The 57,671-nt window shown below is 60.9% G+C and carries 45 protein-coding genes (1 of these 45 running past the window's edge); 35 read left to right on the top strand and 10 right to left on the bottom strand.

Features of this window, described 5'->3' with window-relative positions; genetic code table 11:
• The 12 genes from ACQRAQ_RS02255 to ACQRAQ_RS02200 all read left to right on the top strand — a co-directional run.
• Positions 1-778 carry the 3' portion of an ATP-binding cassette domain-containing protein gene (locus tag ACQRAQ_RS02255; protein WP_427793698.1) on the top strand. It extends 161 nt beyond the left edge of the window, so only the last 778 of its 939 coding nucleotides appear in the window; the start codon falls outside the window, past its left edge; its stop codon occupies positions 776-778.
• A gap of 9 nt (positions 779-787) precedes the next feature.
• Complete coding sequence (locus ACQRAQ_RS02250; RefSeq protein WP_427793696.1) at positions 788-1,975, top strand: ABC transporter permease; 1,188 nt, start codon at positions 788-790, stop codon at positions 1,973-1,975.
• Positions 1,962-3,167 (top strand): ABC transporter permease, encoded by a 1,206-nt coding sequence (locus ACQRAQ_RS02245; RefSeq protein ID WP_427793694.1) that lies wholly within the window; start codon positions 1,962-1,964, stop codon positions 3,165-3,167. Before ACQRAQ_RS02250 ends, ACQRAQ_RS02245 begins: the two co-directional genes overlap by 14 nt.
• Before the next feature lie 331 nt (positions 3,168-3,498).
• The gene (locus ACQRAQ_RS02240) at positions 3,499-4,704 is read left to right on the top strand and encodes a DUF362 domain-containing protein (protein ID WP_427793692.1); all 1,206 of its coding nucleotides are present in this window, start codon (positions 3,499-3,501) and stop codon (positions 4,702-4,704) included.
• 384 nt (positions 4,705-5,088) lie between these two features.
• Positions 5,089-5,772, top strand: coding sequence for a PAQR family membrane homeostasis protein TrhA (gene trhA / locus ACQRAQ_RS02235; protein WP_427747617.1), 684 nt, complete (start codon positions 5,089-5,091; stop codon positions 5,770-5,772).
• A gap of 114 nt (positions 5,773-5,886) precedes the next feature.
• Positions 5,887-7,260, top strand: a complete 1,374-nt coding sequence (locus tag ACQRAQ_RS02230; RefSeq protein WP_427793690.1) for a hemolysin family protein — start codon at positions 5,887-5,889, stop codon at positions 7,258-7,260.
• A 24-nt stretch (positions 7,261-7,284) separates the two neighbouring features.
• Entirely contained in the window at positions 7,285-8,112 is an 828-nt protein-coding gene (locus tag ACQRAQ_RS02225; RefSeq protein WP_427793688.1) for a cyanophycin synthetase family protein, read from the top strand.
• A 136-nt stretch (positions 8,113-8,248) separates the two neighbouring features.
• Entirely contained in the window at positions 8,249-8,638 is a 390-nt protein-coding gene (locus tag ACQRAQ_RS02220; protein ID WP_427727249.1) for a YtxH domain-containing protein, read from the top strand.
• On the top strand, positions 8,638-9,393 hold the full coding sequence (locus ACQRAQ_RS02215) for a PRC-barrel domain containing protein (protein WP_427793686.1): 756 nt from the start codon (positions 8,638-8,640) through the stop codon (positions 9,391-9,393). Before ACQRAQ_RS02220 ends, ACQRAQ_RS02215 begins: the two co-directional genes overlap by 1 nt.
• A 72-nt stretch (positions 9,394-9,465) precedes the next feature.
• A complete protein-coding gene (locus tag ACQRAQ_RS02210) occupies positions 9,466-10,872 on the top strand; it encodes a polysaccharide deacetylase family protein (protein ID WP_427793685.1) in 1,407 nt (468 codons plus the stop codon).
• 320 nt (positions 10,873-11,192) lie between these two features.
• Positions 11,193-13,037 (top strand): magnesium transporter, encoded by a 1,845-nt coding sequence (locus ACQRAQ_RS02205; protein ID WP_370450605.1) that lies wholly within the window; start codon positions 11,193-11,195, stop codon positions 13,035-13,037.
• 74 nt (positions 13,038-13,111) lie between these two features.
• Entirely contained in the window at positions 13,112-14,308 is a 1,197-nt protein-coding gene (locus ACQRAQ_RS02200; protein ID WP_427747655.1) for an Nramp family divalent metal transporter, read from the top strand.
• Positions 14,309-14,497: 189 nt separating this feature from the next.
• Here ACQRAQ_RS02200 and ACQRAQ_RS02195 read toward each other — a convergent pair whose 3' ends face one another.
• A complete protein-coding gene (locus ACQRAQ_RS02195; protein ID WP_427793683.1) occupies positions 14,498-16,690 on the bottom strand; it encodes an acyltransferase family protein in 2,193 nt (730 codons plus the stop codon).
• 186 nt (positions 16,691-16,876) lie between these two features.
• Between ACQRAQ_RS02195 and ACQRAQ_RS02190 the strand changes: the two genes are divergently transcribed.
• The 11 genes from ACQRAQ_RS02190 (at position 16,877) to ACQRAQ_RS02140 (ending at position 28,402) form a co-directional block, all read left to right on the top strand.
• On the top strand, positions 16,877-17,872 hold the full coding sequence (locus tag ACQRAQ_RS02190; RefSeq protein WP_427793681.1) for a ribokinase: 996 nt from the start codon (positions 16,877-16,879) through the stop codon (positions 17,870-17,872).
• Between the two features lie 4 nt (positions 17,873-17,876).
• On the top strand, positions 17,877-18,851 hold the full coding sequence (locus tag ACQRAQ_RS02185) for a nucleoside hydrolase (protein WP_427793679.1): 975 nt from the start codon (positions 17,877-17,879) through the stop codon (positions 18,849-18,851).
• 219 nt (positions 18,852-19,070) lie between these two features.
• A complete protein-coding gene (locus tag ACQRAQ_RS02180; protein ID WP_427793677.1) occupies positions 19,071-20,081 on the top strand; it encodes a LacI family DNA-binding transcriptional regulator in 1,011 nt (336 codons plus the stop codon).
• Between the two features lie 255 nt (positions 20,082-20,336).
• Positions 20,337-21,737 (top strand): L-fucose/L-arabinose isomerase family protein, encoded by a 1,401-nt coding sequence (locus tag ACQRAQ_RS02175; RefSeq protein WP_427747626.1) that lies wholly within the window; start codon positions 20,337-20,339, stop codon positions 21,735-21,737.
• Between the two features lie 2 nt (positions 21,738-21,739).
• A complete protein-coding gene (locus ACQRAQ_RS02170) occupies positions 21,740-22,576 on the top strand; it encodes a transketolase (protein WP_427718096.1) in 837 nt (278 codons plus the stop codon).
• A complete protein-coding gene (locus ACQRAQ_RS02165; protein ID WP_427793676.1) occupies positions 22,569-23,507 on the top strand; it encodes a transketolase family protein in 939 nt (312 codons plus the stop codon). The genes ACQRAQ_RS02170 and ACQRAQ_RS02165 overlap by 8 nt, the downstream gene beginning before the upstream one ends.
• A 170-nt stretch (positions 23,508-23,677) precedes the next feature.
• The gene (locus ACQRAQ_RS02160; RefSeq protein WP_427793674.1) at positions 23,678-25,165 is read left to right on the top strand and encodes an FGGY family carbohydrate kinase; all 1,488 of its coding nucleotides are present in this window, start codon (positions 23,678-23,680) and stop codon (positions 25,163-25,165) included.
• A 93-nt stretch (positions 25,166-25,258) separates the two neighbouring features.
• Complete coding sequence (locus ACQRAQ_RS02155) at positions 25,259-25,888, top strand: YitT family protein (RefSeq protein WP_368162060.1); 630 nt, start codon at positions 25,259-25,261, stop codon at positions 25,886-25,888.
• Positions 25,889-25,914: 26 nt separating this feature from the next.
• Positions 25,915-26,853 carry an ROK family protein gene (locus tag ACQRAQ_RS02150; RefSeq protein ID WP_427793672.1) on the top strand — a complete coding sequence of 313 codons (939 nt, stop codon included), beginning with the start codon at positions 25,915-25,917 and terminating at the stop codon, positions 26,851-26,853.
• A 271-nt stretch (positions 26,854-27,124) separates the two neighbouring features.
• A complete protein-coding gene (locus ACQRAQ_RS02145; protein ID WP_118652431.1) occupies positions 27,125-27,613 on the top strand; it encodes an S-ribosylhomocysteine lyase in 489 nt (162 codons plus the stop codon).
• Between the two features lie 144 nt (positions 27,614-27,757).
• The gene (locus tag ACQRAQ_RS02140; RefSeq protein WP_346963377.1) at positions 27,758-28,402 is read left to right on the top strand and encodes a DUF4867 family protein; all 645 of its coding nucleotides are present in this window, start codon (positions 27,758-27,760) and stop codon (positions 28,400-28,402) included.
• A gap of 195 nt (positions 28,403-28,597) precedes the next feature.
• Here ACQRAQ_RS02140 and ACQRAQ_RS02135 read toward each other — a convergent pair whose 3' ends face one another.
• Positions 28,598-29,704, bottom strand: a complete 1,107-nt coding sequence (locus tag ACQRAQ_RS02135) for an ATP-binding protein (RefSeq protein ID WP_117747030.1) — start codon at positions 29,702-29,704, stop codon at positions 28,598-28,600.
• A gap of 407 nt (positions 29,705-30,111) precedes the next feature.
• Here ACQRAQ_RS02135 and ACQRAQ_RS02130 point away from each other — a divergent pair, with 407 nt between their 5' ends.
• The 4 genes from ACQRAQ_RS02130 to ACQRAQ_RS02115 all read left to right on the top strand — a co-directional run bounded on the left by ACQRAQ_RS02130 (position 30,112) and on the right by ACQRAQ_RS02115 (position 35,684).
• Entirely contained in the window at positions 30,112-31,542 is a 1,431-nt protein-coding gene (locus ACQRAQ_RS02130; RefSeq protein WP_427793670.1) for a 6-phospho-beta-glucosidase, read from the top strand.
• Between the two features lie 226 nt (positions 31,543-31,768).
• Positions 31,769-33,568, top strand: coding sequence for a histidine kinase N-terminal 7TM domain-containing protein (locus ACQRAQ_RS02125; RefSeq protein WP_427793668.1), 1,800 nt, complete (start codon positions 31,769-31,771; stop codon positions 33,566-33,568).
• Positions 33,565-35,064 carry a sensor histidine kinase gene (locus ACQRAQ_RS02120; protein WP_427793666.1) on the top strand — a complete coding sequence of 500 codons (1,500 nt, stop codon included), beginning with the start codon at positions 33,565-33,567 and terminating at the stop codon, positions 35,062-35,064. Before ACQRAQ_RS02125 ends, ACQRAQ_RS02120 begins: the two co-directional genes overlap by 4 nt.
• Positions 35,061-35,684 (top strand): response regulator transcription factor, encoded by a 624-nt coding sequence (locus tag ACQRAQ_RS02115; RefSeq protein WP_427747634.1) that lies wholly within the window; start codon positions 35,061-35,063, stop codon positions 35,682-35,684. The genes ACQRAQ_RS02120 and ACQRAQ_RS02115 overlap by 4 nt, the downstream gene beginning before the upstream one ends.
• 192 nt (positions 35,685-35,876) lie before the next feature.
• On the opposite strand, the gene ACQRAQ_RS02110 is transcribed toward ACQRAQ_RS02115, so the two are convergent.
• From ACQRAQ_RS02110 to ACQRAQ_RS02085, 6 genes are all read right to left on the bottom strand, one after another.
• Complete coding sequence (locus ACQRAQ_RS02110; protein WP_427793664.1) at positions 35,877-36,719, bottom strand: hypothetical protein; 843 nt, start codon at positions 36,717-36,719, stop codon at positions 35,877-35,879.
• Positions 36,720-36,800: 81 nt separating this feature from the next.
• Positions 36,801-38,042, bottom strand: coding sequence for an SPFH domain-containing protein (locus ACQRAQ_RS02105; protein WP_427793662.1), 1,242 nt, complete (start codon positions 38,040-38,042; stop codon positions 36,801-36,803).
• Between the two features lie 48 nt (positions 38,043-38,090).
• Positions 38,091-39,413, bottom strand: coding sequence for a hypothetical protein (locus tag ACQRAQ_RS02100; protein ID WP_427793660.1), 1,323 nt, complete (start codon positions 39,411-39,413; stop codon positions 38,091-38,093).
• A 24-nt stretch (positions 39,414-39,437) separates the two neighbouring features.
• Positions 39,438-40,175: a DUF4428 domain-containing protein gene (locus ACQRAQ_RS02095; RefSeq protein WP_427793659.1), complete on the bottom strand. Its 738-nt coding sequence runs from the start codon at positions 40,173-40,175 to the stop codon at positions 39,438-39,440.
• A 192-nt stretch (positions 40,176-40,367) separates the two neighbouring features.
• Positions 40,368-41,879 carry a nucleoside hydrolase-like domain-containing protein gene (locus ACQRAQ_RS02090; protein WP_427793658.1) on the bottom strand — a complete coding sequence of 504 codons (1,512 nt, stop codon included), beginning with the start codon at positions 41,877-41,879 and terminating at the stop codon, positions 40,368-40,370.
• A 78-nt stretch (positions 41,880-41,957) separates the two neighbouring features.
• A complete protein-coding gene (locus ACQRAQ_RS02085) occupies positions 41,958-43,295 on the bottom strand; it encodes a prolyl oligopeptidase family serine peptidase (protein WP_427747640.1) in 1,338 nt (445 codons plus the stop codon).
• A gap of 490 nt (positions 43,296-43,785) precedes the next feature.
• Here ACQRAQ_RS02085 and ACQRAQ_RS02080 point away from each other — a divergent pair, with 490 nt between their 5' ends.
• The 4 genes from ACQRAQ_RS02080 (at position 43,786) to pyrE (ending at position 49,405) form a co-directional block, all read left to right on the top strand.
• Positions 43,786-45,213, top strand: a complete 1,428-nt coding sequence (locus ACQRAQ_RS02080; RefSeq protein ID WP_418825681.1) for a PTS transporter subunit EIIC — start codon at positions 43,786-43,788, stop codon at positions 45,211-45,213.
• A gap of 211 nt (positions 45,214-45,424) precedes the next feature.
• Positions 45,425-46,738, top strand: a complete 1,314-nt coding sequence (locus ACQRAQ_RS02075; RefSeq protein WP_427747641.1) for a DUF4038 domain-containing protein — start codon at positions 45,425-45,427, stop codon at positions 46,736-46,738.
• A gap of 315 nt (positions 46,739-47,053) precedes the next feature.
• A complete protein-coding gene (locus tag ACQRAQ_RS02070) occupies positions 47,054-48,598 on the top strand; it encodes a LuxR C-terminal-related transcriptional regulator (protein WP_427793657.1) in 1,545 nt (514 codons plus the stop codon).
• A 123-nt stretch (positions 48,599-48,721) separates the two neighbouring features.
• A complete protein-coding gene (gene pyrE / locus ACQRAQ_RS02065; protein WP_154518188.1) occupies positions 48,722-49,405 on the top strand; it encodes an orotate phosphoribosyltransferase in 684 nt (227 codons plus the stop codon).
• Positions 49,406-49,640: 235 nt separating this feature from the next.
• On the opposite strand, the gene ACQRAQ_RS02060 is transcribed toward pyrE, so the two are convergent.
• The gene (locus ACQRAQ_RS02060; RefSeq protein WP_427719831.1) at positions 49,641-50,495 is read right to left on the bottom strand and encodes a MurR/RpiR family transcriptional regulator; all 855 of its coding nucleotides are present in this window, start codon (positions 50,493-50,495) and stop codon (positions 49,641-49,643) included.
• A 42-nt stretch (positions 50,496-50,537) separates the two neighbouring features.
• Complete coding sequence (locus ACQRAQ_RS02055) at positions 50,538-53,108, bottom strand: glycosyl hydrolase (RefSeq protein WP_427747643.1); 2,571 nt, start codon at positions 53,106-53,108, stop codon at positions 50,538-50,540.
• 116 nt (positions 53,109-53,224) lie between these two features.
• Between ACQRAQ_RS02055 and ACQRAQ_RS02050 the strand changes: the two genes are divergently transcribed.
• The 4 genes from ACQRAQ_RS02050 (at position 53,225) to ACQRAQ_RS02035 (ending at position 57,444) form a co-directional block, all read left to right on the top strand.
• A complete protein-coding gene (locus ACQRAQ_RS02050; RefSeq protein ID WP_427793656.1) occupies positions 53,225-54,232 on the top strand; it encodes an AraC family transcriptional regulator in 1,008 nt (335 codons plus the stop codon).
• Between the two features lie 172 nt (positions 54,233-54,404).
• A complete protein-coding gene (locus tag ACQRAQ_RS02045; protein ID WP_427747645.1) occupies positions 54,405-55,853 on the top strand; it encodes a glycoside hydrolase family 1 protein in 1,449 nt (482 codons plus the stop codon).
• A gap of 263 nt (positions 55,854-56,116) precedes the next feature.
• Positions 56,117-56,653, top strand: coding sequence for a PTS sugar transporter subunit IIA (locus ACQRAQ_RS02040; protein WP_427747646.1), 537 nt, complete (start codon positions 56,117-56,119; stop codon positions 56,651-56,653).
• Positions 56,654-56,886: 233 nt separating this feature from the next.
• The gene (locus ACQRAQ_RS02035) at positions 56,887-57,444 is read left to right on the top strand and encodes a hypothetical protein (RefSeq protein ID WP_427727307.1); all 558 of its coding nucleotides are present in this window, start codon (positions 56,887-56,889) and stop codon (positions 57,442-57,444) included.
• Positions 57,445-57,671 lie beyond the last annotated feature (227 nt).

Below are 57,671 nucleotides of genomic sequence, written 5' to 3'. Positions count from 1 at the left end.
CGCCTACGATAAAGGCACCATCGAGTTGTTCGGCGAGCCCATGACGCCCACGCGTTACGACCTCAAGCGCCGCATCGGCGTGGTGCCGCAGCAGGTGGCGGTGTTCGACGAGCTCACGGTGCGCGAGAACATCGACTATTTCTGCAGCCTTTACGTCAACGACCGCAAGCGCCGTCGCGCGCTGGTCGACGAGGCCATCGACTTTGTCGGGCTGGGCGACTTTGCCAAGTTTCGCCCCGGCAAGCTCTCGGGCGGTCTGGCGCGTCGCCTCAACATCGCCTGCGGCATCGCGCACAAGCCCGAGCTCATCTTCTTCGACGAACCCACGGTGGCCGTCGACCCGCAGAGCCGCAATGCCATCCTGGAGGGCATCTGCCGCCTGCGCGACGAAGGCGCCACGGTGGTGTATACCAGCCATTACATGGAGGAAGTCGAGCAGATCTGCAGCCGCATCATGATCATGGACGGCGGGCGCGTGCTGGCGCAGGGCACCAACGACGAGCTCAAGCGCATGATTCAGATGGGTGAGCGCGTGACCGTCGAGGTCGGCGCCGTCGAGCTCGCCACGGTCGAGCGGCTGCGCGCCCTCGAGCACGTGCTTTCGGTTGAGCTTTCCGGCGGCGAGCTCGTCTGCACCTGCGAAGCGAGCCCGCACAACCTGGTTGACATCCTCGACACGCTGCGCGCCGCCGATGTGGCGCTCGGCCGCGTGTGGAGCGAGCCGCCGACCCTCAACGACGTATTCCTCGAGATCACCGGCTGCGAGCTGCGCGACTAGGGGGCGGTCATGTTCAACACCATTATCATTACGGTCAAGACGCTGCTGCGCCGGCCGAGCACGTGGGTTTGGGGCGCGATCTTTCCCGTCGCGCTTTCCACGATGTTCATGTTTATGTTTGCGAATCTGAGCTCCGACGGCACGGTCGACCCGGTGCCGGTGGCCGTCGTGGCGGATGAGGCCTGGGGCGCCTCGACCTTTAAGGACGTGGCGACGTCGCTTGCCAAGGAAGGCGACGACCAACTGCTCGAGATCCACGAGTGCGACGATGCAGTCGATGCGAACCGTGCTCTTAAGGCCGGCGAGGTCGCGGGCATCTATACGGTCGATGCCGCGGGCACGCCCAAACTCACACTGCTTTCGAGCTATGACAGCTCGCGTGCGACGTCGGTGCTCACCGACCGCAGCATCCTGGAGACGGTGGCAAGCTCGTATACGCAAAATGCCGAGCTCATGCGCCAGATTGCCCAGGACAACCCGGCGGCGCTCGCCGACCCGGAGGTGGTTGCGCGCGCCCTGTCGCTCGAGGGCGGAACCCGCCGTGTGAGCCTGACGCGTGCCACGCCCGATGGCACGGTCATCTACTACTACGCGCTCTTTGGCCTGGTCGCGATGATGTCTGCCGAGTTTGCCGCCTTGAGCGTCGTCGACCTGCAGCCCAATCTGTCGGGCCTTGGTGCGCGTCGCTGCGTGGGTGGCCTTTCCAAGACGGCGTCGCTGGCCGGCATCTTTGTGGGCTCGTGGTTGGTCTCCTTTGCCTCGATGACGATCGCGATCGGCTACGTGCGCCTGGTCGTGGGGGTCGACTTTGGCGGGCGCGAGGGGCTCTGCCTGGTGGGCGGCGCCGTGTCCGCGCTTGCCGCCACGGGTCTGGGCCTTTTTGTGGGCACGCTTCCCGTTAAGGGCGGCAAGGCGTCCAAGTCGGGCATCCTCACGGGCTTTGCCACCACGTGCGCCCTGTTCGCCGGCCTCTACGGCGAGCCGGCGATGGCGCTTGCCGACGACGTCGCCCGCGCCTGCCCGGCCGAGAGTTGGCTCAATCCCGTCAAGCTTATCTGCGACATGTTCAACCGCTTGTATTTCTTTGAGGACCTGGGTCCCTTTGCCGTTCGTGCCGGCGCGCTGGCCCTTATGGCGTTGCTGTTCGTTGCCGCCGCCACGCTGATCTTTGGAAGGAGCCGCTATGAGCACCTTTAAGACTGCGCTTCGCATGGCGCTGGCGCACCCGTTCTACCTGCTCATCTATACGGTGTTCATCTCGCTCATGGGCGTATTCATCGCGGCATCGGTGAGCTGGAACTCGTCGCAGCTCAGCGAGTACGAGCCCTACGACACCAACGTGATCGTGGTCGACCGCGACGACAGCGACCTTTCGCGTGCGCTTACCAAGCACCTGGGCTCGCGCTTTGATCTGGTCACGGGTATCGGCGAGGACACCTACGACCTTGCGGACGCGCTCTCCAAGAGCAACAGTGCCAAGGGCAGCGCCAACTGCGTGTTCTTTATTCCGGAGGGGTTTGAGGACGACCTCGTCGCAGCCGCCCGATCGGGGGAGTCCCTGCCCAAGCTCGATGTGACCTACGGTGCCGGCACCATGGCGGCGGCGCTTTCGTCTGCCGAGGCCTCGCGCTGGATCTCGCTCGCGGGCGCTGCGGCCGCACTTGATCCTACTGCCTCCGACGGTGACGTCGCCAAGGCCGCCGAGCATGCCGCCGTCAAGCGCGCGGAGGTCGAGATCGAGCAGGTCAAGGTCGACTCGACAGCCGCCGCCACGCTTGAGTCGTACTTCAACTTTGGCACGTACGCGATTATCTCGTCGGTTATCGTATCGGTGGGGCTGGTGTTCTCGGGCATGAACGAACCCGAGCGCGTGCGCCGCATGGAGGCCAGTCCGGTCTCCGAGCGTCAGCGCTCGCTTGCCGTGTTTGCGGCCGCTGCCGTGCTCGCCGTCTGCATCTGGTTTGTGTCGAGCATGATGGGCGTCGTGGGCTTTGCCGACGCGGTCGCCGAGGTCGGCGTAGGTCGTGTATGCCTGGCGCTGGCGGCAACGTTTGCCCTGGCGTGCACGCCGCTGGCCGTTGGCTTTGCGTTGTCGGGCTTGGGCGCGCGCGAGGAGCTGCTCAACGGTGTGGGCAACCTGCTCGGCATGCTCATGACGTTTTTGGGCGGCGCCTGGATGCCGCTGTCGCTGATGGGCCCGGCCGTGCAGACGGTGGCGCACTTTGTACCGACGTTTTGGGTGAACGACGCAATCGGCAAGGCGCTCTCGTCGGACCTGACGTCCGCCGTGCTGGGAGACATCGCCTGCGACCTCGGCGTCACGGTGCTCTTTGCTGCGGCCATCGCCGCCGTAGGCCTAGCCCTCGCACGCGCCAAATCCCACGCCTAGCCACCTAGTCATTGGGTGCTCATTGGGGACAGACTTAAACGACCAAGGGTGGTCATTGGGGACAGACTTAAACGACTAGTCATCGGGGACAGTCTTTGCCGATTCGCCGGCTCGCCGGCAGGGTTGCCAAGGACTGTCCCCAGCTGCCGGCAGGAAAGGAACGTCCCTAGCTGCCAGGTGGCGAGGCACTCATTTAAGTCCGTCCCCAATGAGTGGTTTCGGTCATTTAAGTCTGTCCCCAATGACTAGGCGCCGTACTTGACTTTGACCCCACTTTAACGGGTACCATCCTCTATGTCTGTAACGCCATATAGACCGAGGGGATAGATCTATGACCACAACTTCACCCGCAGCACCCGCTAAGGTGTACTTCACCAACTTGCGTACGCATACTCGCGAGAGCCAGCTCGACAAACTCAAGCGCCTCATCCGCCGCGCCGGTATTGAGCAGATCGACTTTGAGAACAAGTTCGTCGCTATCAAGATTCACTTTGGCGAGCTGGGCAACCTGAGCTTTTTGCGCCCCAACTACGCCCGCGCCGTCGCGGATGTCGTGAAGGAGCTGGGCGGCAAGCCCTTCCTCACCGACTGCAACACGCTCTATGTCGGTAGCCGCAAAAACGCGCTCGAGCACATCGACACCGCTTATCAGAACGGCTTTACCCCGTATGCCACGGGTTGCCAGATCATCATCGCCGACGGCCTTAAGGGCACCGACGAGGCGCTCGTCCCGGTCGAGGGCGGCGAGTACGTGCGCGAGGCCAAGATCGGCCAGGCGCTCATGGATGCCGATATCGTGATTAGCCTCACCCACTTTAAGGGCCATGAGCAGGCCGGCTTTGGCGGCGCCATGAAGAACCTGGGCATGGGAGGCGGCAGCCGTGCCGGCAAGATGGAGCAGCATGCCGCCGGCAAGCCGAACGTCGCGACCGAGCACTGCATTGGCTGCCGTGCCTGCGAAAAGATCTGCGCGCACAACGCTATCTCGTTCGACGACACCCGCGAGCGCGAGCTTGCCAGCGGCGCTACTCGTACGGTGCACGTGGCTGCTATCGACCACGATCGCTGCGTGGGCTGCGGACGCTGCATCGGCGTGTGCAACCAGGACGCCATCAAGCCCGTCTATGACGCCGCGGCCGACGTGCTCAACTGCAAGATCGCCGAGTACACCAAGGCCGTCGTCGACGGCCGCCCGAGCTTCCACATCTCGCTTGCCATGGATATCAGCCCCAACTGTGATTGCCATCCCGAAAACGATACGCCTATCGTCAACGATATCGGCATGTTCGCGAGCTTCGACCCGGTCGCCATCGACCAGGCCTGTGCCGATGCCGTCATGGCGTCCGAGCCGCTGCCCAACACCGAGCTCACCGATAGCGCGGCCAAGATGGAGCATAACCACGAGCATCTGGAGGGCGAGCAGGCGCGTGACCCCTTCTGCATCACGCATCCCGACACCGACTGGCGCGCGTGCATCGCGCACGCCGAGAAGATCGGCCTGGGCACGAGCAAGTACGAGCTTATCGAGGTCAAATAGCGCCTAGCTATTGGACAATATAAGCGCCTTTGTGGCGTAATTCGAGCAAAAGCCGCCCGCGAGCACAGCGCTCACGGGCGGCTTTTCGGAAGTGCGGGGAAAAGTCGAATACCGCCGACCACAAGGCGTTTTTGGCAACAAAACCCCTGATAAATTGTTGGTAAAACTGCGGTCTGGTCGGCAGTTCCAGATTTTGCCGCATACTTCCGAAGGCGGGAGCCAAAACGGTCCTCCAGCGCTGTAATCAACCATGATTGTTCGCCGTTGATGCGTCAACAAGAAAAGAATGGGTAAACAAGGGGTCACGTATGGTGCAAATTTCGCACGTACCCAGACGCTTTGATATAGTGTTGAGAACTCTTTACGTTGGAGGATGTAACCGGCATGTCCGATTCGAGCGACAGTTCTAAGCCGCGACCCAAGACCGCGGCCGTTCCACACTACACGGTGGGTGAGGAGATCATGAACTCCGTCACCCATGGTGTCGGTTGCCTGCTGGGCATCGCGGGCCTGGTGCTCCTGATCGTATTTGCCGCTCTTCGCGGCGGAGGCCCAGCCCACATGGCCGCGGCGATTGTCTATGGCGTCAGCATTATCCTCGAATACCTAGCCTCTACGCTCTACCACGCGATTCAGCCCGCGCGCGCCAAGCGCGTGTTTCGCATCATCGACCACAGCTGCATCTACCTGCTCATAGCCGGCAGCTATACGCCGTTTTGCCTCATCACACTGGCAAACGACGGCGGCCCTATGCTGTTCTTTGCCGTATGGGCCATCGCCATTATCGGCATCGCCCTCGAGTGCTTTATGCGCGAGCGTCAACCGCACTGGGTAAGCGGCCTGGTCTACCTGCTGATGGGCTGGCTCGTCGTCTTTAAGCTGCCCGAGCTCGTGTCGCTGCTCAACCCCGTGGCACTTGCCCTGCTCGCTGTCGGCGGCGTGTGCTACACCGTGGGCGTGCCGTTCTACATCGCTAAAAACGTGCGCTACCTGCACAGTGTGTTTCACTTGTGGGTGCTCGCCGGCAGCATCTTCCAGTTCATGGCGGTGATCCTCTTCGTAATCTAGCGATCACGTCTGTGCCTGCGGATCCATCCAAGCGGCCGCCGGACGCAACTGCCCTATCCGTTATCTACGCTTACTACCTAACGTCCCGAATCTTGGAGGTTCGAGAAACTCCCGATGGACATAACCATCTCCCTTATCACCACCCTCGTTTTGACCCTCATCAACGGCTACTTCTCTATGTCCGAGATGGCGCTCACCACGGCAAAGCGCGCCGTGCTGGAGCACGAGGCCGAGGAAGGCGACAAACGCGCCGAGCGTGCCGTTAAGCTGGCTGCCGACTCCGACCAGCTGCTCGCCACCATTCAGGTCGCCATCACGCTCGTGGGCTTTGCCTCGTCCGCCGTTGCTTCGACGAGCCTGTCCGACCCGCTCGCCACGTGGCTCATGAGCTTTGGCATCGCGCCGCTCTCTGCCATCGCGCGCGGACTGGCGCCGGTCATCATCACCGTTGCGGTCGCCTTCGTGTCCATCGTGATTGGCGAGCTTGTGCCCAAGCGCATTGGTCTGGCCAATGCCGAAGGCGTGTCCAAGCAGGTCGTGGGGCCGCTGTCGTTTTTCCAAAAGATCGCCCGTCCGCTCGTGTGGCTGACCGGCGCTTGCTCCGATGGTCTGGCCCGCATCCTGCGCATCAAGAGCGCCGACGATCGCCAAAACGTCTCGGAGGAAGAGATTAAGTACATGGTCTCGGAGCAGGACGACCTGCTCGACGAGGAAAAGCGTATGATCCACGAGATCTTCGACCTGGGCGATACCGTTGCCCGCGAGGTCATGGTGCCGCGCGTGGACACCACCATGTGCGAGGACGACGAGACGGTCGCCGACGTGCTGTCCACTATGCGCCAGACCGGCTTTAGCCGCATCCCCGTCTATCACGAAGATCCCGACAACGTGGCGGGCATCGCGCACATCAAGGACCTGATTCAGCCCTCGCTCGACGGCGAGGGCGACCAGCCCATCGCCGGTTATTTGCGCGACGCCACCTTTGTGCCCGACACCAAGGACATCCTGCCGCTGCTGTCCGAGATGCAGACTTCGCACGACCAGATCGTGGTGGTCGTGGACGAGTACGGCGGCACGGCCGGCATCATTACCATCGAGGACATCGTCGAGGAGATCGTGGGCGAGATCGAGGATGAGTTCGACCCTGACAACAAGTACCTCACGCGTCTTTCGCGCCGTGAGTGGCTCGTCGATGGGCGTTTTTCGTGCGATGATGCGATTGAGCTTGGTTGGCCGCTCGAGGAAAGCGATGATTATGAGACCATCGCCGGCTGGATTTTGGAACTTTGCGACTCGGTGCCCGACATCGGAGAGGTGTTTGAGGTTGCAGGGTACAAGTTCAAGGTGCAGTCGATGCGTGGCCAGCGCATCTCGCTTATTCGCGTGATCGCTCCGGCCGAAACCGATAAGAAGGATTCCGAGTCCTCGGCAGATAAGCCGGCGACGCCGGGCGCGGGCTCTGCGGACCCGCACGACGGCGACGAGTAGGGCAAGGAAGAGTAGGGGAGAGTTATGGCAGGCCTGTTCAACATCCTTAAGGTCACCGTCAGCGAGGACAAGATCTGCGCGCATGTGCTGGTGAACCCCGGCATGCCGCTCATGACCTCGGAGGACATCGAGGCCACGGCGCGCGTGTACTACCTGGTGCCCGCGATTGCCAAGCACCTGTGCCTAGGCGATTCCGGTCGTGAATTCCAGGACTGCATGGGCCAGACCGAGCTTTGCCATCTGCTTGAGCACGTGACAGTGGAGCTCATGAATGAGACCGGTCTCGCCGGCATCATTTCGTGCGGCCGTACCCGCGTAAGCGAGCACGATGAGCGTGTCTTTGAGGTTGAGCTTTCATGCCCCGATGACGCGCTGGCCATCGGCGCGCTGTCTTCGGCGACCTTTATGATGGACTGGGCCTATCTGCACGCCGACCAGCCTGCCCCTGACGTGGAGGGCACGGTCGCGGGCCTGCGCAACCTGGTGCTGGGTATGCGCGCCGAGGCCGAGGGCAAGGATCCGCACGAGGCCATCGCCGCCGCAAACGCCGAGGACGGGGCCGAAGGCGAGGCTCCTGCCGATTCCGAACCCGGCGTCGAGGCAGCTGCTGAGGAAGCTGTCGAGTCCGAGCCCGCGGAGCCCCAGGGTGTCCCGAGCTTTGACGATGAGCTGCAGGAGGCAATCGATACCGAGGGCGCGACCGCCGAGAGCCACGAGGCCCCCGCTGCCGTCTACGGTGGCGCGGCGACGGTTCCGGCAGGTCCCGCACAGGAAGGTGCGCTTCCGCTCGTTGATGGCGCCGGCGAGGACCCGGCGGCCACGGTGGCCATGCCTGCCATGCCGCAGGAGTAGGCTCACTCGCTTATCACCATCATGTACCTGCGCTTTTACCGTACGCAGATGAGCGCGACGGCAAGTGTTGCGCTGCGGGTATAATGGACAGCATTCAAACGGTGGGCATCGAGGTGCCCGCAGGAGAGGAATGATCATGGGAAAGACTTTCAGCTTTGTCTCCGGTGCGCTCTTTGGCGCTGCCGCCGGCGCTATCATCGGCGTTGCTCTGGCCCCGCGCTCGGGTGCCGAGACCCGTGCCATGGCCGCCGATATCGCCAACGATGCCTGGGACAACATGCGCGACACCTACGAGCACGGTGCCGAGGAGGCTCGTGCCGCGGTCAACGACTTTGGTCCGATGGTCGACGCCAAGACCGATGACCTGCGCGCCAAGGTCGACCTGGCCCGCGAGCGCATGGACCAGCTTCGCGAGCAGCTCAACGACGCCATCTCGGGCGGCAACGTGACGCCCGCTGCCGACGTCGTGGTCGAGAACGTCACTGAGGCCGGCACCGAGGCCACGGAGCCCTCGACCGAGGCATAATGCGCGCAGGGGATTTTGTCGGCGTCAAGGTTTATCGTAAGCCTGCCGAAGACAAGCGCACCAAAAAGGACGGCACGCCGCGCAGCCCCAAAAAGCTCGGCAAGATTCACTTTCCGGTTTTTACCCCGGGCGGTACGCGCGTGGTGGGCTTTATGGTTCGCCAGTCCGATATCGCGGGCATGATCGAGCGCCCTGATCGATTTGTGGCACTCGATGCCATCGGCGTCTATGAGGGTGCTGTCGCGGTCGACGACGTCAAGGGCACCTACGATGCCGCCGCGGCCAAGCGCCTCGATATCAACCTGGACGATTGCATCATCTGGGTTGGCATGGACGTGCGCACGGAATCGGGCGACGTCGTGGGCTACTGCTCGGACGTTGAGTTCAAGCCGCGTTCGGGTATCGTGCAGACGTTCTACGTGACCGCCGGCGCTGCCTCGAGTGTGCTGGTGGGCGACACGCAGATGCCGCCGACGATGCTGCGCGGCTACGAGAACGGCGCGATGATTGTCTCGGACGAGGTCAAGTCGCTCGGGTATTCGGGCGGCGCGGCCGCCAAGGCTGCCGAGGCCAGTGTCGTGGTGGGCGATAAGGTCAAGAAGGGCGCCAAGGTGCTCGATGACAAGGGATCGGCCGCCGTGGACAAGGGCAGTCGCGCACTGGGCAAGCAGCTCGGCAAGACGCGCGGTATGTTCAAGGCCTTTAAGGACGAATATCAAAAGGCGAGCGGGGGCTCGTCAAAAGCTAGCAAATAGCGACGTACCAAATGATGGGAGGCGAGCCGGAGACATGTTGCTCCGGCTCGCTGTGTTTATGGGGGAGGGCACATGCGCCAAAACGGATCTAACTTAAACGGGCGCTCGGGTGCGCGTCCGACGGCGCGACGCGACCTGGGGCAGCTGCCCAGCGGTCAGCGTCGACGTCGCCGTAAACCCGGCGCGATGTACCTCAACCATAGCCGTGGGTTTAGCGATCGCAGCGCGCGCATCGGCAACGGGCGCTCACCGCGCCGACCGTCCCGCCTGCCCTATGCGCTCATCGCTGTCGGCTGTGCGCTCGTGCTGTTTATCGCTGCCGTCGTGGGCTATGTCAATCGCAGCGTGGACATTGTGCTCAATGGGGAGCAGGCTTCGGTGCGCGTGGGCTCCACGTTGCAGAACCTTATCGATGATCAAGGCCTGACCGACACCTACGATGCCGGCGACTTGTTGGCTGTCGACGATAGCGTGCTTACCCGCCGTGGCGGCGAAAAGCTGTCGGTGAAGGTGGACGGCAAACGGGTGAAGCAGGGCAAGTGGAATAGCCGCGAGCTAACGGGCGGCGAGAAAGTGACGGTCAAAGACGGCCGCGACACGTACGAGAAGCACGAGGTCCAGGTCACGACCATTGAGCCCAAGTTGAAGGTCGAGGGCACGGGCGCTATCGAATACGTTAAAACCTGGGGCGTTCGGGGCCGCTCCGAGGTATGGGTCGGCGAGCAGTCGGGCAAGACACAGGACCGCGGCGAGGTCGTGCCCGCCACCGACTGTGTAGTCGAGTGCGCGAGTGTAGCGCCCAAGGGCAACGAAAAGTACGTGGCCCTGACATTTGACGAGGGTCCGAGCGGCGCGACCAAGCAGGTCTTGCAGGTGCTCAAGGAAAAGGGCGTCACGGCGACGTTCTTCCTTTCGGGCGATGCTGCGGAAGCCTCGCCCGCTACTGCCAAAGCGATTGTCGATGCCGGATGCGAGATCGGCTCCAACAGCTACAGCGATGATTCGCTCAAGGGCAAGGATCGCGAGGCGGTGCGCAAGCAGATCACGAAGGGCACCGAGGCGATTAAGTCGGCGACCGGCGTCGAGACGATGTTGCTGCGTGCTCCCTATGCCGCGTTTGACGAGCAAAACTGGATCGATGCGATGGACCTGGTGTCTGCCGTGGTCTCGTGGAATGTCGATTCGGGCGACTGGCTGCTCAACGGCGCCGACGAACAGGTTTCGACAGTGCTCGAATCGGTGACTCCGGGCAACATTGTTTTGTTCACCGATAGCGACGAGTGCTCCGAACAGACGCTCGAAGCGCTGCCGCAGATCATCGATGGCCTTGTCGCCAAGGGCTACAAGATCGTGACGCTGAGCGATTTGGTTAAGACGGATACGTCGCTGAGCAAAAAACTCACCTCGCTAACGAAGACTTCCATGCCCAAGAACGCCGTGTTTCCCCAGCTCGCCGAAGATAACGACACCACAGACTAGTCACGGGGGACGTTTTTAAACGACTATGTCACGGATGCGTCAGCGTTTGGTATGCCTGCGATGTTTGGAGCATAAATTTGGCGTCACGGCGCGATGCTGATGCTATAGTTACTGCGGATAACAAGGGTCAAGAGAAAGGTTGCAGGTGAAATCCAAACCTCGACCATACAGTCGATGACCCCTTGCAGGTGCTTCTTGCGCATGCACGGGGTGTGAGCGCCGAGCGGTGTGCCGCCCGCGCATGCGTATACATATCTAAAAGTCCACGGATGGCGTGCCGGCATGGCCACGGTCCGAGGGAATAATGATGGGGAGCACCAGTGAATTATCTGAGTGAGATGCTCAAGCTGCCGGTCTTGGACGTCGATGGCGAAAAGCTCGGCGTTGTGAACGATTTTGGCATTGCTACCGGCGAAGTTTTTCCGCACGTGACGTCGCTCGCGTTCCGCGGTCCCGGCAAGACGCCGTTTATGATCAGCTGGCGAAAATGGGTCGACCGTATCGACGAGACGGGCGTATACCTTAAGACGTCGGCTACCGAAATCCGTTTTTCGTACCTGCAGCCGACCGAACTTTTGCTCGCGCGCGACGTGCTCAACAAACAAATCGTCGACACGCAGGGCATGAAGGTCGTGCGCGTAAACGACATCAAGTTTTCCATGTCAGGCGAAAATCAGCTGCGCCTGCTGGGTGCCGAAGTCGGTGCCCGCGGTCTGCTGCGTGCAATCAGCCCCGCTCTTGAACATGTCGTCGAGGGCTTTATGAAGCACCTGGGCAAACCGCTCGGCGAGGACATCATCGCCTGGTCCTACATGGACCTGCTCGATCGCTCGACTAAGAACATCCAGCTGTCGGTGTCGCATAAGACGCTCGGCGAGCTGCATCCTGCCGACATTGCCGACATTATCGAGCAGCTCGATCCTCGCCTGCGCGCGCAGGTGTTCGCGCAGCTCGACACCGCCCAGGCCGCCGAGGCCATCTCGGAGTTCGATGACGACGAGCTCATGACCGAGATGCTCGAGGGCCTGTCCGACACGGATGCGTCGTCGATGCTGGCCATGATGGACCCGGACGACGCCGCCGACCTGATCGACGAGCTCGATTACGAGAAGGCCGAGAAGCTCCTGCGCCTGATGGGCGTTCAGGAGGAGAAGGCGATTCGTAACCTGCTGGGCTATGAGGAAAACACTGCCGGCCGCATTATGACCTCGGAGTTTGTCTCCCTGCCTGCCACGGCGACGGTCGGTGACGCCATCGAGGCGATCCGCAAGCTCGACGAGGATTTCGAAAGCGTCTACTACGTCTATACCGAGGATCCGAGCGGTATGCTGACCGGCGTGCTCTCGCTGCGCACGCTGATCGTGGCCGACCGCGACGCCACGCTGGGCCAGCTGGCCTACCGCGACCTGGTTTATGTGTCGCCCGACGAGGACCAGGAAGACGTAACGGACGAGATGACCAAGTACGACCTGGTCGCCATCCCCGTCTGCGATGAGAACCGCCACATCTTGGGCATTGTGACCTTCGACGACGCCATGGACGTTATCGCCGAGGAGCACCAGGAGGACCTGCAGATCGCAGGCGTCGGCTCGGGCGATAGCGCGTCCGATGACTCGACGAATGTGCTCAGCTGGTTTGTGCATCGCCAGTACTGGGTTGTCGTGTGGGGCATTTCCTCGTGCATCATGGCGGCAGTGCTGGGGACGGCGCTGGGCTCCGCGCATCTGGTGGTGTTCCCCATGTGCGCCATGCCGCTCGTGCTGCTGGCTGCCTCGCGTATGGTGTCGTTCGTCAAGAACTACTTCCTGGAGTACGACGGCCATGACGATGAACCCAAGCCGTATCTGGGATTCTTCTTCCAGAGCACGGGCATGGGCCTGATCCTGTCGCTCGTGACCTACCTGTGCGCTCAGCTGGTGCGCACCACGGCGTTCCCCGACGCGCCCATGCTTGAGGAGCAGCTCTTTACCGGCTGCTTTAACATCGCGGCCATCGTCTGCCTGATTGGTAACATGAGCGCTGTGATTTACCTGATGGTGCTGTTCTGGCGTGACGAGCACGACCTCAATACGTCGGGTACCGCCATGAACGTCATTGCCGTCATGATCTCGTGCGTGGCGTACTGTGCCGCTGCGGTGCTGCTCACCATGTCGGTCATGGGTTAGGTGGTCGCGTGCAAAATAGCAAGCAAAAGCAGGGCACCAAGCAAAAGCTGACCATCGCGGCCATCTTTGGTGCCATGGGTCCTGGCCTTCTGGCGGCGCTTTCGGGCAATGACGCCGGCGGCATCGCCACGTATTCCAGCGCCGGTGCCAGCTATGGCTACAAGATGCTCTGGATGCTTCCCGTCATGACCGTGCTGCTCATCGTGACGCAGGAGACCGCGGCACGTTGCGGCTGCGTAACGGGCAAGGGCCTGGCCTCGCTCATTCGCGAGCGCTTTGGCGTGCGCAAGAGCGTGCTGGCCATGGCGGCGCTGCTGATTGCCAACACAGCCGTGACCATTTCGGAGTTTGCGGGTATCGCGAGCGGCCTTGCCCTCTTTGGCGTGCCGGCGAGCATCTCGGTGCCGCTTGTGGCGCTGATGGTTTGGATGCTTACCATGTCGGGTAGCTTCCAGCGCATCGAGAAGATTCTGTTGCTGGTGAGCTGCGTGTTTGTGACCTACATTGTCGCTGCAATTATGGCTGGTCCCAGTTGGGGCGAGGTGGCGGTCGATCTGGTTGTACCCAACATTCAAAATGACCCCAGCTACGTGTCGCTTGTGGTCGCGACGATCGGTACCACCATCGCGCCCTGGATGATTTTCCTGGCACAGAACAACGTGGTCGATAAGAATGCAGGCGAGGACGATATCGTGTTGCAGCGCATCGATACCGTGAGCGGCTCGATTGCCGCCGATGTCATTGCCGGTTTTATTATCATCACGACCGGTACGGTATTGTTCCCCGCGGGCATTCAGATTAGCGACGCTGCAGACGCTGCCCGCGCGCTGGAGCCCATTGCGGGCCAGTGGTCCACGGTGCTGTTTGCCTCGGGCCTGGTCGCGGCGAGCTTCTTGGCCGCCTGTGTGCTGCCGGGCGTTACGTCCAGCGCTATCTGCGAGGCGTTTGGCTGGGAACGCGGTGCCGATCGCAGCTGGGACGAGGCCCCGGTCTATCGCGGCATCATTACGGCAATCATTGGCATTTCTGCCGTGCTGGTGCTCATGCCCGGCGTCGACCTGTTCCAGATTATGATGACCTCGCAGGTCATCAACGGCGTGTTGCTGCCCGTGGTTCTGGTGTTCCAGGTGGTTATTGCCGCCGATCGACACATTATGGGCGCCAACCGCAACGGCCGTGTGTGGAATGTGCTCACTTGGGCGACTATCGGCGTTATTACGGTGCTGACGGTCGTCATGTTTGTTCTGCAAGCGATGGGTTACAGCGCGTAGCACCTCTCTTGGACTCTAAACAGGCCGCCGCCATGGGCTGCGGCCTGTTTTTGTCTGCTATAGGGTGCTAGTTATATACCGATGTGCAGCTATAAAGCCGCCTCTGGGGTGAATTAACAGCCCAGAGGCGGCTTTGTAAGTCGCGGAAGTGGTCCCAAGTGCCGGATTGTAAGCAGATTTGGCTGTGCGTTACTTGTCGGTGCCTAGCTTGTGCGGTTTGTAGGCGAGGGCGTTGACGAGTGCCTCGGCAGCGGATTTGACAGCCGCCGGCTGCGGATCGTTAACGTGGTCCTCGGGGTGCACGGGTAGGTCCTTCTTGACGGCATCGTGGATAAGCTTAAGGTACTCGGTCACGCCGGTAGTCGACAGGTGCGTGCCGTCGCCATCGAACAGGTCGTTGCGATTTGTGCTGTATCCGTACCAGTCGATAACGCGTACATTCTTGTAGCGCGTAGCGGCGTTGGCGATGGCCTGGTTCGTGGACCCGACCCACGGCTGCGGGCTACGCGTGTTTACAAACACGACAATACGTTGATCACCGGCGTCGGCCATGATCGCGTCGACCTGGGCGTCCGTTACCAAACCGTTGGTGCCCAGGGCAAAGACCACGATCTTGCCGGCAAGGTTCTGCTGGATATAGCCCTCAAATGTCGCGCGGCCCGCATCAAACTGGCGGCCCTTTTCGGCATCGATGTGGCTGTGCGGGAACACGCCGTCAAAGGCATCGACGGCGCGCAGGGACACGGAGTCGCCAATCATTAGCAGGTCGTAGGCTCCGTCGGGGAAGCCGTCGTCATCTTTGTCGGTGTCATCGGCCGCCCGCTGATCTTGAGGCTTTGCATTTTTGGCCTCCTTGTTTAGGATTTCGGCGCCCTCGCCGCTCAGCGCGGATGTGTCGGGCACAAAGACCAGGCCGCCCAGCGCCACAACAAGCACGATGGCGCAAACGGCGCAGGTGGGGACATGTGCGCGCATCCAGCCGGCGGGCGTGGTGGTGCCGTCGCGGAGCTCGGAAACGGTGCGCCCAAAAGCGCCCTTCCTAAACGGCGTTTCGATAAAGCGATAGGAGCACTCGGCCACGGCGACCACCAACAACACCTGCAAAATGTAGTGCCACCAGGGCGTGTCGTTAATGTTGGCGACCGGGTTCATGAGGAGCAGCAGCGGATAATGCCACAGGTAGATGCTGTAGGAGCGCTTGCCGATCCATACGAGCGGCTCGGCGGCCAAGGCCCGTGCGACCATGCCCTGGGGCTGCACACATGCCGCGATAACCATCAGTGTGAGGATGGAGCACAGCAGCGTGCCGCCGCGATACTGAAACGCGGTATAGCCGTTGGTGAGCGCGACCATGGCGGCGAGTCCGACCAGGCCAACGACGCCCATCAAATCGATGGATGCGGGGGAGGACCAAAAGCGTGCGGGCTCACTTGGCTTTGTCGTGGCGGCCTCGGCGGTGTCGCTCTTTGACTTGTCGTGCTTGTCGGCGCCGGCCAGTCGGTCGAGCCCCAGATGGCGGACAAGGCGCGCAGGCGCCAGGTCGCGATCGGGAATAAAGGCCATCCAGGCACCCAGCAGCAACGAGAACACGCGGGTGTCGGTGCCGTAGTACACGCGGCTGGGGTCGGCGGCAGGGTTGTAAAGCACCATCATGGCGAGGGCGGATACCGCGGCAAGGCCCAGGACCACGCGGCGCGTGTTGGGCTTGCTCACATGCATGGATACCATGGCAAACAGCAGTGGCGGCCAAATAAGATAGAACTGTTCCTCGATGGCAAGCGACCAAAAGTGCGTGAGCGGCGAGGGGTCGCCCAAGGCGTTAAAGTACGAAACGTCCTGCATAATCTGCCACCAGTTATTAAAGAACAGCAGCGACGGCAGGATGTCGGGGCGCATCTTGGTGAGCATCACATGGTTAAAGACAGTGCACAGTGCGCAGGTCACCACCACGACGGTTACCACGGCGGGGAACAGGCGACGGATGCGGCGGATCCAGAAGCTCTTAAGATCGATACGACCGGTCTTTGCTATTTCGTTGATGAGCAGGCGCGTGATCAAGTATCCCGAGAGCACAAAGAAGATCGTGACGCCGAGCAGGCCGCCCTGTGCCCACGTGAGGTTGAGGTGATAGAGCACCACCGCGACAACGGCGAGCGTGCGAAGGCCGTCGAGGGCGGGGATGTAGCGAGATTTGGGACGCGTGGGCGCCTGTTCTTTTGCGGCGCTGTCGGTGCGGGCGCCCTTGTTGGCGGGCGAGCGATGGGAGCCTGCAGCGCGGCGCGGCTCGGGGGTTTGGCGGTTAGTGCGCGAACGTTCGTGCGGCGCTTGTTGATCGCTCGCATGGCGTGAGCTGCGCGAGCTCGATCGCGGGAATTGTTCCATAAAACATCATCCAATGACGAGAATAATCAGCACGCTTTCATTGTAGCCGCCTACTCCTGTGAATGCTTGCTGCTGGCGTAAGCTCAAGCGCGCGTCCACATCAAAGTGAACTAAAGTTATAGAGGTGCGAGAGTGCACGATTGACGGCCGATAGCGGGTGCAGAGCCCGCGGACGAGGAGGTTTCCATGGCAGATTGCGGCATCGTTGCAGTGTTCGGCAGCATGAACATGGACCTTTCGGTGGCGTGCGAGCGCATGCCGCGTGCGGGCGAGACCGTCGGCGGCAGCGGGTTTATCACCAACGCCGGCGGCAAAGGCGCCAACCAGGCCGTAGCAGCTGCGCGCATGGGTGCGCGCACGTGCATGATCGGCGCGGTCGGCCGCGACGCGTTTGGCTCGTCGCTCGTGGCGGGGCTCCAAGATGCTGGCGTGGACTGTGACTTTGTGGCGTGTCGCGACGATGTGGAGACGGGAACGGCGACCATCATTCGCTGTGAGGGCGATAACCGCATCGTGCTGTCGCCGGGCGCCAACCATGCACTTGCGGGCGAGGACGTTGCCCGCGTGCTGAGGCGTCTGGTGGCCGATGAGCTCGACGGCGACGCCAGCGATATTGCCCCGGCTGCCGGAAGCGTCTTTATCGCCCAGGGCGAATGTGACCTTGTGGCGACTGTCGAGGCGCTTTTCTGCGCTCACGAGCTGGGGTTCTATACGGTCTTTAATCCAGCGCCTGCCTGCGAAGTGCCTGCGGAGGTCTGGTCTGCAGTCGACCTGGTCTGTCCCAACGAGACTGAGTGCCAGGTACTGACGGGCATCTTGCCTGCAGACGATGCGAGCTGCGTCGCGGCGCTCGATGCCTTGCTCGCCAAGGGTGCCGGCGCCGCGGTCATCACGCTGGGCGGCGCCGGCTCGGTTACGCTCGGCGACGACGGCGAGCTGCTGCGCATGCCGGCGCTTTCGAGCGCGGTGGTCGATACGACGGCCGCGGGCGATACATTTATCGGTGCGCTTGCTGCGGCTCGTTTGGAGGGCTTGCCACTCTTTGAGTGCATGGCCGCGGGTGCTCGCGCCTCGGCAGTGACGGTGTCGCGCCTGGGCGCGCAGCAGTCGATTCCCACGCGTGCCGAAGTTGAGCGCGTGTTTGATTTAGACGATTTAGTACAAGACGGAGAAGCGGAGTAGACCAATGGCAACCAAGAAGCTGATCCTTGATCTGGATATGGGTGTGGACGATGCGATGGCGCTTGCCTATGCCATCGCGAGCCCCGAGGTTGAGCTCGTGGGCATTACCACGTGTTTTGGCAACGTGCGCGTCGACCAGTCGGCGCGCAACTGCCTGGCGGTGCTTGACCTGTTGGGCCGTCCCGAGGTGCCGGTGTACCTGGGTGCCGACCGTCCTCTGCAGGCGACTGAGCCCTATACGCCGCCGGCGTCCACCGTACTCATTCACGGCAAGAATGGCATCGGCGGCGCGAGCGTGCCCGCGTCGCCCTACGAGCCGGTGGGGGCGACGTCGGTCGATGGCAACGCTGCAGTCGATTATCTAATCGATGCCGCGCGCACTTATGGTCCCGATCTGGTCTACGTAGCGACCGGCCCGCTCTCCAACCTGGCGCTTGCCCTGGAGCGCGATGCGGCGGCGGTGATGTCTATCGGCCGCGTGGTGGTGATGGGCGGCGCCCTGACCGTGCCCGGCAACGTGAGCGCGGGCGCCGAGGCCAACATGGCAAGCGATCCCGAGGCGGCCGATGCCGTGCTGCGCTCGGGCCGCAAGCTCACCATGGTGGGTCTGGACGTGACGCATCGCGTGGTGCTTACACGCCGCGACATTGCCGGCTGGACGGGCTCGGGCACCATGGCGGGCTGTGCGTTTGCGAGCATGGTCGAGCACTACATTGGCTCGTACGAGATGAACGCACCCTACCTGGGTGGTTGTGCGCTGCACGATCCGCTGGCCGTCGCCGTGGCGATCGACCCCACGCTCGTGGGTGCGCTCGGCTGCAATCTGCGTGTTGATCTGCTGGGCGAGTATCGCGGCCGCACCATTTGCGACGAGCATCGCCTGTCCGATCCGGACAAGAGCGCGCTTGTGGCGCTGACCGTGGATGCCCCGCGCTTCCTTTCCGAGTTCAAGACGCGCATGGCTCGTATCCTTGGCTAAATGATTTCCGTGCCCCGCCCCATGTAGTCAATTTGGGACGGGGCTTTTTTAGCTACCGAGTAAATGTGCCCGTTGGGGGAATAGTCGTGCCACTTCGCTTGACAACAGGCTAAACTAGCTCATAAACATTTACTATTCTGTTTAGATTGAATTTGCGGTCGTTTAGTTGTCGAGTCATCAAGTTGCGATGCTCCGCCACGGCCGTTGCTAGGGGGAACAATGGCCAAAGCAAGTGTTCGCGAGATCAGCCGCATCACCGGTTTTTCGCCTGCGACCGTGTCCAACGCGCTCAACCGCAAGCGCAGCGTGAGTGAAGAGACCGCCAAGGTCATCCTGGAGTGCGCGCAATCGCTTGGCTATCAGCAGTCGACGCAGCTTGAGAGCATTCAGTTTGTGCTCGCGCGCAAGACGGGCGCCATTCTGGACGAGAGTACCTTCCATCCCGCGGTCATCGAGGGCGTGGAGCGCCAGGCGCGTCGTCACGGCATGAGCACGAGCTTTGTCTCGCTCGACTTTAGCGACTTGGACGCCGTGCGTCCGCAGGTCGAGGGCCTGATCGCCGATCCGTCCGCCGCTATCGTGCTGATGGGTACCGAGCTGGGTGAGGAAGACTACGCCCTGTTTGCCAACGCTGCCGCCCACCTGATCGTGCTCGATGGCTGGAGCGATCGTCAGTACTTCGATGCCGTGGTCATTGCCAACACCGACTCGGTGCTGCGCGCCGTGGATCACCTCATCGAGAAAGGTCACAGGCAGATCGGCTATCTGGCAGGCGACCTTCGCATCCGCAACTTTAAGGATCGCGAGCGCGGCTATCGCCAAGCGCTTGAGGACGCAGACCTTGAGGCCAACCCGACATGGCGCGTTACGCTGGGCACCACGCTCGAGGGCGCCTATCGCGACATGGGCGCATGGCTCGACAGCGTCTCGCGCGACGACCTGCCGACGGCTTTCTTTGCCGAAAACGACGTGCTCGCCGTGGGTGCCATGCGCGCGCTCAACGAGCACGGTATTCGCGTGCCCGAGGATGTCTCGATCATCGGCTTTGACGACCTATCTCTGGGTGCCTTCTCCAACCCGCCGCTCACCACGGTGCACGTTCCCAAGCACGAGGTGGGCGAGATCGCGGTGCGCCGCCTGGTGGGCAACATCCGCAATCCCAAGAGCTATACCTGCAAGACAGCCGTATCGACCTATTTTGTCGAGCGTCAGAGCGTGCGTGAGATCTAGGCAAAGGCAACGCCGGGCCGCAGGGCGGCAAAGCTCGCTAAGGCAGAAAAATAACGTCATCCAAAAGGGGTCCTTCGGGGCCCTCTTTTTGTTGCCCTTGTATGTTCAGTTTGTTTACATACCGTTTAGGCTGATTTCTCTACCGCCCACGAGTATTTCGCGTTAAACTTCTAAACACTGGAGTAAAAATTTAGTAAACAGAACAAAACGAAACATGCGTCTGTTTACTGAACATGTGATTAGGGGAGGACGTACATGGACAAGATCAAGCTCGGTTTTGTGCCCACGCGCCGCAGTATCTTTAGCGCGCCGGACGCAATCAAGTATCGCGGCCTGACGGCTGATCGCCTGCGTGAGATCGGCGTCGACATCGTGGATATCGACGACATCAATGACGAGGGCCTGCTGTTCGACGACAGCCACATTGAGCCTATCGTCAAGAAGTTCCGCGCCGAGGGCGTCGATGGCATTATGCTGTGCCACGCCAACTTTGGCACCGAGTACGTTTGCGCTCGCCTTGCCCGCGAGCTCGGCCTACCCGTGCTGCTGTGGGGCCCGCGCGACGAGCGCCCCGAGCCCGACGGCACCCGCCTGCGCGATAGCCAGTGCGGCCTGTTCGCCACCGGCAAAGTATTGCGCCGCTTCCAGGTTCCCTTCACCTACATGACCAACTGCCGCCTGACCGATCCCGAGTTCGAGCGCGGCGTTTGGGACTTCTTGGCCGTGTGCAACGTGGTCAAGACCTTCAAGCACACCCGCATCCTGCAGATGGCCACCCGTCCGTTCGACTTCTGGTCGACCATGTGCAACGAGGGCGAGCTGCTCGAGAAGTTCAACATCCAGCTTTCGCCCATTCCCATGACCGAGCTTGTCCAGGCCGTGCGCGACGCCCAGGCCGACGAGCAGGCCATGGCTACCATGCTTGCCCACATCAACGACAGCTTTGAGATCTGCATCCCCGAGGATAAGGTTCCCGCGGTCGCCGGTCTTGCCATCGCCATGAAGCGCCTGGTCGAGAAGTACGGTTGCAACGCCGGCGCCATTCAGTGCTGGAACGCTCTGCAGGACGAGCTGGGCATTATGCCCTGCGCTGCCAACGCCATCCTCAACGAGATGGGCATTCCTATCGTATGCGAGACCGATATCCACGGCGCCATCACCGCGCTGATGGTCGAGGCCGCCGACCTGGGCCGTCACCGCGGCATGTTCGCCGACTGGACCGTGCGCCATCCCGACAATGAGAACGGCGAGCTGCTGCAGCATTGTGGCCCCTGGCCCTGCAGCTGCGCGGCCGTCAAGCCCAAGCTCACCTACCCGCTGGCTTTCGATCACCCCGGTGCGCTGACGGCCGAGGCCAAGCACGGCGATCTCACCCTTGCCCGCTTTGACGGCGACAACGGCGAGTACTCGCTGCTGCTGGGCAACGCTCGCGGCATCGACGGCCCGGCTGGCATGGGCACCTATCTGTGGGTCGAGGTCGACAACCTCAAGCGCCTCGAGGCCAAAATCGTCGAGGGTCCCTACATCCACCACTGCGTCGCTATTCACGCCAACGTGGTGCCGGTGCTCTACGAGGCGTGCAAGTACCTCGGTATTGCCCCCGACCTGTACGACCCCATCGAAGAAGACGTTAAAGCCTACCTGCGAGGAGAGTAGAAATGGCAACTATCGAAGAGCTTGAGTCCCTGCGTTGGGACCTTCGCCGCGATTGCGTCGATATCATCATGGCTGGCGCTGGCGGCCACATCGGCGGTGACATGTCGGTGATCGACGCCCTCATGACCCTCTACGCCAACCACCTCAACATTTCGCCCGAGACCGTCGACGATCCCAACCGCGACCGCTTCGTGCTCTCCAAGGGCCACGCCATGGAAGCCTACTACGCGGTGCTCTGCCACGAGGGCTATCTTGACCTCGATGACGTCAAGGCCCGCTTCTCCAAGTTCGGCAGCCCCTACATCGGCCACCCCAACAACAAGCTCAAGGGCATCGAGATGAACTCGGGCTCGCTGGGTCACGGCCTGCCCGTGGCCGTGGGCATGGCGCTCGCCGGCAAGATGGACGGCCGCGACTACCGCGTCTACACCATCATGGGCGACGGGGAACTTGCCGAGGGATCGGTCTGGGAGGGCGCCATGAGCGGCGGCAACTACCAGCTCGATAACCTGTGCGCACTCGTGGACCGCAACCGCCTGCAGATCAGCGGCAGTACCGAGGATGTTATGAAGCAGGACTCGCAGGAGGAGCGCTGGGCCGCCTTCGGTTGGAACGTGCTCTCCATTCCGGGCAACGACGTCCGGGCCATCGACGCCGCGCTGACGCTTGCGGCCGAGACCTGCGGCAAGCCCACGGTCATCATCCTCAATACGGTGAAGGGCTATGGCTCGCCCGTCATGGAGGACAAGGCCGCCTGGCACCATCACCTGCCCAACGATGAGGAATATGCCCAGATCATCGCCGATTTCGCTGCCCATAAGGAGGCCGTCAATGGCTAACAAGATCGCCAATCGCAAGGTTATCTGCGACACGCTGCTCGAGGCCGCGAAGACCGATAAGGACATCGTCGTCCTATGCTCCGACTCCCGCGGCTCCGCATCGCTCATGCCGTTCTTTGATCAGTATCCCCAACAGTCCGTCGAGGTCGGCATTGCCGAGCAGGACCTGGTGAGCATCGCCGCCGGCATGGCTTCGTGCGGAAAGAAGGCCTGGGCCGCCTCGCCGGCGTCCTTTGTGACCACGCGCTCGTATGAGCAGTGCAAGGTTGATGTCTCGTACTCCAACACCAACGTCAAGCTCATCGGCATCTCGGGCGGCGTGTCCTACGGCGCCCTGGGCATGAGCCACCACTCCGCGCAGGATATCGCCGCTATGAGTGCGATTCCCAACATGCGCGTGTATCTGCCGAGCGACCGCTTCCAGACCGCCGAGCTCGTGCGGGCCCTGGTCGCCGACAACAAGCCGGCCTACATTCGCGTGGGCCGCAACCCGGTCGAGGACGTGTACACCGAGGACGAGTGCCCGTTCCAGATGGATCGCGCCACCTGGGTGCGTCGCGGCACCGATGTGACGCTCGTCGCCACCGGCGAGATGGTCCGCCATGCCGTGGACGCTGCCGACCTGCTGGCCGAGCAGGGCATCTCGGCAACGGTGCTCGACATGTATTGCGTCAAGCCGCTTGACGCCGAGGCCGTGATTGAGGCTGCCGGTGCCACGAGCGCCGTCGTGACGGTCGAGGAGCACAGCCCCTTCGGCGGCCTGGGTTCTATGGTCGCGCAGGTGGTGGGCGAGCATTGCCCGCGTCCGGTCAAGTGCCTCTCCCTGCCCGACGCACCGGTCATCACCGGCACGAGCCCCGAGGTCTTTGCACACTACGGCCTGACGGGTGCCGGAATTGCGCAGACTGTCGCCGAGTTCCTCGGCAACTAGTAGATACAGACGCTGCGCGGCCGCCAAGCACCGCACCTTGCCGTTCAAACCGTCGCTTGCGTACGCAAAGTACGCGGCGCTCCTCTTTCACGGCAATCTGCGGCACTTGACGGCCGCTCGCTCCTTGTCCGCCAGTCGTCTTTGATTTGGCGGAAGGAATGGGAGAGTACATGAGCAAATACATCATCGGAATCGATCAATCCACGCAGGGCACCAAGGCACTGCTGGTGGACGAGGGCGGCCATTTGATTCATCGTGCCGATCGCTCGCATCGCCAGATTGTCAACGAGGCCGGCTGGGTGAGCCATGATCCGGCCGAGATTGCCGCCAACGTGTTGGCCGTGGCACGTGCCGTGGTGGAGGAGACCGGGGTCGACCCTGCCGACATCGCCGGCATCGGCATCTCCAACCAGCGCGAGACCACCGTTGCCTGGAACCGCGCGACGGGCGAGCCGCTGTGCGACGCCGTAGTGTGGCAGTGCGCCCGCGCCCGCGAGCTGTGCGATAAGCTGGCCGCGCGCGGGGGTGTGGCCGAGCTGGTGCGCGACACGACGGGCCTGGTGCTCTCGCCCTACTACCCGGCGGGCAAGATGGCTTGGATCATCGCGAACGTTCCCGCTGCTGTCGAGGCTGCCGCGGCAGGCGAGCTGTGTCTGGGCACCATCGATGCCTGGGTGGTCTGGACGCTCACGGGCGGCGCGGAGTTTCGCTGCGACTGGTCCAACGCCAGCCGCACGCAGCTCTTTGACCTGCGACGTGGCTGCTGGAGCGAGCCGGTGTGCGAGGCCTTTGGCGTCGACGTGGCCTGCCTGCCGCAGGTGACCGATTCCGATGGCCTGTTCGGCATGACGGACCTGGGCGGCTTTTTGCCGGCACCCGTGCCCATTCACGGCGTGCTCGGCGACAGCCATGCCGCCTTGTTCGCGCAGGGCTGCCATAGCCGCGGCATGGCCAAAGCGACCTATGGCACCGGCAGCTCGGTCATGATGAACGTCGGCAACGAGTTTGTCGCCAGCTCGCACGGGCTTTCGAGCTCGCTCGCATGGCGTATGGACGGCGTGACCGAGTACGTGCTCGAGGGCAACGTGAGCTACGCCGGCGCCGTCAAGACGTGGCTGCGCGACGATCTGGAACTCATCAATAACCCCGAGGAAGTTACCGACCTGTGCTACGCCGCCAATCCGGCGAGCCGCGTCTACTTTGTGCCGGCGTTTACCGGTTTGGGCGCGCCGCACTGGGCGAGTGACGCCGAGGGCTGCGTCTTTGGCATGACGCGCACCACGGGTCGCGCGGAGTTCGTGAAGGCCGCCGACGAGTCGATCGCCTATCAGATCTTTGACGTGATCGATGCGATGGTCGAGGATTCGGGTGCAACGCTGGCAGAGCTTCGTGTTGACGGCGGTCCCACGCGCGACGCGTACCTGATGCAGTTTGAGAGCGACTTGGTTGGCTCGCCCATCCGCATCGCGAGCAATGACGAGATGAGCGGCCTGGGTGTGGCCTGGGCCTGCGGCATCGCGCTGGGCATGTACACGCGCGATGTCGTCGATGTCTACGGCGCCCGCGGCATCGTGGAGCCGTCGATGCCCGCTGACGAACGCGCCAGAAAGATCGCCGGCTGGCGCCATGCCGTCGAGGCGACGATTGCGTACGAGTGACGCCTTGGGGCGATGTTACGGAGCGCTATTCGTGCCGATAGGTGAAGATGCGAACGAGAGAGTGATGTGATGCGGTAGAGTCCAACGCGTCGAATGATGGTCTACGTATGTGGGATTCTATTCCTGAGCTGCGGCGTTGTAATGAATGCACGCACGGGGCTTGGTGTAGCGCCCATGAGTACGGTGCCGTACCTGATGTATATCATCGAGGGTTTGAGCCTCGGTACGGCATCGTTTATCGTGTACTGCGTATTCGTGGTTGCCCAGCTTCTCCTGGTGCGCTACCCGGATGTCAAGATTCTCTTGCAGATACCCGTCAGTCTGCTGTTTAGCGTTTTCATCGACGTGCTGGATATCTGGCTGTTTCCATTTACCGCAACGGGACTCATCGATGGCCTGGTCATGCTGGTCATCGCCGTATCGTTCACAGCGCTCGGCGTGACGCCGATCGTCTCCGCGCGGCTCGTTCCCGTTGCGCCCGACGGCATGGTGCAGACGCTCTCCCAGGTGTTTCACTGTGAATTTGGTAAGGCGAAGTATTTCTTTGACGGGAGCTGTGTGGGCATCTCACTGGTCTACGGGCTTGTGCGTACGGGTGCTGCGGTGGGCATCGGTATCGGCACCGTAGCCGCCGCGCTCCTGGCGGGCGGTATCTGCACGTTTTGGGGTCGTCTGCTCAACCGCAGGCTCATGGCCTTTATGGAAGAGCCTGCGAGCATGTAGACGCATTGAGCGAGAGGGGAGCGGCCATGAGGCAGCTGTTTGGAATTGATATCGGCGGAACGAGCGTCAAATGGGCGATTGTGAATGAGAACTACGAGTTTGGTGACCGTGGTTCGATTCCGACGGCGTTTATCTCGGCCGATCAGCTGGTCGACGCGCTCGCGGCACTCGTAGGGCCGTATCGCGGACAGGTTGTAGGCGTGGGCATCTCGGCCCCAGGTGGCATCTTCGGTTACGAGGTCGATCCAGACGGGACGATCCATCGCGGTGGTGCGCTGCCGTACATGGACGGGTTTCCGCTTGGCCGAGCGCTGCGCGAACGGCTGGGGCTGCCCGTGACCGTTGTCAACGACGGCAAAAGCTGTGCGCTTGGCGAGTACGCTGCCGGCGCGTTGCGCGGCGTGGACGTGGGTTGCGTGGCGGTAATCGGTACGGGCATCGGCGGAGGCATCGTGGTTGACGGCCGGGTGCTGACAGGTGCGGGCGGCTTCGCGGGCGAGTTCAGCTTCCTGTCCAACAACGTAAGCGAACCGCTTGATCATCGTGATACGTTCGCGACTTCGAGCGGATGGCACGGCCTGCAGAATCTCGTGGCAGTCGAACTTGGCATTTCGGATGAAGCTGAACTGGAGGCCCTCGATGGCCGACGGATCTTCGAGCTACTGGAGCATGGGAGCGCGTCCGAAGTCGCCGCCGTGCAGCGCGGATTGGATGCCTATGCTGAGCTGTTTGATCGTGTGCTTGTGAATCTGCAGTGCGTCATCGACCCGGCAGTCTTCGCGATTGGTGGTGGCATCAGCTGCCATCCCGCGCTGTTCGAGGCGCTCGACCGTAAGATGGATGACGTCATGGCGCACTACACTGGTTTTCTGAAAGATATGCCTCGTCCGCACGTGGTCCCGGCGCAGCTGGGTAACGACGCCAATATCTACGGTGCCGTCGCAACTTGTTTGCAGGTGCTGTAAGTGCAGGCCATCTATTGGTCTGGTGGCGATTACAGTCGCTGCCGGGTTTTTGGCTGTTGAGCTGCTCGCACGCTCTGCATTGCGGACGACGCAGCATCAATAGGTGAGGGGTCAGAAAACTAGATGCTGAACGGTCGATATTATCGGCTGCGCGGCGCGCCGTCCCAAAGTAGTCATTTGGGACGGGGCTTTTTTGACTGCTATCATGGGTGGGATTGTTGCGACCAGCTAAAAGAGCCCTGTCCCAAATTGACTACCGAGAGGATCTGCCATGGAGCGCATCGCGAGTTTTTCCGTTGACCATCTGCTGCTTGAGCCCGGCGTGTATGTGAGCCGCGTCGACCGCGATCCGGCGACCGGTGCCGCCGTCACCACCTTTGACCTGCGCTTGACCACGCCCAACAAAGAACCGGTTATGAACACGGCCGAGTGCCACACCATCGAGCATCTGGGCGCGACGTTCCTTCGCAACCATGCCGAGTGGTCGAGCCGTATTGTCTACTTTGGCCCTATGGGCTGCCGCACGGGCTTTTACCTGGTTGTGTTTGGCGAGGTGACGAGTGAGGAGATCTTGCCGCTCGTGCGCGAGTTGTTCGAGTTTGTTGCTGGCTTCGAGGGCGATGTCCCCGGTGCCGCTCCCGAAGAGTGCGGTAACTACCTGGACCAGAATCTCCCTATGGCAAATTGGCTCGCGCGTCGCTATCTCGACCGCGATCTGATCGATATCGATGAGGCACACCTGCACTATCAGCAGGCGTAAAGGTTTCGTCGCTCAAAATGAGTTCACTGGGCGCCTTCGCTTATGCGGGGGTGCCTTTTTGTTGAGCGGACATGGCGGACGTTTAAAACCGCGCGTGATTGTTCTAGAATGTTCGTAATATCACACAAACGAACAGGAGCGAACATGCATATCTACTCTGTTACCGACCCCGAATTCAAACCCTATGGCCGCGTGTGGGATGACGTCCCGTCCAGCCTGACCGCCCCGCTCGTCGAGGCGCTCTCCGCAACGCCCATCCCCGAGGGCAGCAAGTACGTGGCCTCCGCGCCTGAGCTGGAGCAGGTCGAGGGCGCCGATGCGCTCGGCCTGCTCATGTATGGCGGCCGTCCGTTCCAGCTGGGCTGGTGCAACGGCCACAACACGAAGCTCAACTGCTTGGAGTATCACCGCGCGAGCGAGTTCAACCTGGGTGCTCGCGACTTTATTCTGCTGCTCGCCAAGCGTGAGCAGATTGTCGACGGCAAGCTCGACACCGCGCAGGTCAAGGCGTTCCGCGCGCCCGCCGGCACGCTCGTCGAGGTCTACGCCACCACGTTGCACTACACGCCGTGCATGGTCGACGACGGTGGCTTCCAGGTGATGGTTGCGCTGCCCGCCGGCACCAACGGTCCGCGCCCCGAGGCTGCGGCCGACATGCCCGCGGCCGGTGATAGCTACTGCTACTGGAAGGCCGACAAGTGGGTTCTCTGCCACGCAGATAGTCCCAAGGCTGCCGAGGGCGGCTACGTAGGTCTCGTCGGCAAGAACCTCGACATCACCGTGGACTAGGGTCTTCCGTCTCAATCTGTAACAGTTGGCGCGCTAAATCGTCTCTATCTGTTACAGATCAAGACGAACCACGGGGGCCGCCCGAACAATCTCAATCTGTAACGCCAAGCCCGGTTTTGACGGCCTAACTGTTACAGATCGAGACAAGCGGGCCCAACCCACCACAAAGGTGCCTGTCCCCTTTGCGGTGGTTGCCTAGAGCTGGCTGCGCAGGTAATCAGCCATATAGGGGACGGCGAAGCGCACGTAGCCGCGGCGCGCCTGCTCGATAACGCCGGCGTCGATGAGGCGCCGGCGATACTTTTGCGCATAGTCGGGTGTGACTGACATGCGCTTCGCAACATCAGAAATGCGAGACACAGCGTCTTCGTCATCAGTCATTGCGGAGAGAAACGCGACGTCTTGGTCTGACAGCGCGGCGAGCGTCGTTTCGCACACATCGTTTTCGAAATCGACTTTCGACGCCTCGATGGCTCCGTCGATTAACCCTTGCGTCGCACGTTCGCCTGTCCTGCAGCGATTGGCGATGTTATAGCCGATGAGTTGCAGCATATAGGGCGAGCCTTGGGTTGCGCGAGCGGCACGGAGGCGAAGATCGCTTGGAATATCAAGGCCGAGCTCATCGAAAGCCCGCTGGTAATAGGTATCGACATCTCCGACCGAAAGTGGCTCGAGCGTGACCTTTCGAGCGCGGTTGAGAAATGTCAGCACACGGTCATTGAGTGTTGCGCAGACGGCTCCCGGAAGGCCCGCCATGACGAGCGCGACGTTGAGTCGTTCGCCGACCAGCTCTTGATAGGCGGTGACGAGCTGTCTGATCTCGGGTGAATTTGCTTGGAGCTCGTCGATGAGGATGAGGATGCCGTGCCCCTGCTCGGTCAGTTTGCGCGCGAGCTGCGTGAGCTTGAACTGAAAGCTCTTGGTCTCCTGCACGTCTCGTGTGAACTCGAGGCCTGCCGAGAGCCCGAAAACACTTAGGCTGCCGCTCGCGAGTTTGGGAAGGCGGCGTTTGTTGACGTAAGGTTTGCCTGCTTCTTGGATTTTCTCGACAATGCGCTCGAGCATATCCTCGGAGGCTACGGTAGGCGTGGCGACAACAAAGCCGAGCTTGCGTGCGCGGTCGGCAAGTTCCCACAGAAGAACTGTCTTGCCGCTGCCTCGCTGTCCAAGCATGAGCATGGCTCGGTCGCGATTGCCCGGTTCCTGCTCAAGGCCGGATATGAATGTCGAAATTACAGTTTCGCGCCCGACGAGATAGGATGGGCGATTTCCAAATGAGGGGGAGAAGATGGTTTCAGTCATAAGTCTCCTTTCCTTTCTTTCCTATTTTTTCCTTTCTTTCCTATTCAGTCAAATGGTCTGCCACCCGAGGGCGCCTTCGCTGTTGTGGAGGCGCCCTTTTTTGCAAGTGAGTAGACTTTTTGGCTTAGTCTGACCACGCCGGAACATGCCAGGTAAGCTACCTGCGGTTTTGATGGCGTCAAAGGCGGGTCTGGTTGAGTTTTGCCAAAAAGTCTACTCACTTGACGTTCGCGGCGTGTGGGCGGGTGCTTTTTCGTGCACGCGAGGTATCAAAAAGTGTCAGGAGCGCACCGTCTGCCGATATGCGGGAGCGAAAAGAAGTGTCGACCTGCGCCGTTGCCGTTGAGCGACGTGCCGTTTATAGAGATACTGAGCCTATGACAAACAGCGTGTGAAAGGATCGATGTATGGCTTTCCGTAATGACTTCCTGTGGGGCGGCGCAACGGCTGCCAACCAGTGCGAGGGTGCCTACGACGTGGACGGCCGCGGCCTGGCCAACGTGGACGTGGCTCCGCACGGCCCCGAGCGCTATGCGGTGGTCTCCGGCCAGCGTAAAATGCTCGACTTCGAGGACGGCTATTACTATCCCGCGCAGACCGGCATCGATTTCTATCACCACTACAAAGAGGACATCGCTCTCTTTGCCGAGATGGGCTTTAAAACCTTCCGTATGAGCCTGGCTTGGACCCGCATCTTCCCCAACGGCGACGAGACCGAGCCCAACGAGGTTGGCCTGGCCTTCTACGAGGACGTATTCCGCGAGTGTCAGGCGCACGGCATCGAGCCGCTCGTGACCATCACGCACTTCGACTGCCCGATTCACCTCATCAAGGAGTACGGCGGCTGGCGCAACCGCAAGCTCATCGACTTCTACAAGAACCTCGCGACCACGATCTTTACCCGCTACAAGGGGCTGGTGAAGTACTGGCTCACCTTCAACGAGATCAATATGATCTTGCACCTGCCGTTTATGGGTGCCGGTCTGGTCTTTGAGGAGGGCGAGAACAAGAAGGCCGTCGAGTACCTGGCCGCCCACAACGAGCTCGTCGCCAGCGCTTGGGCAACCAAGATCGCCCACGAGATCGACCCCGAGATCAAGATCGGCTGCATGCTCGCCGCGGGTAGCTACTACCCCTACAGCTGCCGTCCGGGCGACGTGCGCCAGGCGCAGCTCGATAACCAGGACAACTACTTCTTCGTCGACGTCCAGAGCCGCGGCTACTACCCGGCATATGCCGTCAAGAAGCTCGAGCGTCTAGGCATCGATGTGGGCATGACGGACGAGGACCGCGAGATCCTGGCCGCTAACACCGTCGACTTCATCAGCTTTAGCTATTACAGCACCCGCTGCTCTGCCGGTGCCGATAACCCCGATGTCGAGCGCACCCAGGGTAACGCCTTCGCCGGCGCCAAGAACCCCTACCTGCAGGAGAGCCAGTGGGGCTGGGCCATCGATCCGCTGGGCTTCCGCATCACCCTCAACGACCTGTACGACCGTTATCAGAAGCCGCTGTTTGTGGTCGAGAACGGTCTGGGCGCCAAGGATGTTGTCGAGGAGGATGGCTCCATCAACGACGACTACCGTATCGACTACCTGCGCCAGCATATCGCCGCGATGCGCGATGCGGTGACCGAGGACGGCGTTGACCTGCTGGGCTACACCACCTGGGGCCCGATCGACCTGGTGTCTGCCGGCACGGGTGAGATGTCCAAGCGCTACGGCTTTATCTATGTGGACCGCGACGACGCCGGCAACGGTACCCTCAAGCGTTCCAAAAAGAAGAGCTTCGACTGGTACAAGAAGGTTATTGCTTCTAATGGTGAGGACCTGTCCTAAGGAAGCTGAGACACTCAACTTCATAGCCTTCTAACCAAGGCGCCCGGCGAGTAGTTATTGCTCGCCGGGCGTCTTGCCGTCTGCGGATTTTGGGACATGCGGCCCGCTTTTTGGACCCGCCTGTCGGTACACTAAAGGGACTATGAGTACCCGCGAGCGACATATCGGCCACGCGGCCGCCCGGACCGCTCCGGTTGCGGATCCCAGGGGCGGCAGGCTCTTCGCCATGCCGCGATTCCTTGTTGGCATAACGCATCAGGTGTACCGTCACCGCGTCTTTGCTATCGCCGGCGCCATCACCGCGCTGTTCCTCATGCTTTTGGCAATCTTGCCGGTGCTGTTCGCCTTCGACCCCAAACTTTCTAACGCCGTGCCCGCCTATAGCGAGGTGTCCGAAGAGGTCGTGGATGGGCTCACCCATTCGAGCCCTCTCCTGCTGCTTGTCGCCGCAATTGTATTTTCGATTTGGGGCGTGTTGGTCTATCTGCGTTGTTTGGACTATGTGTTGCGCCGCCGCCTTGTTGCCATCGCCACCATCTGTGCCCTGTGGATGATCGAGGTCATTCTCAAGTACAAGTCGTACACGCCGTTCTATGCCACCTTGCTGTGGTACCTGTACTACGTGCCCATGACGCTCATTCCGCTGCTCTACCAGCTCTGCGGCCTGCGCCTTGCGGGCCTGGAGCAACGCCGCCTGGGTCGCCGCTACCGTGCTGCGCTGTGGATTGTGGCCATCCTGCTTATCGGATTTGTGCTCACCAACGATTTTCACCAGCAGGTCTTCCGCTTTGACCGTACAAGCGACACCTGGAGCAACGATTACACGTACGGCCGGGGTTATTTCGCCTTCCTCGTGTGGACGGCCTTTAACTTCGTGGCCTTTTTTATCCTGGTTGGTCGGTCCTCGTCCTTTCGCATCCAACGTTTCTCGGGCACGGCGGCGCTCGTGCTGCTGGGCGGCGCATTCTTTGGCATCTCATATGCTCTGCGCGTGCCCTGGGCATGGAGGCTCAACTTTTCGCTCGTCTATTGCATCCTGTGCGTGGTGGCGATGGAAATCTGTCTCGATTGCGGTGTCATTCCGTCGTACCACGATATCGCCGGCATCTTCGACACCTTGCCGCTTGACCTCAAAGTTCTAACGCGCGACCTGCAGGAGGTCTATGCCACGCCGGTGTCAAAGCCAATGCCGGTAGGCGTGCGCGAGGAGCTGCGGACCCAGGAGCACGGCCGCGCCCATGCCTTTACCGTGGCGTCCGATCCCGATGTGATGTATCGTGCTTTTCCGCTGCTGGGGGGATCGGCCCTGCTTGCCCAAGACGTATCGGAGCTCAACGAGCTCAATCGCGAACTGGCACATCGTCGCATGGAGCTGCAACGCCAAAACGAGCTGCTTGCCGCCGACTACGACCTTAAGACACATTTGGCAGATCAAGAGGCCGAGACCTTGCTAGTCCAAGACGTGGACCAGGCGCTTGCCCGCGCGCTCGAAGAGATGTACGACTTGTTGAGCTCGCTGCCGCCGTTGACTGACGAGGAATCTTCGCGCGAGCGTTACCGCATGCTGCAGCGCGCCAAGATGCTCGTTGCCTATTGCAAACGGAAGGGGTCGCTCACGTTGGCACAGCACGGGGAGAGCGGTTTTGACCGCGACCGCATTCAGCTCATTGCCAACGAGCTCGCAAGCGACCTGCGCACGATCGATGTCGATTGCGCCTCGATTATTGCCATACGGCGCCCGATGCACGCCAGTACGGTAAGCGCGCTGTACGACTGCGTGTATGACTTTGCGTTTTTTGCCTACACCACCGATCATCCGGCACTTATGTATCACTTGGGCGACCATGACCGATGCAGCGTCGAGCTGCGCGCCACACTTTTTTCCAACGATGATGAAGATCTTTCGCAGACGCCCGCTGCGCAAGAGCTCGAAAGCGCTTTGCAAGGGCGCAACGTGGCATACCGCCTTGAGGGCGAGTCCGGTCAGCTGCGCATGATCGTCTTGATGCCGAGGGCGGGTGAGTGACGATGCAGATTTCGCTCATACTTCCCCAAATCGTTGCGCTCGATGTTGTCTTTGCCCTGGCTGCGTGTCTGCAGACGATCCACGTCCCGCTCATCGCATCGCGCCGCTCGTCCTATAACCGTAAGGTGATTTGCGCCTACGAGGCGAGTCTTGTGCTTCACCTGATGATTTCGGCGCTCATCTTGTTCACGTCGTCTGGCTCGTATCTGGTGGCGCCGCTTGACGTTTGCGCCAGGGCAATGGGCGGAGCGTTGTGGCTCAATGCCGCAATCTTTGCCTATGGCGTGGTACTTATGGTGCACTATCGTCGTCCCGTCATGCTGGTCGAGCTGTTGCTTGTTGTCGCCGTTACACCACCGGTGGTTTTTGCCATGGGCTCGGCGTGGACCGTTGTCCTTATCGCAGGGGGAGCGTTCTTCCTGTTCCGTTCCATCGCGGCGCTCTTGATGGACGTCCGTAACCGCCAAGAGGATATCACCATGTTCTCGACGATCGAGACCATCAACGTGATTCCCGTGGGCATCCTGTATCTAGACCCGAGGGGCCGTCCGCTGCTCATGAACCGCTGCATGCGCAAAAACCTCGTAGAGCTCCATATGCCCACCGACCTGGGCGACATGAGCAGCACATGGAACGACCTGCGCAAACTGAGCATGCAAATGCCCGAAAGCAGCGCTAATCGCGCCCATATCGACCTTGATCGCTTTGGTAGGGATCGCGCCGTGGTCGAGGTCTCTCCTTCCGAGATTCGTCTGTTCGTGCGTGACTCCGTTACGGTCTCGAGCCGTCCGTTCGAGCGCGTCGTCGGCCTGGACGTGACGGAATACGCACACGCCTACGACCGTCTGGCGCAAGCCAACCACCTGCTTGAGCGTGCTGGCCAAGAGCTCCAGGCCCAGATCGAAGAAGCCAAAAAGGTTGCCGACAATGCGGCCTACCTACGTATGCGTGCCCGCGTTCACGATGTGATCGGCCAGCGCCTGTCCATTCTTCATCGCTATTTGGAGGAGGGACGTCTGGATGATGAGTCGCTCGAGCAGATTGACCCGTTGCCGCGCTCAATCGCCGCCGATTTGCGCAGTGGCGGTGCCAGCAAGCCTGCAGAGCAGCTGAGCGATATCGTCCACGCCTTTGGCTTGGTGAGTGTGCAGATCGATGTTGAGGGTGCGCTGCCTGAGGACGCGCGTGTCGCCGCCGCATTTTTGCAGATTATCCGCGAGGCCTCGACCAATGCCACCAGGCATGCGCAGGCGCATCAGGTCCACGTGCGCCTGTGGCAGGAGGGGACGAATGCTAGCGCCGTCGCGCGCATGACGATTTCTAACGACGGGTCCCCGGCCCCCGTATCGTATCGCGAGGGAACGGGTATCCCAGGTATGAGGCATGTCGCGCAAGATTTGGGCGGCGGCCTGGAAGTCCACGCCGCCCAGCCCTTTACGCTTGCGGTGTCCATCCCGCTGAGCCCCAACGCCACGGTCCAAAGGAGAAGTTCATGATCCGCGTGTTAATTGTCGAAGATCAGGCCATTCTGCGCGAAAGCCTGGCGCGCTCCGTTGGCGACCAGCCCGATATGACCGTCGTCGCCGCGATCGCCGATGCCTCCGAGGCCTTGGGTATCGCGCTCAAGGAGCGCCCGGACATGATATTGATGGACGTGTGCACCGAACACGATTCAAACGGCATCGTGGCGGCGGCGCGCATCAAGGAGCAGCTGCCCGAGTGCCGCGTCATCATCATGACAGGCATGCCCGAGATCACCTTTGTCGATCAGGCTCGCGAGGCGGGCGTCGATAGCTTTGTGTACAAGAACGTCGGTATCGACGAGCTGTTCGCCGTGATGCGCTCCACGCTGGCGGGCTATTGCACGTTTCCCAAGCCGCCCGAAAGCATTTTTTCGGGCACGGCGGCACTCGACGATGTCGAGCTGTCGATTTTGCGCCTTGCCTGCGAGGGCAAAAGCCGCCGCGAGATCGCGGCCGAGCTGTTTATGAGTGAGGGTACCATCAAGCGTCGCATCTCGGAGATTCTGAGCAAGACCGGCTACGACAACATCATGCGTCTGGCCGTGCGCGCGGTAACGGAGGGCAGCATCGTCCCCAACATGGAGCGCCCGTAATCGACGCGCTCGCCGTGTTCCGGCGCCGTAAAGATAGGCCGCCCGCCGTTTTGCATCAGAAAACGACGGGCGGCCTGCTTGTGCGGCTGTGCTGTCGGCATAAAAACGACGGGGCCGCAGGATCAACTCCTGCGGCCCCGCCTGGCAAGTGCGCGGATGCGTCCGCCAATCCGCGGCTGATGTTACGCGCCGCTACGCGATGGTTGCGGTGTAGGAGGCGACGTCCTCGTAGGAATCGGTCAGATAGGCGTCGATGCCGATGGTCGTGTTGACCAGGTCGTCAAGGCTGTCAAGCTCGCCGCTCGAGAACGTGAATTCCTCGGTGGCGTTGGTGCCGGGCATCAGGTTAGCCGAGAACCAGGGTTCCTTCATGGTGCCGTTGACGTTGGTCTTGCCGGAGGGAGCGTAGAAGGTCAGGTCCTTGTCGCTCTTGTTGGTGATGTTGACGACAAAGCCGATGTCGCCCCATTCGTCCTTGAACTTTTCAGTGATGGTGATGGTGCACAGATCGTCATCGGCGACGGTGACGGCGGGGGAGATTTCGACGCTCTGGACATCGTCGTCTTCGACGGTCTCATCGATCTCCTCTTCCTTCTCGGCCGCCTCGCGATCCTTTTTTAGCGTACCGGAAAGATCCTTGTCGGACTTCGTAAAGATAAGCTTGTCGCCTTCCACCTCGAGGACGAGCTTGCCGTCCTTGAGTTTCATGTCCTGCGAATCGCCGTCGGCGGTGATGGTTGCAGTGGTGGCGTCCTTGGCCTCCCATTTCAGGTCGGCGACTTCAAGGAACATGTCGAGGACGCCCGTGCCGTCTTCGTCGAGGATCAGGATACAGTTGAGGCCCCACTCCTTGAGCATATCCATGTACTCATCGGTGAGCTCTTCGCCCTCCAGGGTTCCACCCGAGAGTTCCCAGCTGCCGACGAAGTTGGCCTTGGGGTCCTTGCCGCCGCCGCTGCAGCCCGTCAGGGCAAAGGCGAGCGCCAGGACGCATGTCAGAAATGCGAGTACGGACTTTTTGAACGTTGTCTTCATGGTGTCCTCCTTTATCGAACGAAACCCATAGAAGCAAATGCGGGGGGTGGCGGACCCCCCGCCAATTACCAGATAGAGGGGTTAGGGCCTAGGCGTTCCGCAGTTGCTGCAGAACTTGCCGCCGTTTTCGCTGCCGCAGTTGGGGCAGAACCACTTGGCCGGTGCCGGGGCGGGTGCGGGACTGCCGCATTCGGGGCAGAACTTGCCGGTGTTGGTGGCACCGCAGCTGCAGGTCCATGCGCCGGCCGCGGGGGCAGCGGCAGGAGCCGGTGCGGGGGCGGGTGCCGGAGCCGGCTGTGGGGCGGCCTGCTGCTGTGCCTGGCCGGCGGCGAACAGCTGGCTGGCGTTCATGCCGCCCATGCCGCCCGCCATGCCCATGCCCATAAAGCCGGCCATCGCGCCGTTGGGGTTGGCGGCTGCCGCGCGCATCGCATCGCTCTTGGCGCTGGCGATGTTGGCAGCTGCCATGGTGGGATCGCGCATGACTGCGGCCTTCTGCAGGTCCTTGATCATTTGCTCGTCTTCTTGCGAGGCGGCGATGGAGTTGACGCCAAAGCTCACGATCTCGACGCCGCGCAGGTCGCGCCAGTCGGCGGAGAGAACCTCGTTGAGCGCGCGGGCGAGCTCGGTGGTGTGGCCGGGGATAGCGCTGTAGCGGATGCCCATCTCCGAGATCTTGGCAAAGGCGGGTTGCAGAGCGGTGAGCAGCTCGGACTTAAGCTGGCTGTCGATCTTATCGCGCGTGTAGCTATCGGTCACGTTGCCGCACACGTTGGTGTAGAACAGCAGCGGGTTGGTGATGCGGTACGAATACTCGCCGTTGCAGCGAACGGAGATGTCGACATCCAGGCCAATGTTGTTATCGACCACGCGGAAGGGCACAGGCGAGGCGGTGCCGTACTTGTTGCCGATGATCTCCTTGGTGTTGATGAAGTAGACGCGCTGGTCTTTGCCCGCGTCGCCGCCAAAGGTAAAACGGCTGCCGATATTGGCGAACGTCTCCTTGATGGAGTCGCCCAGGCTGCCGCTAAAGACGCTCGGCTCGCTGCCGGTGTCAAAGACAAACTCGCCGGGCTCCAGCGCGACCTCGATGATCTTGCCGTTTTGCACCACGAGCATGCCCTGGCCGTCGTTGACGGCGATGACGGAGCCGTTGGAGATGACGTTGTCCTCGCCGCGCGTGTTGGAGCTGCGGCCGCCGGTGCGCTTGCTGCCCTTGCAGGCCAAGACGTCAGCGGGCATCGATTCGCAATAGATATATTCCTTCCACTGGTCGGCCATGACGCCGCCGGCAGCACCCAATCCAGCTTTCAAGAGTCCCATGGTGATCTTCCTTTCTCGTCAAAGGCCGGGTGGTATTGGTCAGAATGGCTAATCGTCCTTGTTGTCCTTCATGACAACGGTGGTCTCGGTGTGGCTGAAGGTGTCGTGCTTCTCGGTCAAGTCGAGCTCGCCGCAGTAGCAATCGGCGTGGGTGGCCTCGTTGGCCGTCTTGAGCTGGCCTACCAGCAGCACGTCTCCGATGATTACGATGATCAGCGGTGCGACGATGTTGATGAGGATGCCCTCGATATCAAAGGTGAGGTAGTCCGGATTGAAGGCGTTCTCGCCCATAAAGAGAATCTGGGAGAGGACAAACCCGATCACAAAGAACAGCACCGAGGCGATGGCGAGCTTGAGCTTGGAGCAGGGAAGCTCGCCGACCATGCGGCCGGTTTGGCCGTTCATGGCAAACAGGTAGCTCTTGCCGTTCCACGAGGTGGAAAGCATCCACACGGGGAACAGAGCGTAGTTGCTGTCTTCCCAGGTGTAGTCGAGCTGCTTGCTTTCGACCGTGGCATCGTCATATTCGTCGACGACGGTCTCGCGCAGGGCCGAAATCGTACTTTCTTCCATACGACGCTCGGCGCGCGCCTTGCAGGTCTCGCAATCCTCATCGTAGCGGTTGGCGATGTAGCCGGGCATATACGCGACCGAGAACGGGCGCAGCGCGTCGTAGTCAAACGGCTCGATGGCGTCCATATGGCCGTCGGGCATCTTGGACGATCCGTCGACGGGCACGCGCTCAAACGAGATTTTGCCCTTACGGTAGGCGTCGTAGTGGTCGGTGGTCGTGACGGTGCGGTCGGATTCCTCGGTCACGGTCTCGTTGGTCGCATCAAAGTGCACTTCGCCGTCCACGCGGGCGCCGTAGAGCCAAAACGGCACGTAAACGCCTTGGACCTCGTCGATGTGGTTGCCGGTGACAAAGCTCTTGGGCAGCAGGATTTTGCCCTTGTAGTGCTCTTTGAGTGCTGCCATAACATCATCGCGCCCGAGCTTAAACGGAATCACCAGGTCGGGTGAGAAGTCGCCCGAGAGCTGGCCGGGCGCCACGGCGGAGTTGCCGCAGTATGGGCAGGTGGTAACGGCGACGGTGCCGTCCGAGACCAGCTCGGCGCCGCACGACGAGCAGATGTAGCCGGCGTTTTGGGCCAGATCCTGCACGGCATCGTCGACAGCAGGTTTGCGAGCCGCGGCTGCGGCATCGGCTTTGGCATCTGCCTTGTCCTGGCGCTCGCGATAGAGGGCCTCGACTTCTTCGACTTCAAAACGCGAATCGCAGTAGTCGCAGACAAGCTTTTGTTCGGCACTGGCAAAGTGAAGGGGGCCGCCACACGCGGGGCACTGATAGTTGACACTCTCGAAGGCCATGATCGGTCCTTTCCGTGCCAGAGGCTATGCGCCGATGGCGCCGCCGCAGTATTCGCAGCGCCCGCTGGTATCGGGAATGGTGGTTGCACCGCAGAAGGGGCAGGTGACCGCGGTCTTGGGGGCCTTGGCGGCCACGACGCTGTCGCGCGTTTCCTGACGAAGCTGCACCAGTGCATCGCGGACCTCGGTTGCCTGGCGCTTGGCCTCGCGGTACTCGATGGACCCGCGCTGATCGATGGTGGAGTCGTTCACGCGCAGGTTGATCTCGGTAAAGTACGGCGTGTTGACGTGAATGGTCAGGTTAAAGTCGTAATCAAGGTCGTAGCGCGGCGGGTTGTAGCTCTCGCGCTCGCCGTCCTTGGTCTCGCGATAGATCTCGGTGCGATGCTCGTCGATATCCATATCGCAGCCGAGTACCTGTGAGAACTCGATGATGTCGGGATTGGCGTCGCGCCAGCGGCTCTGCGAAGTGATGATCAGCAGGCCCGCGTCCTCATCGAGCATGATGTTGGTGCGCCCGGCAGAGAGCGTGCGCGTGGGGTTGAACGAGGCCAGGCGCTCGGCGTTGGCCTCGCGGTAGGCGAGTTGCTCGCGGATATCGTCCGCGGTGCTGGAGCGCCAACCACTAAAGAAGGGGGAGAGCTTGCCTGCGCACTCTTTGCACAGGTAGCCTTCGTTGATTTTGGTCTTTCCCAAAAGCCCCAGTTCGGTACCGCAAATCGCGCACTCTTTTTTCTCGAACATCTTGTCAAAGAAGCCCATGGCTGCCTCCCATCAACAGGTAGCGTGTGTCACTTTTGATGATGGGTGAGCGCGCGATCTTTCACGATACCCAGACGGCTCAAGGAGTCTCCACAACTGGGACACATGGCCCATTTTCGGCCACTCATTGGGGACGTACTTAAATGAGTAGCAGTTGGGGATGCTCCATGCCGAATGTGGGCGCCGTCCCTGCTATGCCACGGTCACGGCAACCTGGGCGTAGCGGCTGCAGGGGCGCTCGGCGCGCGCCTGCACGGTAAGGGTGAGCACGAAGCGGTCGCCGGGCTGCGCGTCGGCGGGCACGATAAAAGCGGTGCTCACCGTGCATTCCTGCCACAGCGAAAGATCCTGCGTGCCTGCATAGCTCGACGGGTCCACGGCGACATCCCAATGTGCATCAAAGCCCTTGTCGTCGGGGTCGACGACGGTCGCTGCAAGGGTGACGCGCTCGCCGGCTGTAGCGCTGCGGTCGGCCGTGACCTCGACAACATATGCCGGATGCGAGCAGGCTGCCGGATCATGGGCGCACCATTGCGCGCGGGCGGCAAAGTCTTCCTGATAGGCGCGCAGGTAGGGATTGGGGTTGCCGTCTACGGGCGTGCCGATGGCGGCAAAACCGGCGGGTGCGTCCGTATCGGGATGCCCATCAAGAAACATGCGGCCGAGCAGTGTGTCGAAGCCGCGGTCATCGATACCGCGCAGGCCAAACGGCAGCAGCGGAATATAGGTCATGCTGTCGCCTTCGGCCATAAAGTCGCCGCGCTCAAACTGCATCGCGGGCATGCCTTCTAGACCCCAATCCAGACGGGCATGCTTGCCAAACTGAAAGCGCTCGGGCTCATTTTCGTAGACCTTGCCGTCGCCATAGAGCATGTAGCGTGCCATGAGGGGGCCGTTACCCTGCGTGAGATTCTGCTCAGGCCAAGGTGCCTTAAACAGCGGCAGCGTATCGGGTTGAGCCATCTTGGCATCGACATAGCCGCCATACATATAGGGCACACACCAAAAGATGAGCTCGGGAAAGAGCTCGCGTCCATGGTCGAGCCATGAGTTGTCCTGCCCCACGCCATCGGCAACGCCCATCACGCGCACCTTCTGATAGACCCGCTGCTGCACGGCAGGCCATTCGGGCGTGACGCGATAACGCTCGGCAATACTCATGAGGGCGCGAACGATGGTGTTCATGCCACCCCAGCTGAGTAGCCATAACGTACGCGGATCATCATCCAAAATTGCCTGCGCAATTACACGAGATCCCTCAGTTTCCTCAGTCACATCACCCTCAAAGGCAACATTTCCCACAAAGGTGCGCTCGATCATCTGGGCAGGCGTGGGAAACGGCGGCTCACCGGCAGCGCCCGCATTCGCCTGCAACTGCGGCCAAGCCTGGGCATATTCATTACTCCAGAGACTCTCAATCCAATGCTCGGGAAACGGACGATACTCACGAAGCTCGCCGGCCAGCGGATCGGGCTCATGAGGCACAACATCCCACTCATAAGAGCGACGCCCTTTGGTCCGCCAATGCGAATTCACCTCGCCCAGCGTATGAACCCCATCCCCAAGAAAGTGATACTGCGAAGCCGTATACACCACAGCCTGAACATCAAGCACATTAAGATACAGAGCCAAATGAACGAGCGAGTTCATATCGTCGACTTCCATATCGGTAGTAACAATCACCCGAGTTAACTCTTGGGACATAGGAGCAGCTCCAATCAAAATCAATTCAGCCAGTTACGCGCAAGGCAAGACGGGACCCGGTCCCCGCGCCGGGACGGATTACCGTTTGACCCTGGCCGACCACTCCCAGCAGCCCACCGGCTCGCCGTCGATGAGTACGCTGCCCCCGTCGAAGTCTTGATAACACAGGTCGTTGAATTGGTGGATCCACACGCCGTGGTTGAACGTCTTCTTGGGCGAGCCGTCGGCCTCGCGATAGCGACCGGTCAGGTCCTCGACATGGCTAAAGTAGGTAAGGTGCACGTTGGCTCCGGCGTCACGCAGGCGTGCCGTGAGCGGCAGCACGGTCTGCTGCGGCGACACGAGCTCGTCGCCCTTGGAGTGCGTAAACCACAGCGGCGTCTTGGCGAGCGCGGCTACGTCCTCGTCCGTGGCGTTGTACCACGGGGCACAGCAGGGAAGGCCGGCGGCGAAGAAATCGGGGTAGTCGGCGCACAGGCGCAGCGTCATAAAGCCGCCGTTGGAAAGGCCAGCGACCACGATGCGGTCGGTGTCGATGCGGTCGGCATGCTCGGCGACAAACTCGTCGATGAGCGCCTTAATGACGGGGGAGTAGATGCTCTGGTTGGAGTGGCCGAGCTGCTCAGTGCCGTTGTCCATCCAAAACGTGGGCGACTGCGGCACGAGAACCCAGGCAAAGCCGCCAAAGTAGCGTTGGATCTGCGCCTGGCTGATGGCCGTCACGCGGTTGCCGATATAAGCGCGCGTGGCGCCCTCGCCTTGCGTAGCGCCCTTGCCCTCGCCAGCGCCGTGCAGGTACACCACGAGCGGGGCCTTCTGGGGCACGACTATCGTTTCGGGCGCGAAGGGGTTGAAGCAGGCGGAGTCCTCGGCCTTAAAGCTGGGCTCAAAGAAGCCGTACTCGAGCGCGATGCCGTTGACGGCGGTCTTTTGCGTGGCATTGCTCCAGCCCTTGAGCGCGGGACAGATGTCGCCGCGGCAGGTGTCAAAGACCAGGCCGCAGGTTGGATCGTCACCGTCATTGCCGGGAAGGGCCGCGAGCTGCGTGATGCGCAGCTGGTCGTCGAGCAAGCGCGAGCCCATCACGCTGCCCTCGATCTTCTTGGTCAGGCGCTGCTCGGCGATCTCGAGCGCCACATGGGTGCCAAAGGCGAGCTTGCGTCCGCACTCATCGCACGGATAGGCGGCGAGGACGTCGACATAGCCTACGGAAGGTGCGGCGTGGTCGGCGCCGCGCTCTTTGCGCATCAGGATCTCGCCCGTGCGTTCATGGCGCTCTACATATATATGGAAGGTGCGCGCATTGATATCGTTGGCGCGAACGGTGCACGGCAGGTCGAGCACGACTTTGCTGATCCAGGGGCCAAAGTCTCCCAGCGTGGTGACGGTTGCGTAGGTGCACGATTTGAGTTCCATGAGCTGCCTCCTCTGCGCCGCGAGTGGTAAACATCAGCGGCAATACAACTTAAACATGTTTAGTTTAATGCAGAGCTACAGAACAGGCAGATGAACTCGGTAAACGGTCAAAATGAACACTCAACAAATTACTAAACATTCGTTTATCACCATTTAGCAGGGCTTTTGTTGATGGGTCAACAAAGAATAGAGGTGTTTACCAAATTAAAAGACCACGTAAATAGGCATTTAGCAGCAGAGCGTCAAATAGACAATCCCTTACCGTTCAAGTACGTTCACCCCCGATTTCCTACCGTTCACCGGACTACAGACGGCAAAATTGCCACAAATTAGACGTTCCGTGTAAACTAAAGCCCGTAAACGTTCAGTAAACACATTGTTTACGACAGCGTATCCAAGGGTTCGGTGGCCGTAAGGGGTTATAGTCGCCGAGCCAAAGGCGTGCCTACGCCCAAACGAGTAGGCACACGATGATATGGGGAGGGGTCCCATGGCAGTAGATAACAAGCAGATTGCCACCGATGTCCTCGAGCTCGTGGGCGGTGCGGAGAATGTTTCCGTCGCCACCAACTGCATGACGCGTCTGCGTCTGACGCTCAAGGACAACAACAAGGCCGACGTGGAGAAGATCAAGAAGGTCAAGGGTGTTCTGGGTTGCCAGTTCGCCGGCAGCCAGCTCCAGGTCATCATCGGCCAGAACGTGCCCAAGGTGCTCGCCGAGTTCGTTGCCATGTCCGGCGTCAAGCAGGGTGCCGCGGTCGACGAGAACCTCGATGCTCCCAAGGAGAAGTTCGAGCTCAAGAACCTGCCGAACATCATCCTCGACTATCTGTCGGGCTCCATGACCCAGCTGATCCCGCTGCTCATGGCCGGCGGTCTGTTCCGCACCATCGCTGCGGTCCTCGGTCCCACCATGCTCGGCGTTCTCTCTGACACCGATCCGACCTACACGTTCCTCTACACCACCCTGTACGAGGCCACGTTCACCTTTATCCCCATCTACCTGGGCTATGCCGCCGCTAAGAAGCTCGGCGCCTCCCCGGTTCTGGGCATGCTCCTCGGCGGCGCCCTCATGGCCCCGTCCGTCGTGAGTGTCGCGACCCAGGATGGCGGCGGAATCATCTCCGTCTACGGCATTCAGATCGCCGCTGCCAACTATCAGCAGTCCGTCCTGCCGATTATCCTTTCGGTGCCTGTCCTCTACTTCGTCGAGAAGTTCTTTAAGAAGGTCATGCCCGACGTGCTCTCCACGGTCTTCACGCCGTTCTGCACCATGATCGTTACCATCCCCATCGCCTTCATCGTCCTCGCCCCGCTCGGCAACGAGATCGGCAGCCTCATCGCTAACGCCCTCTTCGGTCTCGCTGACATGGGTGGCATCGGTATCCTGCTCGTCATGGCCGTCCTCGGCGCCTTCTGGCAGCTCTTCGTGGTCTGCGGTATGCACATGCCCGTCATCCTGCTCGCTCAGGTTCAGATCATCGCTGCCGGCTACGATCCCTTCGTCTTCGTTTCCACCAACTGCGCTATGGCCGCTGTCTGGGGCTGCGCCTTCGGTGCCTTCCTCAAGATGAAGAACCCCGACGAGAAGGGTCTTGCCCTGGGCTACGTCATCTCCGCCATCGCCGGCGGCGTCACCGAGCCCGCACTCTTCGGTATCCTCATGCGCTTCCGTCGCACCATGTTCGGTATGTTCATCGGCGGTGCCATCGGCGCTGTGTTCTCCGGCCTCATGGGCGTTACCTATTACCTCGCTGGCGGTGCCTCCAACTTCCTGGTCTTCACCAACTACCTGCAGGGTGGCCAGATGAACACCGTCTGGGCTATCGTCGGTATGGCAATCTCCTTTGTCATCGCCGCTGCCGTCGTCTTCGTCGCCGGCTTCTCCAAGGAGGAGCTCGCCGAGATGGAGGCCTAAGGCCAAGCCATTCGGTCGCATACGACCTTACCTACACGACAGGGCCCCGTCAGGCGCAAGCCCGGCGGGGCCCTTCTTGCAAGGTAGACTGGAGTGGGCAAGTGGTGTCCGCCCGCAGGGGTTTGTTAAACGGCGGGGGCTTTCGCATCAGGGGTTACCGCGAAAGCTTCTGCCGGTTCGCAATTCCTTTATCGAGCGAAAGGACATGCAGATGAGTTTGGGAAAACTGACCGTCAACGGTCGTCAGGACGGTTTTTTGTGCGAGGGCAAGCCGTTCTTTTGGTTTGCCGATACGTGCTGGAGTGCGTTTACCAGCATCCCCGAGGCCGACTGGGACTACTATCTGACCCGCCGCGCCGAGCAGGGCATGAACGTGCTGCAGATTAACACGCTGCCGCAGTGGGATCGCTGCTGCCCCGATCTGGGCATTTGGCCCTATGCCAGCGAGGATGGCGTGCGCTTTGATTGGTCTCAACCCAACCAGGCGTATTGGGATCGCGCCGCCGCCATGTGCCGCGCTGCCGTCGAGCACGGCATTCGTCCGGCGCTCGTGCTCATGTGGTGCAACTACGTGCCCGGTACCTGGGGCGCTAAGATCGCCGAGCGTTGCGGTGCCGAGGTTATGCCGCGCGAGGAGGTCCGTGCCCACGTTGCCCGCGTCGTCGAGAACCTGGGCGAGTTCGACCCCGTCTACGTGGTGACGGGCGATACCGACTTTACCAGCGACGAGGCGATCGCCTACTACGAGGATGCTCTCGACGAAGTCGTCAAACGCGCGCCCGAGGCGTTGCGCACTATGCATATCAACCGCGGCAACCGCACCATTCCGGCACAGTACCTGGACCGTCTGGACTTTTACATGTTCCAGCCCGGCCACAACTACGAGGGCCAGCCCGAGGCCTGGCGCTTGCCGCAGGACTTTATCGCCAACTACCCCAAAAAGCCGATGGTCAACTCCGAGCCCTGTTACGAGCAGATGGGCGCGTCACGCAACGTGTACTGGCGCTTCACCGCGCAGGACTGCCGCGCGAGCGTGTGGTCGTCGATCCTTGCCGGTGCGAGCGCGGGTGTGACCTATGGCGCGCACGGCGTTTGGAACTGGCAGACCAGCAAGAGCCAGGGCTCGGTGCTGGGCGAGGGCTTCGACATGCCGTTCCGCTGGCAGGAGTGCCTGCAGTTTGCGGGCGTTTGGGACTTTGGCGCGATCGAGCATGTGCTTGCCGGTCTGGGCGCTACGGCTGGCGACGACGCACTTGCCGTGGTTCCGGCGCAGGAGCTGCTCGATGACGCGCGCGAGGCCATTCGTGTGGCGCGCGTTGGCGATCACGTCGTCACGTACCTGCCGCGCACTACGGCGCTCAAGTTTAAGCTCGACGGCGCGTGCGGCTGGACGGCGACGGTCCTTGACATGGAGGACAAGCGCATCGCCAAGCTGCCCGTTCGCGACAACGGTGACGGTACCGTGCGCGTGGCTCAGCATCCCTTTGAGCACGACGCACTGGTGATCTTGGCTCCTGGGCGCTAACGGCTCTTCTCCAACATTTACAATCCAGTCCCTTTCATGAGGTTGCGACGGAATGGTTCGTGCATGACAGCTTTAAGCTGCCAAGGGAGCCATTCCGTCGCACTCATTGGGGACGTACTTAAATGAGTGGTAGTTGGAGACGCTCCTAGCCGAGCTAGAGGTCTCGCGTGTCCCTTCTGGTCCATGCGGCTCAAAATCGCGGCGTGATGTGGACGGTGGGCTCGAAATGAGCGGCATTTCGAGCCTGGCTTCGATATTGAGACTGGTTCTGCATTAAAATAGATTTCCAGACAATTGAGCGGCTGGGGGTTAACCATGAGAGGCACGGGAGACACAACCGCATGTCTGCGTCGGGGCATTCAGGAGATTATATGCCTGGCTCTGTTCTTCTTCACGTTTTTGGCGTGCGAGTATCTCTTTGATGTGCGCATGGCCGAGTTCGTGTCTCCGAACGAGGTCGTTATTTATGAGAGCCTTGTCCTCGGCGCGAGTGTGATTGGCTTTCTTGTACGTCCCGTTCTGTACTATCGCCGTCCCCATGCCATCGATGCAACGAGTGACGTTACGGGTGTTTTGCTGGTGGCGGCATTCCTGCTGTTGATTATGGCGGTTCGGACTGAGGTGGTAATCGCCGGCGGTTTGGTGGCGTGCTGCGCGCTGGGCTACTGCGGATCGACTGCCCATGCAAACTTTGCGCGGCGCTTTGCGCGGACGCCCTGCTTGGCGCGCGCCGCCGCACTTTCTTACGCCATGGGCGTTCTGGTGCAGGTCTTCAACCATATGGTGATACCTGCCGGCATTCCTCAGCAGGCTGTTCTGGTCGTCGGTGCGATCGCGCAGGTGGCGTTGCTTCACGGTGCCCGACGCGCCAAACTGCGCGATGAGTCCGATCCCAACTTTGAACCCAGTGCTGCCGGGCTTTCGGTAGATGCTTTGGAATATGGCGCCAAGTGGCATGACGAGCCCGAGACAAAGGCGGCATTCCGCCGCGCCGTAGTTCGCCTGACCGTGGCGACGGCGTATCTTTCCGGCGTATTCGCCGCTCTCAACGCGGGCCTCACAACCCTGCATGCTACCGGAGCCGTTGATTTGGGTGATTGGCCGCGCCTGCTGCTTGTTGCGAGTTCGTTGGCCGCCGGAGCCCTATTTGACCTGAGCGGCCGTTCGTATATGAATATCGGCATGACATGTGTCGCCATGCTGTCCACGCTTTCGTTCTTTGTGCTCATCATCGATGGCAATGGCGGCAACGAGCTTGCTGCCACGATCATCTTTTATCTGGGCTCGGGCTTCTTTGTGGTGTTCTTTACCACAAAATTCGCCGCTATCTCGCTCTATGCGCACTGGTCATATTTTTGGCCGTGCATGGGTCGCGTCGTCAATAACGTGTGCTCGATGCTCGTGACGGCGCCGGCGGTAGCGATTATCTCGAGTCAAAACGTGCTGGCTGCAGTCGGCGCGGCACTCGTGATGTTTGTGGGTATTGCGATTACGCTGTTGGGACAGTTGGGGCAACGGGCCGATGATGCCGTGATGCAGGACGGGCTGGCGCTTGCTGCCGACAATCTTGGTGGAGATCTTGCGCCCGCATGTTCCGACCCCGCGCTTGTGGAGGCAGCGGAGCCCACGCCCGATGAACGCCTCGATGCCTTCGTCACCACCTTTGGGCTTACAGAGCGCGAGCGCGATATTCTTGAGGCCTTGGTCGTTTCGGATCAGAGCGTTCAGGACATTGCCGCAACGCTTTTCCTTTCGCGCTCTACGCTCTACCGCCACATTTCCTCGATCAACAGAAAGACCGGTACCGACTCGCGTGTGGCCCTTATCAACTTCTTCTGGTCCTGGGCACCCAAGGACTAGCGTATGAGGCGCCGCCCAGTTCCTTACTCTAACGGGGGGGGATGTGGCTCCAAAGCGCACCCGCATCGACGCTTCGCCTGCGCTAAACTGGAGGGCACGTACGCGATTACGAGAGGAGCCCGCATGGAGGCTTACAAGCAAGAGTTCATCAAGTTTATGGTTGAGTCCGACGTTCTTAAGTTCGGCAGCTTTACGCTCAAGAGCGGCCGTCAGTCCCCGTTTTTTATGAACGCCGGCGCTTACGTGACGGGCTATCAGCTCAAGAAGCTGGGCGAGTATTACGCCCAGGCCATCCACGATAACTTTGGCGACGACTTTGATGTGCTGTTTGGACCGGCCTACAAGGGTATTCCGCTGGCCGTCGTGACCGCAATTGCCTACCACGAGCTGTACGGCAAGGAGGTCAAGTACTGCTGCGACCGTAAGGAGGCCAAGGACCACGGTGCCGATAAGGGCAACCTGCTGGGTTATGAGCCCCAGGACGGCGACCGTGTGGTCATGGTCGAGGACGTTACCACCAGCGGCAAGTCCATCGACGAGACCTATCCCAAGGTTAAGGCTGCCGCCGACGTCGAAATCAAGGGCCTGATCGTGTCCCTCAACCGCATGGAGGTCGGCAAGGGTGGCGTGACCACCGCTCAGAAGGAGATCGAGGCAAAGTACGGTTTCCCCGTCGCGAGCATCGTCTCCATGGCCGAGGTCGTCGAGACCCTCTACAACCACGAGATCGATGGCAAGGTCGTCATCGATGACGAACTTAAGACCGCCATCGACGCCTACTACGAGCAGTACGGAGCACAGGAGTAGTTACGGCGTTTTACCAAACGCCGTAACCGGCCGACGCTGCGCGCCGCCCAGGGCGACAATTTGTCATTCAAAAGGCGAGGCATGACCAGAAGGTCAATGCCTCGCCTTTTTCATGCCAACTTGTTCGCCCTGGACGTCGCTCGCTGTCCGTCCTCTACTTGCGGCGCTGTCTTGCTCCGGATGCGGCCCGCTCGCTGCCGTTGCCAGAGTAGTCATTGGGGACGTTCTTAAACGACTACTTAAGCCCGGGCAGGCGAGTATAGGGGAACGAACGCTCCAGGAATTCGGAGCAGCGGGCGTAGTCTTTGGCGAAGTAGCTGCTGTAGAGCGAATCGAGCACGTATTGCACGGCGATGTGGCTGGCGAACTGCGTGATGCGATGCGTCATGCTCTCGTGGTCACTCACCGTAAGGTAGGCGGCAAAGCCGGGGTGAATGCGAGCGCAATAAGGCGTGCCGATGACGATGACCGGGACATGCCGACTGCTGAGGATCGGCAAGATGTCCTTGAGGTTGGGGGCAAGGCCGCTGTAGGAGATGACGATTGCCGCATGGTCGGGATCCGAGGCGAGCGCCGTTCGCACCTGGGCCTCGACACCGTTGTGGCACGTCGCGCTTTTACCGGCAGAGAGCAGGCGGTCGCGGAACATTCCCGCTGGATAGAGGTTGTGCGAGCCCGTGTAGATGTCGACCTGTCGGGCGTTCGCGATGAGCTTGGCGGCGTGGTCGAGCTGCGTGGGGTCGAGCAGCTCCTGCGTTTCGGCCAGCGTGGTCTGGTAGAGCCCCTCCATGCGCTCCATGACCTGCGCGGGGCTGGACGTAGCATCAAAGGGAAAGTTGATGTCCACGTCGCGGCGGTTTCCCGCCTCGGTTGCCAAGCGAATAAGCTCGACCTTGAGATCCTTGAAGCCCTCGAGGCCGAGCTTTTTGCAAAAACGATGCACGCTCGCGACCGAAACGTTGGTGCGCGCGGCAAATTCCTTAATAGAAAGTCCGCGGATGTCCTGACCGATGGCAAGGGCTGCAATGCCGAGCTGTTGCTCGGTGGGGGTGAGGCCCTGCGCCTCGGTGATCTTGCGTTTGATATCCATGCGAACTCCCACACTCGCCAAACCTGCCAAAAAGGGACAGGTTTATTTTGGCAGGTTTTGCCCGCAAAGGGTAACGGGGCCGAGGATGCCGCTGGGGGCGACGGGCTCGGTGAGGGCGAAAATGTCGGGGATCGCATGGTCGAGCGTGTTGATGACGTCGATCGTGAGCTCATGCGCACCGGCGGAAAGTGCGCCGGCGGCAAAACGATAGGGCGGGCAGATGCGTGTGCCGAGCGGGCGTCCATCGAGCGTGAGCGTCGCGGTTTCGTAGACGTCTCCCAGGTCGATTGTGGCGTCGGTGCAATCGTTGGCCAGCTCAAACGACGCATGATATCGGTAGGTACCGCAGGTGCCGGTGAACAGATCGGCTGTAAGGTCGCACAGGTGCTTGAGCTTTTGTGATTCACCAAAGGCGCCATTGCTGCCGGCAGGAGAGAGGGCGACGGTCCATGGGCCTTCGATGCGCAGGCCGAGCGACGTGTCAGCGTCGATTGCGCCGTCTCCAGGCGCATTCTTGCTGCTCGTTTCCAAAACAACGATGCAGCTCTCGAAGGGTGCGAGCTCCAACGCACCGTCAAACGCAACGGGCCCGGCGCCGTTTAGCAGGTCGAGCCGCGTGCCGCAAAGGCGCTCGCCTGTCGCAAGTGCAACCGTGCAGTCGATACGCTCGCGTGGGTGTTCGTTGACGAGCATAACGTAGGTCTCGCCCACCCGCTCGTAGCGAAGTGCGCGTAGCCAAGGCTGCGGTGTGTCAGGCACAACGGTCTGCAGTCCCGCGCTTGCAAGCGCGCGGGCGACATCGGCCAGCGGCGTTGCGACGAGCCCTCCCAGCTCGACCGCGCCATCGGTATCGTAGAATGTGCCGGGCACCTCGTCGACGGCAAGCACCATAACGCCTGCATCCGCCATGCGTCTCACTGCCTCCGCCGTCGCAGCGCCAATAAATGAAGCTCCTGGCATAACAAACGCCTGGTAACGACAATCGTTTACGGTAAGTAATCCGTCGGCAATCGAAACCTCGTAACGGTCCTCATCCTCAAAAGCCTCGGCGGGCACAAAATCAAAGTCGATCTGCGCGCGCGTGAGCTCTGCCGCCACGCGCTCGATAGGCATGGCGTTGCCGGCCCATTCGGCATCGGCATGGTACAGGATGGCAACGGGGCGCATGGCATAGCCTCCTGAAAGCAGCGTTGCCGTACGGTTCATATAGCTCATGAGCTGGCCAAAGTGCGGCCATTGCGGATTGTTGCCGTGTGCGTAAAAGTGCGGCGGGCAGTCCCAATCGGGGAAGGGCGCCATGCTAAACGCGTGCGGCGTAAACCAGTTAATACCGCGGACGAGCATGTGGTCGGCGATCCATTTCATCTCGCGCAAGCCCTCGTGCCAGCCGAAGGCGCCAAAGACCTCGGCCATGCAGCGCCCCTGCTTTTTGGGGTCGAGGCGTGCGGCCGAAGAGCCCAACTTGGCGAGCGCGTAGGTAAAGAACTCCATGTTCCACGCGCCGTGGAAGTAGCTGTAACGTCCGTGGTCGACGCTGGGGGCAAGCTGGTTGATGACAACGTCGATGCCCGCCATATCCTGCCCGGCGACCGCGCGGAAGTAGTGTCCGGCGCCCTGGCCCAGGCGCGTGTGGCAACTCTTGTCCTCAATCACATGTCCGATGTGCATGACGCCGCGCTTGCGGCACCAGTCACCAATCTGCTCGTCAAAGCACGCGCGGTAGAGTTGCGTGGCGATGTCCATGTAGGTGTGGCGGACCCGAGCGCCGGCGGGGTCGCGCGTCCAAAGGCCGCGGAGCTCGGCAAGCCAGCTCGCGCTCAACTCCTCGTGCAAGCGGCGGGCAAGTTCATCCGACCAGGGCAGTGACATATCGCCGCGTCCAATAAAGCTGCTGGTGGAAGCGTCTTCGAGGGTCGCACCCTTCTCGTTCATAAAGCCCGGTTCATCGGTAAAGAAGCCCAGAATGGTCTTGCCGAACTCGTCGCCCAGATGTTCAAACGTGGGTTCGTAGACGGCGTTGATGAGCATACGGCACGAATCGGCGTCGACCATGTTGATGTACTCATCGCGAAAGCCGGTCTTTTGGCTGGTGACATAGAGCTCGAGGGTGGTGATGCCGGCAGGAGCGTCAAAGCGCAGGCGGACGGGAGTGCCGTCCTCGGTCTGTTCAACGGCGAGCTCAAGGTCGAGCGGTGCACCGGCGGCGTCGAAAGTCGCCGTGCCCACAAAGCGCTCCGTGGGATCCATAAGATTGCCGAGCTTAATGGTCGTGGACGGCTGGGGACCGACGACCGTTACCGTGTGATGCTTAAGCACGGTCTTTTTGAGCGCGGGGTCTACATCCTCGCCTGCAAGCGCGCCGTTGGCGTAGCCCGTGGGAAAGTGGGCATCATCGAGCAGCCAGATCTTCAAGTCCAGGCGCTTGCACTCGCCAATGATAAAACGCAGGTCGGACCACCAGCCGTCGCGACAAAACTCGGGATGCGTGCGCGATTCGAGGCAGACCTCGTGGATGTCCGCCCCGGCAATCTGCTCTAAGTATTCGGTAATCGTCTCGCGCGCCTCGCCCTTGAGCCACAAGAACGGAAGCACATGGTTGTCGTATGCCGCCATATCCACTCCTCTAAAACAAACCTTTTAAATCGATTGAAGTCAGAGTACGTCGCGCGCACACTCCTGCTAATATCAAAACCACGGCAGAATATGACCAAATCAATGATGGTGGCGCTATGGATATCGCGCGTTTGGACAATCTTTTGCTCAAGCTGACCGACAGCGAGCGCGCTTACTGCGCAGGCACCCGCTATGACTGGAACGATGCGTTCAGCTCGGGTCATCAGCAGAATATCGGTGAAAAACATATCCATGAAATCGGTGACCCGACGCGAGCCCTGCACCAAGAAGGCATGCCTGAGGGCCTGTCAATCGTGCGCAACTCGCGCTTTAACCCCGTGCCGGAGCATGTGCACAATTATGTCGAAATCAGCTATGTCTATCGAGGGCATGCGCCGCAGGTCGTCAACGGCGCACGGCTCACGCTTGCCCAAAACGAGGTGCTCTTGCTCGACGCGGCCTGTCCGCATGCCGTAGGCGAGCTCGGCGAGCATGACATTATGCTGAGCATCGTCATCTCGCGGGTGATGTTGCACCGCAGCCTAGAGCAGAGCCTGTCGCCGTCAAGCGCCGTCTCGCAGTTCCTTATTAATGCCCTCAATGACGAAACCGACCACCGCGGTCATGTGCATTTCCGCACGGGCAACAGCCGCCGCGTGCGCCGATATATGCAGGAGATGCTGTGCGAACTTCTGGAGCCGACGGCGGCGAGTCCCCAGATCGTGTCGAGGCTGTTTGAGTTGCTGCTGGTCGAACTTATGCAAAGCTATGAGACATCGCTGCTGCAGGCGGACATGCCCACGCTGCCTTCGGCGCAGGTCGCGGCCGCCGTGAGCTACATCGAGCGCCATGCCTGCGATTGTACGCTCGAGGACGTAGCTCGCCACCTGCATCTGAGTCCCAACTACGCAAGCGCGCTGCTCAAACGGCAGACGGGCCGCACGTTTATGCAGCTCGTGCAGGAGAGCCGCCTGGCACGCGCGGCAACATTGCTCGACGCCGGCGCCACTGCCGAAACCGCGGCGCGCGAGGCAGGCTACGCCAACATGAGCTTCTTCTACAAAAAGTTTGCCGAGCGCTATGGCTGCACGTCGGCCGTCTACCGCCGGCGTTTGCCCAGATAAAACCTGCCAAAATAAACCTGTCCCTTTTTGGCAGGTGTCAGGAAGTGTCAGGGGCGGGGCGGTGACGGGGCGCAAGGGCGAAAAGAAGTATCGGGTTTGGTGCGACCGCTTCTGCCCGTCCCGCGCGTGGGCGATACTCAGCTCATCGATCCGCGATGCAAAGGAGATGCTCATGGCAAACATCAAGTTCCCCGAGGGTTTCTATTGGGGTGGCGCCACCGCCGCCAACCAGTTTGAGGGCGCTTGGAACGTGGACGGCCGCGGTCCTTCCGTCGACGACCATTTCTTGGGCGGCAGCTACAAGGAGCCGCGTCAGATTACGACCGACATCGACCCCAACCGCTTCTACCCCAATCATGACGGTATCGATTTCTACCACCACTACGAGGAGGATATCGCGCTGTTCGCCGAGATGGGCTTCAATATGTTCCGCATGTCCATCTCTTGGAGCCGTATCTTCCCCAACGGCGACGACGCTGAGCCCAACGAGGCCGGCCTCGCCTTCTACGACCGCGTCTTCGACTGCCTGCGCGCCCACAATATCGAGCCGCTCGTGACCCTCTCGCACTACGAGATGCCCTATCACCTGGTCGAGAAATACAACGGCTGGGCGAGCCGCGAGCTCATCGGCTTCTTTGAGAAGTACTGCCAGACCGTCTTCGACCGCTATCAGGACAAGGTCAAGTTCTGGCTCACCTTCAACGAGATCAACTGCGGTACTCAGGACATGGGCAACCTCTTTGAGACCAGCATGATTCAGGGCTTTGAGGGTCCGGCGTCGGCGGTCCACACCACGCCGCAGGCTCGTATGCAGGCGCTGCATCACCAGTTTGTCGCCAGCGGCCGCGTCGTGCGCTATGCCCATGAGCATTACCCGCAGTTTAAGATGGGCAACATGGACTGCTTCATCCTTTCCTATGCCGCCACGTGCGATCCGGCCGACGTGTTCGCCACGCAGCAGGAGATGAATACCATGAACTGGTACTGCTCCGACGTGCAGGTGCGCGGCAAGTACCCGTTCTATGCCAAGCGCTTCTGGGCCGAGAACGATGTCGAGCTCGTGATGGAGGATGGCGACCTGCAGGATATCGCCGACGGCAAGGTTGATTTCTACACCTTTAGCTACTACATGTCCGGCACCGTGGGCACCCACAAGGATCACGAGATGACCGAGGGCAACATGACCTTTGGCGGTAAGAATCCCTATCTGGAGTCCACCGACTGGGGCTGGCAGATCGATCCGCTGGGCCTGCGCATCGCCCTCAACGAGATTTACGCCCGCTACGAGATTCCGCTGATGGTGGTCGAGAACGGCATGGGCGCCTACGACGAGGTCGAGGAGGACGGCTCCATCCATGACCCGTATCGCATCGCCTACCTGCAGAGCCACATCAAGGCCATGGGCGAGGCCATTGCCGATGGCGTTGACCTGATTGCCTACACCTGGTGGGGTCCCATCGACCTGGTTTCCGCCGGCACTGGCGAGATGCGCAAGCGCTACGGCTTCATCCACGTCGATAAGTACGACGACGGCACCGGTACCTACGAGCGCCGCCGCAAGGACAGCTTCTTCGCATACCAGAAGATCATCAAGTCCAACGGCACCGAGGGCTTGGAATAATTGAGCTCCGGCGTTCCGCCGAACGCCGGACCGGCCGCCGACTACGTGACCACCGACGTCGATGACGACGGCATCTGGAACGCTTTTGTTCACCCGGGGCTTATCGAGGCTTAATCGACAATATGAGTGCCCATGGGAAAAGGTTTTGGAAGGGCTTGGAAGGGCTTGTGATTTGGGCCCTCGCCTTAGCATTTTGGCCATTTGGCACTATAATCACCATAGGTATGCGCATAACGTTGCGCTTAATCAAGAGGAGAAAACGTATGGGTCTGTTTGATATGTTCAAGAAGAAGGCTGAGCCCGTGGCTGCCGCTGCTCCGGCCTCCATTTCTGCTTCTGCCGGCGCCGACGTGCTGTGTTCGCCCGTCAAGGGCAAGGTCATCAAGATGGCCGACGTGCCCGATCCCGTCTTTGCTGGCGAGGTTTTGGGCAAGGGCTGCGCCGTGTGGCCCGAGGACGACCTGGTCTACGCTCCCTGCGACGGCAAGGTGACCGTCACCATGGGTCACGCCGTGGGCCTGCAGTCCGATAGCGGCATCGAGGTTCTGGTGCACGTTGGCGTCGATACCGTCAACATGAATGGCGACGGCTTCGAGGGCTTCGTCAAGGCCGACGACGTCGTGAAGGCCGGCCAGCCCTTGCTCAAGATCGACCGCACCAAGATCGCTGCCGCCGGTTACAAGGACTGCGTCGTCGTGGCCGTGTCCAACACCGCCGAGTTTGCCGATGTCGAGCTCGCCGTCGAGGCCGAGTCTGCCGTCGCCGCCGGTGACGCCATCGTTAAGGTCGTCCGCAAGTAGTCTGCGGCATCCAGAAGATGCACAAGGGTGGTCGGGTTATCCGGCCACCCTTTTTTAATAGGCCGAGCAGGCGCATTTTATTGCAGGGGGCTTGCTTTATGGGCCATTCACTCGTCAAATTGAGCCGCCCACGCTTTTGCGACGTAGGGGGTTGAACGGAGCCGCTAATATGGACCTACTGTTACGACGTGCGCTGCGCGGGAAACGCAGCGCCGCTTGTTTGGAGGAATGTCATGAAAAAGAAGCTGCTGCTTGCGCCCCTGATGGCTGCCCTGGTCGCGTGCGTGGTTTTGCTTTCCGGCTGCGGAGGGCCTTCGGTGGAGGAGCTCATCACCAACGACCTTACGAGTCAGTTTGACGAGATCAAGAACGGCGGCGATGATTTCCTCTCCGGCCTGGAAGAGGCTTCGGGCGACGAGTTTGAGCAGCTGGGCATCGATCCCAAGGAGTATGCCAAGAGCTATCTCGAGGGTTTTGATTACAAGATCGGTGATGTGACGGTCGATGAGGACAAGGGCACCGCGACCGCCGAGGTCACCATCACCTGCAAGTCCATGAACAAGATCGTCGAAGATTTTGCCACCCAGTATCAGGAGAAGATCGCCGCACTCGATACGATGCCTTCCGAGGACGAGCTGTACAAGATGGCCGGCCAGGTGATGGTCGACGTGACCAAGGCCGCTGAGACCAAGGACACCAAGGTCACCTTTAAGTATTCCGCCAACGAGGATAACGAGTGGTCTGCCGACGATTCCGCAACCACCGAGATGATGAATGCGATGATGAACTAGTTCGTTGCGGCGTTTTACCAAACGCCGCAACTGCTCGACGCTGCGTGGGCACCAGAGCGACAACTTGTCATTCAAAGAGGACGGCATGACCAGAAGGTCTATGCCGTCCTCTTTTCATGCCAATTTGTTCGCTCTGGTGCCCGCTCGCTGACATTGCCGAAACATCGACGTTGCCATGGTAGTCATTGGGGACGTTCTTAAATGACTAGTCAAAAGGGACACTCTTG

Source organism: Collinsella sp. SGI.178 (assembly GCF_050313495.1).
Classification (GTDB): domain Bacteria; phylum Actinomycetota; class Coriobacteriia; order Coriobacteriales; family Coriobacteriaceae; genus Collinsella.
The sequence above is the reverse complement of the archived record's forward strand: the minus strand, read 5'-3'. Positions and strand labels throughout refer to the sequence as shown.

Excerpts from the sequence above, each read along its gene's own strand:
- ACQRAQ_RS02175 (WP_427747626.1), top strand. The coding sequence starts at position 20,337 with ATGGACAAGATCAAGCTCGGTTTTGTGCCCACGCGCCGCAGTATCTTT.
- ACQRAQ_RS02035 (WP_427727307.1), top strand. The coding sequence starts at position 56,887 with ATGAAAAAGAAGCTGCTGCTTGCGCCCCTGATGGCTGCCCTGGTCGCG.
- ACQRAQ_RS02060 (WP_427719831.1), bottom strand. The coding sequence starts at position 50,495 with ATGGATATCAAACGCAAGATCACCGAGGCGCAGGGCCTCACCCCCACC.
- trhA (WP_427747617.1), top strand. The coding sequence starts at position 5,089 with ATGTCCGATTCGAGCGACAGTTCTAAGCCGCGACCCAAGACCGCGGCC.
- ACQRAQ_RS02240 (WP_427793692.1), top strand. The coding sequence starts at position 3,499 with ATGACCACAACTTCACCCGCAGCACCCGCTAAGGTGTACTTCACCAAC.
- ACQRAQ_RS02150 (WP_427793672.1), top strand. The coding sequence starts at position 25,915 with ATGAGGCAGCTGTTTGGAATTGATATCGGCGGAACGAGCGTCAAATGG.
- ACQRAQ_RS02190 (WP_427793681.1), top strand. The coding sequence starts at position 16,877 with ATGGCAGATTGCGGCATCGTTGCAGTGTTCGGCAGCATGAACATGGAC.
- ACQRAQ_RS02050 (WP_427793656.1), top strand. The coding sequence starts at position 53,225 with ATGGATATCGCGCGTTTGGACAATCTTTTGCTCAAGCTGACCGACAGC.
- ACQRAQ_RS02080 (WP_418825681.1), top strand. The coding sequence starts at position 43,786 with ATGGCAGTAGATAACAAGCAGATTGCCACCGATGTCCTCGAGCTCGTG.
- ACQRAQ_RS02220 (WP_427727249.1), top strand. The coding sequence starts at position 8,249 with ATGGGAAAGACTTTCAGCTTTGTCTCCGGTGCGCTCTTTGGCGCTGCC.
- ACQRAQ_RS02180 (WP_427793677.1), top strand. The coding sequence starts at position 19,071 with ATGGCCAAAGCAAGTGTTCGCGAGATCAGCCGCATCACCGGTTTTTCG.
- ACQRAQ_RS02155 (WP_368162060.1), top strand. The coding sequence starts at position 25,259 with ATGATGGTCTACGTATGTGGGATTCTATTCCTGAGCTGCGGCGTTGTA.
- ACQRAQ_RS02165 (WP_427793676.1), top strand. The coding sequence starts at position 22,569 with ATGGCTAACAAGATCGCCAATCGCAAGGTTATCTGCGACACGCTGCTC.
- ACQRAQ_RS02250 (WP_427793696.1), top strand. The coding sequence starts at position 788 with ATGTTCAACACCATTATCATTACGGTCAAGACGCTGCTGCGCCGGCCG.
- ACQRAQ_RS02130 (WP_427793670.1), top strand. The coding sequence starts at position 30,112 with ATGGCTTTCCGTAATGACTTCCTGTGGGGCGGCGCAACGGCTGCCAAC.
- ACQRAQ_RS02245 (WP_427793694.1), top strand. The coding sequence starts at position 1,962 with ATGAGCACCTTTAAGACTGCGCTTCGCATGGCGCTGGCGCACCCGTTC.
- ACQRAQ_RS02200 (WP_427747655.1), top strand. The coding sequence starts at position 13,112 with ATGGGTCCTGGCCTTCTGGCGGCGCTTTCGGGCAATGACGCCGGCGGC.
- ACQRAQ_RS02045 (WP_427747645.1), top strand. The coding sequence starts at position 54,405 with ATGGCAAACATCAAGTTCCCCGAGGGTTTCTATTGGGGTGGCGCCACC.
- ACQRAQ_RS02075 (WP_427747641.1), top strand. The coding sequence starts at position 45,425 with ATGAGTTTGGGAAAACTGACCGTCAACGGTCGTCAGGACGGTTTTTTG.
- ACQRAQ_RS02230 (WP_427793690.1), top strand. The coding sequence starts at position 5,887 with ATGGACATAACCATCTCCCTTATCACCACCCTCGTTTTGACCCTCATC.
- ACQRAQ_RS02225 (WP_427793688.1), top strand. The coding sequence starts at position 7,285 with ATGGCAGGCCTGTTCAACATCCTTAAGGTCACCGTCAGCGAGGACAAG.
- ACQRAQ_RS02170 (WP_427718096.1), top strand. The coding sequence starts at position 21,740 with ATGGCAACTATCGAAGAGCTTGAGTCCCTGCGTTGGGACCTTCGCCGC.
- ACQRAQ_RS02040 (WP_427747646.1), top strand. The coding sequence starts at position 56,117 with ATGGGTCTGTTTGATATGTTCAAGAAGAAGGCTGAGCCCGTGGCTGCC.
- ACQRAQ_RS02110 (WP_427793664.1), bottom strand. The coding sequence starts at position 36,719 with ATGAAGACAACGTTCAAAAAGTCCGTACTCGCATTTCTGACATGCGTC.
- ACQRAQ_RS02210 (WP_427793685.1), top strand. The coding sequence starts at position 9,466 with ATGCGCCAAAACGGATCTAACTTAAACGGGCGCTCGGGTGCGCGTCCG.
- ACQRAQ_RS02160 (WP_427793674.1), top strand. The coding sequence starts at position 23,678 with ATGAGCAAATACATCATCGGAATCGATCAATCCACGCAGGGCACCAAG.
- ACQRAQ_RS02115 (WP_427747634.1), top strand. The coding sequence starts at position 35,061 with ATGATCCGCGTGTTAATTGTCGAAGATCAGGCCATTCTGCGCGAAAGC.
- ACQRAQ_RS02070 (WP_427793657.1), top strand. The coding sequence starts at position 47,054 with ATGAGAGGCACGGGAGACACAACCGCATGTCTGCGTCGGGGCATTCAG.
- ACQRAQ_RS02105 (WP_427793662.1), bottom strand. The coding sequence starts at position 38,042 with ATGGGACTCTTGAAAGCTGGATTGGGTGCTGCCGGCGGCGTCATGGCC.
- ACQRAQ_RS02125 (WP_427793668.1), top strand. The coding sequence starts at position 31,769 with ATGCCGCGATTCCTTGTTGGCATAACGCATCAGGTGTACCGTCACCGC.
- pyrE (WP_154518188.1), top strand. The coding sequence starts at position 48,722 with ATGGAGGCTTACAAGCAAGAGTTCATCAAGTTTATGGTTGAGTCCGAC.
- ACQRAQ_RS02215 (WP_427793686.1), top strand. The coding sequence starts at position 8,638 with ATGCGCGCAGGGGATTTTGTCGGCGTCAAGGTTTATCGTAAGCCTGCC.
- ACQRAQ_RS02090 (WP_427793658.1), bottom strand. The coding sequence starts at position 41,879 with ATGTCCCAAGAGTTAACTCGGGTGATTGTTACTACCGATATGGAAGTC.
- ACQRAQ_RS02100 (WP_427793660.1), bottom strand. The coding sequence starts at position 39,413 with ATGGCCTTCGAGAGTGTCAACTATCAGTGCCCCGCGTGTGGCGGCCCC.
- ACQRAQ_RS02095 (WP_427793659.1), bottom strand. The coding sequence starts at position 40,175 with ATGGGCTTCTTTGACAAGATGTTCGAGAAAAAAGAGTGCGCGATTTGC.
- ACQRAQ_RS02085 (WP_427747640.1), bottom strand. The coding sequence starts at position 43,295 with ATGGAACTCAAATCGTGCACCTACGCAACCGTCACCACGCTGGGAGAC.
- ACQRAQ_RS02195 (WP_427793683.1), bottom strand. The coding sequence starts at position 16,690 with ATGGAACAATTCCCGCGATCGAGCTCGCGCAGCTCACGCCATGCGAGC.
- ACQRAQ_RS02140 (WP_346963377.1), top strand. The coding sequence starts at position 27,758 with ATGCATATCTACTCTGTTACCGACCCCGAATTCAAACCCTATGGCCGC.
- ACQRAQ_RS02135 (WP_117747030.1), bottom strand. The coding sequence starts at position 29,704 with ATGACTGAAACCATCTTCTCCCCCTCATTTGGAAATCGCCCATCCTAT.
- ACQRAQ_RS02145 (WP_118652431.1), top strand. The coding sequence starts at position 27,125 with ATGGAGCGCATCGCGAGTTTTTCCGTTGACCATCTGCTGCTTGAGCCC.
- ACQRAQ_RS02055 (WP_427747643.1), bottom strand. The coding sequence starts at position 53,108 with ATGGCGGCATACGACAACCATGTGCTTCCGTTCTTGTGGCTCAAGGGC.
- ACQRAQ_RS02185 (WP_427793679.1), top strand. The coding sequence starts at position 17,877 with ATGGCAACCAAGAAGCTGATCCTTGATCTGGATATGGGTGTGGACGAT.